Source organism: Pseudomonas sp. MS19 (genome assembly GCF_013277615.1).
Lineage (GTDB): Bacteria > Pseudomonadota > Gammaproteobacteria > Pseudomonadales > Pseudomonadaceae > Aquipseudomonas > Aquipseudomonas marincola.
Genome location: NZ_VBTO01000009.1, coordinates 1 through 57,671 on the forward strand (window position 1 = coordinate 1; position 57,671 = coordinate 57,671).

Here is a 57,671-nt window from a genome sequence, read left to right on the forward strand (position 1 = left end):
GTTTTTACACACTCTGGGCCAAAAGCAGACACCGGAATGCGAGCACTTGTATATTTCTCAAGCCGTAATAAAGTTGTCCGCCAGTGCTGCGCAGAAACGGAAAGTTACGTTCATGGACCGAAAAAAGCAGGCCTGCCACCTCCGACTGGGTAATCCGCGGCACCCAACCCGGCAGTATCGAGAGAATCGAAGCGTGGTTCGGCAGCCACGGTTATAACCCGCACCGTCACGACATCCATTTCTGAGCGACATTAAATTGGAGATGCGATAAGCAACTCCGAGTCGAGTTCATCGTTCTGAGGAAAAATTCGTTGAAAATGCCTCGAGCAACTGGCGAAATAAGCGCTCATCGTGACCCTGTTGCTTCAATTTAGAATCAGGGCCCCGGGTATCATTTCATTGGGATTTGTTCAGGTAGCGGCGTGCGTTTGCGCAAAATCGATCGCGGTTGAGATATCCAATGAAATCGACGCAAACGACTTCATCAGCAATGATTCGGGCAATGCCCAATCCCATTTCTCGCGCAGCATGTTTTCTACGTCTGCGAGTATCAAATCCAGATCATTTGCGTCCAGTTCACCAACGTCCTTGAGTGCCGCCAATGTCCGTTGGATATCGGCGTCAATCTCAATCGCCAAGCCTGCGTTATCACACGAAAGTCCCACATGATTGAGTAATAGGCGAAGCGCATCGTTGGCATAATCACCCAGCCAACTGATCAGATAGCATCTGCCTCCAGACTCAATGAGGTAGCGTTCACCGAGGCCTAACGCGTTGAATGTCTTTTTGGCTTCGTCGAGTAACGCTTGGGCATCGCGGTCTATGAATGGGCAGGGATTAGGGTCTGCGAGTACAGCTCGCATTTCCTTGCGCACGTTGTCATGCACCATTGCGCCTAGGCCGTCGAATAGGGGAGGGGCGCCCCCGCGTGCCGGGGCTACGATGATGACCTTTGCCTGAAGATCAACATCACGAACTTGCCAACGTCGGCCACCGAAGATGATGCGCTGATCTTTTGTCAAAGGCCTGCTGACGGGGACAGAACCTAGGGCTTTACCGTCGCACACCAAGCGGAACTCCTCATCGCTGATAAAGGCGCTATAGAACTCATAGTGGTTGATCAGGCGCTCACCGACTGTCCCGGGCAGCAACAGGCCCGAGCTGTCTTGGACGATGAGTTCATGTTCTCCGAGCGATTTGAGCAGCTTGAGAAAGTCGGGCTTTTCTACGTTCCGGAATGCCGCTTCAGCCACCAGGTGTTTCCAAAGATCAGATGCAGTTGCACCACCACACTGAACAATCACAGAAAGGCATTGCTGAACGAGTGTGGACGCATGAAGTCCCTGAGTCCGGGGAGGTTCGAACCATCCACCAAGCAACAAACGAACCATGGCAATGGTCTGAACCAAACTTTGGCGTAACTGATCCGAAAGGCTGGAGCTATCCTTTAGTGGCGACTCCTTGCAGTAAACGCGCAAGATCGCGTTTTCCCCCGGTCGCCTACCCGAGCGACCCAGTCTCTGTCGCAAGCTGGCCACCGAGGGTGGGGCGCCAATCTGCACCACTGTCTTGATGCTACCTATATCTATGCCGAGCTCCAGCGTTGTAGTACAGATGGCTGATGCTGCTTGGCCGCCAGCCTTGAGGGCGTGCTCAGCTTGCTCGCGCAAGTCTTTCGAAAGGCTGCCGTGGTGGGGCCAGAACTCATTGGGCACACCATCTTTCTCACAACGCCGGCGCAACTGATCTGCGTACCATTCAACTTGCTGCCGGCTGTTTGGGAAAATCAGATTGTTGCTACCACGCAATACCTTGTAGAGATGGTCAGCGATCGCAAAGTCGGGACTTGCCTTGTTTTCCCTTTCGTCTTCTTCGCTTTGTTCGTCAGCAGATTGGATGAGAAGCTTTTTAAGCTCGCTCATGGGGGGCTGGATGTAACCGCGAACCTGTACCTGGAGTGTCTGGCCTGAGTTTTCGGACTTAATGACGGTTACTCCTTCTGCGTCTGCAGAACGAAGAAACTCCTTAGCTAGACTCATATTGCCGAGCGTGGCTGAAAGCCCGACCCTGGGGAGTCGGCGCCCAGCAACGAGCTCTACTCGGTGCATCAGGGATTGAAGCTGTTTGCCTCGCTCACTTCCAATGAATGCATGCAACTCGTCCACGACGATATAGCGCAGATTCTGGAACACTCCGGCAAGACTGGAGCCTCGGTTGACGAACAGAGCCTCCAGGGATTCAGGCGTGATCAGAAGCACCCCTTCAGGCGACTTCAGGAAGCGATGCTTTTTACTTGATGAAATGTCGCCATGCCAAGCCACCACGGGAATTTCGAGCTGCTCACAGAGGCGGCCGAGTCTGTCCCATTGATCATTGATCAAGGCTTTGAGGGGACTAATGTACAACACCGACCCAGATGGGTCGTAGTCGTTCAGCAAATTGGTGAGTATGGGGAGGAACGCAGCCTCAGTTTTCCCCGCCGCTGTTGCGGCGGCAATGATGACATCCTGATCGGCATCCACCAGTACCGGCACAGCCCTTTCCTGGGCGTCACGTAAGGACGTCCAGCCTTCAGCCCAAATCCATCGCTGAATACGGGGTTCCAGCTGGTCGAATCCCGATGACTCAGAGTGTGAAGGTGGCAAGTTCATCGTCCGCGTCGACCTTCGTGTCATCTTCTCCGCCCAGGTCTTTGGCTACCTCGACACCTCCCAGCAGCGTTTTCCAGTCAGCACCAGGGTTTTGCTCCAGGATGGCCAGCAGATTGATAAATGCAGTGATCGTGGTGCGCGGCGTGCGGAAGTAGGCTTCACCCAAGCGCTGATTACAGTGCGCCATAAACAGGGGGAGCGCTTCGTCAGGCAGTAGATATTTTTCGACATCGCCGCCCGCGTAAACATGGCGAAGCTTCTGCAGCAGTACATAGAAGTCTTCGGGGGTGAGGCTGGTCAGGCGAATCACCGGGCCCGACAGATCCACCAGCCCTGACTTGGCAAACGAGTTCTCAGCCAGACGCGATTGTAGGGCGGGGTAGCTAAACAGGCCTCGGCGAGTGTCCATCAAGAACTCTGGGGTACCGCCCAGGACGAATCCGAGACCCTCAGAGGATCCCTGGAGCGAATCATTGAGGATGCGCAGGATCTGCTCGTAGTTGGCATTGCGTGCCTGCGTGTTGGCCAGCTTGTAGAGGTTGACCAACTCGTCGAGGCAGATCATCAGACCGCCAAAACCTGCGAGTCTGACGAATCTCGACAGCAGCTTGAGCTGATCGTAGACTGAGGCATCATCAATGATGGTTCGCACACCTAGGACTGCGCGGGCATCGGTCTTGGTGGTGAACTCGCCACGCAACCAGCGAATAGCATCAGCCTTGAGTTGTTCGTTGCCTTCCTCGAAACCTCGGCAATACGCGGCGATTACTTCGGCGAAATCGTAGCCGTTGACCATTTCGGTCAACTCAGCCAAGTGTGCTCGAATGACAGTCTCACTGTCTGTGCCTGCCGCCTTGGCTTCCGTTTTGGCCTGTGAGATAAATTTTTCAACAATGCCTTGCATTGCACCGCCGTCGGGTTTGGTGCGTGTCGACATGTTCTTGGCCAGCTCGGAATAAAGCGAGCGTGCTTGGCCGCCCGTAGCGTGTAACCTACGATCAGGATTTAAGTCAGCGTGCATGGTGACGAGTTTGCGCTCCATGGCGATGGCTCGAACCAGGTTCAAAAAGAATGTTTTGCCTGCACCGTACTCACCAATCACCACTCGAAATGCCGATCCGCTCTCGACCAGGCGATTGACGTCCTTGATCAGTGCATCCAGCTCTCCCACCCGGCCAACCTGAATCAAATGTTGACCGACGCGAGGAACAACGCCTGCACGCAACGATTGGATGACCGCGTCGCGATCCTTGGCTCTGATAGTGCTCATAGGGCTAGTTCTTCCAGAATGTCGGTATTGATCTCGATGGGATCATCCCCTTCGGTGACGGGCATGTCGAAACGCTCAAAAGCCATGTCATTGATTTGCTCCAGGGCGCCATCGAGCATCAGCTCCATATCGCTGGCAGCAGCTTCAAGTTCGGATCGGCTCCATTCGGCACGGGAAATCAACAAGCGCAAGAATGCAGAATGTTCCAGATCGAGGCCGGCAACGTCAGCAATGGTCTCGATCGCCGACTCCACAGTCTCTACGGCCTGTTCCGGTTCCTCAACCCGGTCATCTGTGAACACCTGGGCGAGGAGGGCAGAGACTTCAGCCGTTTCACGTTGCAGCTCAGCAATGCGTTCGTGATCGAGCACGAAGCCCTGTTTTGCAACGGCGGCTGATTGTGTGCCGGGTTCGGTTGAAGTGGAGCTTGTTGCAGGTTTGACGGGAGTAATACTCGCACCGGCTGCGGCGCCGTGAAGATCGCTGTAGAGCAATTGACTATCCAGTTGCAGCGCCTTGTAAACACGCTCAAGAAGTTTCACTTCAGCAGGGCTGACGATTCCATCGGCTTGAGCCAAGTGAGCCAGGAAACTGGCAATCGTGCGCTTGGCTTCGACAGTTAGTGGATCGAGCTTTTTCTTCAAGCTTGCCAGCGTTGGTGGTTGCTGGATTTGAATCTGCAGGTGCGCCTTGAGACGTTTGCGATGGGCAACGCTCAGGTGGCTCCAGGAGTCGATGTGCTGAGCAAGCAGTGAGACTTCTTCATTGGATGTATCACCGTCGGCAGAGGCTACTGAACTGGCCAGATCGAGTGTGACAGAGGCCGCGTTGTAGGCCGCCGACGCTCGCAGTGATCCGTCCTCAGCTTGGGTCACGAACAGCGCGATACGATCTTCAGCTTTTGGAGTCCTGCTCCCAGCGAGAACATCAGGCTCCATACCGATATGAAGTGATTCCAATGCACGAGCAAGGGCCAGAACCTTGTCACGAGATAACATACCGGCGCTTTTGAATCGACCGGCAAGTTCTCCAAAGCTCATGACAATCAGATCGTCACCGATTCTGCTTTGAATCTCATCCAACTCCGTACGGGCTGTAGCTGGCCATAGGGTGACTGGAAGTTGCAGCAGGCCTTCAAGGGCTTCTGCGCTTTCAGGGTTTCGGCCTAGATATCGGCTGTAGGGCTCTAGCTCGCTGGTGCATAGCTCCACTAACGATTGCAGACTTTTGCGCGTTCCCGAGGTTGCCATGACATCAGGAAGATCACCCACGTTAAGCGAGGGGGCCATTAGAACTGCCGAGGCAGGTCGATAGCTGGCTTTAAGCTTGGTCTTGTTTTGGGCGAGCATTAGACCCGCAGGATGTGTACTGGCGTACTTGAGCTTGAACAGCGCCGCGAAGACATTCCTGCACCGAGTTACAGGAGTGCGCTTGCTGATATTGGGGTCAGCTAACGCCCATGCCAATGCCCAGGTTGCATCAAGTGGTCGTTTGTTTGCGGCGTGTTGCCCCAAACCAATACGCAGTGGAAGCGGCATTTCATAGCTGTAAACAACTGCATCGGGAGGTGGGCCAAGGTAAAGGCTGGGGTCGAGCGATTGATTGCTCAGGTAATCTAGAAAGCCCTCTGCGTACCCTCTAAACGATCGGCTCTCCCCATAAATACTGAGCAATCGTTGGACTTCTTTGACGATCAGGGGGATTTCGGCCTTAACCTGCGGATCGCTTACTGCGTCAACAAGAGCACGGCGCTCAAGGCCATAGAAAAACAGAAATACGTAGCCAGTATCTGCCAGCGGATCACGCCGTCCGCCTTCTAGCCACTGCAGGTAACCGCGCCGAGCTTCAGGCGAAATGGAATGGAAGCTCGGCCAGTAGGACATCAGCCGTTCTTCAATATCAACGTACGACTTGGCTATCCGTAGTTTGGGATTGAGCAGTGATGGCTCTTGCGCGTCGTATCGACCCAGCGCGCTTCCTACATAGAGCATTCCACCTGGAAGTGAAAAGCCAGCCACGGTAATTGACTCGCCCGCAGGCACCCACCGGGTATCTGATTTCTGCTTGCTCGCATCTGGGATTTTGAAGGAGGCGGAAGAAGGGGAGCCGAGTTGGACGGTATAAAAGTCGGAGGCTTCTTCAGACATATTGCTCGACGAAACCTCTTGCATCGAGAAGGTCACGTTCTTGTCGCGTGGCTCACGCAGAGGTTTTGTCGCTGAGGTAGATTTTTGCAACTGCGCAAGCTGCCGTTTCATGCGTGTGGCTAACAACCACATGACCCCACCGATGCAAGCAACCACGGCAATAGCGATCCATGCATTCTTCGGGATCGAAGCGAGCGCACCAAAAACCAGTGCAAAGATAATCAAGATGCCAGTGCCGCTGGAGTTTTTTGCTTTCTTCCTTGCCATGAGTATTTCAGCCTTGAGAGGTGGATGCTGGCGCAATGGAAGTATCCGACAAATGCATTCATAGGGCCATGGGCTACGCAGCGCTTCTGATCGGAAAAAACCATCAGAGACCCGAAGGCCTTAGCTGTCACAGTCGTCCTGGTGATCGAGCGCTTTGGCTATAGCCGTTTTTTTCCAACGGGTTGAATTACTCAAGCATGGAATATAGGCCTTCGATTGATTTTTTCCGCCAACCAGCTGTGACACTTAACTGGGCTGAGGTTTGATTACGTATGTGGATTTGTCTCAGCTCAACGGGCAGCTTCAGACCGGAACCAGGCGTTCGCAGGCGCCCGCTACCGGCCACCTTCTGCCAGTCAAGCAATACAGCCTAGTGGTAAGGCGGCATGCAATCGGCTGGTCAACACAAATGCAACTGACTGGTCACAAGTGTGCAATTGCGCAATTGACTGGCACTTCCAAGTTTGACCAAGTCCGGATGGTATTCAGTCCTCCGTATCACTCTGCAATTCTAACAAGTCACACACCTGGCAATTAAGGTACTGGCAGATCGTTTCTAGATCCTTGAGCTCCACCCGTTGCGCGGTCTCGTGATAGAGCCGCGTGAGGGTTCCGCGATTGATCCCTGTGTCCCTGACCACGTCACTTATCTTCAGTTTCCGCTCGCCGAGTAAGCGAGATAAATGGCACTTGACCATCCCATCCTCCAAAAAATGATCTTCAGAAGATCATTTTGTTCTTGCAAAGCTCAAGGTGAGCGTTATATTGATCTGCAGGAGATCATTATGAGGTATCAGAGACTCATAAGAATCCGCTGCCGTTCAATTTAGCAGAGAGGGCATAACCATGTCTCACACTTACCTGACTACCGAAGAGTTGGCCACGCGCATGAAGTACGACGCGCGCACCATCCGTAATCGCTTGAAAGATTCAGTTCTGCTTGAAGGGATTCACTACTTCCGCCCCTTTGGCGGCCGCAAGATTCTTTTCATCTGGGAAGCCGTCGAAGAAGACATGCAGAAATTCTCGCGGACTTCCGGGCTGGTCCCCATGGCTGGGGGAGGCATCTGTCATGGGTAAGATTCGAGCTCGTGCCGACAACGAGAAGTTGTTCTTTGACTTCACCTACCTGGATCAACGCTGTCGCGAGCAGACCACGCTATCTGATACGCCCGCTAACCGGAAAAAGCTGCAGAAGATCTTGGAGCGCATCGAAGCAGAAATCACCCTTGGGAGCTTCGACTATGCCAGCTACTTTCCTCAAAGCAGCAAAGTACTGGAGATTAGTAGGTTGCAGGCTGGCTGTGCATCGCTTAAAACACCACTGTTCAAGGATTTTGCCGAGCTGTGGTTTGAGGAGATGAGGGTCGAGTGGCGTGATACGCACGCCAAAACCGTACGCCTTACTCTCGATAAGCACTTGCTGCCTGAGTTTGGCAAAAAAGAGGTCAGCGCCATCACCAAAGCAGAACTTCTGTCTTTTCGCTCGGCACTCGGCAAAGTCCCCGGGCAGAAAGGCCAGAGTCTGACGGCGACGCGAATCAACCACATCATGACGCCATTGCGCATGATCCTTAGTGAGGCAGCTGACCGCTTCGAGTTTACCTCGCCATACCTCAACATCAAATCACTGAAAGTCCCCAAGACAGATGTGGAGCCCTTCACCCTGGATGAGGTACTGCAGATTCTCGGTGTCGTGCGTGAGGACTTCCGCAACTACTACACCGTGCGCTTCTTCACCGGCCTGCGCACAGCCGAAGTTGATGGTTTGCAGTGGAAGTACGTCGACTTTCAGCGTCGGCAGATTCTGATCCGTGAAACTTGGGTGGGCGGCAAGCTCGACTACACCAAGAACGACGGGTCACAGCGTGAAATCGACATGTCCGAGCCGGTTTACCAGGCGCTCATCGGCCAGCGGGAGAAAACCGGAAGCGGCCAGTTCGTCTTCTGCACCCGCGAAGGTACGCCGCACGCATACCGCAACATCAACGACCGGGTTTGGTACCCGCTGCTGCGACACCTGGGTTTGCGTAGTCGGCGTCCCTACCAAACCCGCCATACAGCCGCGACCCTCTGGCTGGCGGCTGGTGAAAACCCGGAGTGGATCGCCCGGCAGATGGGGCACACCACGACCGAGATGCTGTTCCGTGTTTACTCGCGCTATGTCCCCAACCTGACTCGTCGTGATGGCAGTGCCTTCGACAACCTGATTAAAGCTAATCTCAAGGCCTGAGGAGTTCCACCATGAAACTGATCAAACGTGACAACGTGACTCTTCTGCATCCATCGATGGAGGCTCGTGAGCATAATTACCTCAAGCATCTGGCTTCAGCCATGAGTCACTACCTCGAGAACCCGCATGGCACTGAGCTTGTTTGTATCCTGGGCTCTGGCTACGAGAAGGATAACCGGCATGCCCTCGAAACCTGGGTCGACTACCACCGTAATGAAGTTTTCGAAAAACGCCTGGAGGGGCGTAGCCCGCTGGACTTCTTAATCGAGAAGCTTGAGTGTCTGCTGGGTAACTAAATTTATAAGGGCCGGAAGGCCCTTCGTTCGCTCGGCCGCATCGGTTGTCCACATCGCGGGTTAACCTTTCAGTGATAAGGCTAATACTCAAAGGGAGACGCAGGGCATAAATCGTGCGCAGCAGCACGGCACGGTTTAGGCACAGAATTGGCACAGCCCAAAACAAAAGGGCCTAGGTTTTCACCTAAGCCCTTGTTTTGTATGGCGCACCAGGCGGGATTCGAACCCACGACCCCTGCCTTCGGAGGGCAGTACTCTATCCAGCTGAGCTACTGGTGCGTAATGAAGCAGGCCGTTGGCCCTAGACTGCAATCGGCTGCTGTAAAACCATTGGCTTTCGCAGTGGCGAGGGGCGCGGGAGCGCTTGCAGTGCGGGCGCAATGATACGCATCTATGGCGTTTGAGTCCATGCCTGCGCATTGTTCGTGATTCTGCACATTAATAGCGTTTTGTGGTTTCGTTTATCGGTAAACAATAAAAAACCGCTTATTTTTGTACATTTTTTTGCACAGACTATTGCCCTTTACCCCTTGCGACCCTAGGATTCGTTTGAGATTTCAAACGCTCCTGCTGCGACTATCCGGAACTCTTGCGACAGAGTCCTTTCGAATTCTATAAGCGGGATGAAGCGTTAGCGTTTTATTTTGCATTTATTCAATGGGTTTTTACCCCCGGCGCCACCATTAACCATCCGACGCTGGTGTCGGGAAGAGGAGACTGTCATGCAATTAAAAGACACCCAGCTGTTCCGTCAGCAGGCATACATTGATGGTACCTGGCTTGATGCGGACAACGGTCAGACTATCAAGGTCAACAACCCGGCCACGGGTGAAATCATCGGCACTGTGCCGAAGATGGGCGCTGCCGAAACACGTCGCGCTATTGAAGCAGCGGATCGTGCACTGCCGGCTTGGCGCGCACTGACTGCCAAAGAGCGCGCGAACAAGCTGCGCCGTTGGTATGAATTGCTGATTGAAAACCAGGACGACCTGGGTCGCCTGATGACCCTTGAGCAGGGCAAGCCGCTGACTGAAGCCAAGGGCGAAATTGCTTACGCGGCCTCGTTTATCGAGTGGTTCGCAGAAGAAGCCAAGCGTATTTATGGCGACGTGATTCCTGGCCATCAACCAGACAAGCGCCTGATCGTGATGAAGCAGCCAATCGGTGTGACCGCCGCGATTACGCCGTGGAACTTCCCGGCTGCGATGATCACCCGTAAAGCCGGTCCTGCACTGGCAGCGGGCTGCACCATGGTCATCAAGCCTGCCTCGCAGACTCCGTTCTCGGCACTGGCGTTGGTGGTTCTGGCTGAGCGTGCTGGTATCCCGAAAGGCGTGCTGAGTGTCATCACTGGTAGCGCTGGCGATGTTGGCGGCGAGCTGACCAGCAACCCAACCGTACGTAAGCTGTCGTTCACTGGCTCGACTGAAATTGGTCGCCAGTTGATGGCCGAATGTGCCCAAGACATCAAGAAAGTGTCGCTGGAGTTGGGTGGCAACGCGCCATTTATCGTTTTTGACGACGCCGATCTGGACGCCGCTGTTGAAGGCGCGTTGATTTCCAAGTATCGCAACAACGGCCAGACCTGTGTTTGCGCCAACCGTCTGTACATTCAGGATGGCGTTTACGATGCCTTCGCCGAGAAGCTCAAGGCTGCAGTGGCCAAGCTGAATATCGGTAACGGTATGGAAGACGGTGTGACCACTGGCCCGCTGATCGACGACAAAGCCGTCGCCAAGGTCCAGGAACACATCGAAGACGCCGTTGGCAAGGGCGCCAAGGTACTGACTGGCGGTAAGCAGCACAGCCTGGGTGGCAGCTTCTTCGAGCCGACTATTCTGGTCGACGTGCCGCGCAACGCTGCAGTGGCTAAAGAAGAGACATTCGGCCCGCTGGCGCCGCTGTTCCGCTTCAAGGACGAGGCTGATGTTATCGCCATGTCTAACGACACCGAGTTCGGTCTGGCATCGTACTTCTATGCGCGTGACATGGGCCGTGTGTTCCGTGTTGCAGAAGCGCTGGAATACGGTATGGTCGGTGTTAACACCGGTTTGATCTCTAACGAAGTCGCTCCTTTCGGCGGCATCAAGGCTTCGGGTCTGGGCCGTGAAGGTTCCAAGTACGGCATCGAGGACTACCTGGAAATCAAATACCTCTGCCTGAGCATCTGATTACCTGCGTGCAATAGTGATATTGCGCGGGTGAGTGGGTGAGGGTTGTTCACTGGCAAGAGCCAACTGGACGCCCTTACCGGCCACCGTCTTGCCGGACGCCCGATTAGCGTGGCGCCGGCAAGTTTTAAACCACCCCTGTAGCCGGGCAACGGCGACGCAGTCGATCATCGAATGCATGCGTCGCAGGTTGTCGAGCTGCTTTGTCCTTGAACCACGCCACACGATGAGTGGCGAATGAGGAAGTCATGAGCAAGACCAACGAATCCTTGATGCAACGCCGTACTGCTGCCGTTCCACGCGGTGTAGGTCAGATCCACCCGATCTTCGCTGAAAAAGCGCTGAACGCAACCGTAACGGACGTTGAAGGTCGTGAGTTTATCGACTTCGCCGGCGGCATCGCCGTGCTCAACACCGGTCACCTGCACCCGAAAGTCATTGCTGCCGTGCAGGAACAACTGACCAAGCTGAGCCACACCTGCTTCCAGGTATTGGCTTACGAGCCGTACGTTGAAGTGTGCGAAAAGATCAACGGCAAAGTGCCAGGCGATTTCGACAAGAAAACCCTGCTGGTCACTACTGGTTCTGAAGCTGTTGAGAACGCCGTTAAAATCGCCCGCGCTGCTACTGGCCGTGCCGGCGTAATCGCGTTCACCGGCGGCTACCACGGCCGTACCATGATGACCCTCGGTCTGACCGGCAAGGTTGTTCCGTATTCGGCAGGCATGGGCCTGATGCCGGGCGGCGTGTTCCGTGCGCAGTATCCGTGTGAAATGCACGGCGTCAGCACTGACGACGCGATTGCCAGCATCGAGCGCATTTTCAAGAACGATGCCGAGCCTAAAGACATCGCTGCGATCATCATCGAGCCGGTTCAGGGCGAAGGTGGTTTCTACGTCGCACCGAAAGACTTCATGAAGCGTCTGCGCGCCCTGTGCGACCAGCACGGCATCCTGCTGATCGCTGACGAAGTACAGACCGGCGCTGGCCGTACCGGCACTTTCTTCGCGATGGAGCAGATGGGCGTTACTCCCGACCTGACCACTTTCGCCAAGTCGATTGCTGGTGGCTTCCCGTTGGCGGGCGTGTGCGGCAAGGCCGAATACATGGACGCGATCGCGCCGGGCGGTCTGGGCGGCACTTATGCCGGTAGCCCGATTGCTTGCGCGGCTGCTCTGGCGGTCATGGAAGTGTTTGAAGAAGAGAACCTGCTGGATCGCAGCAAGGCTGTCGGCGAGCGTCTGGTCACTGGCCTCAAGGCTATTCAGGCCAAGCACAAGTCGATCGGTGACGTGCGCGCACTGGGTTCGATGATCGCTGTTGAGCTGTTTGAAGATGGCGACCACCACAAGCCAGCTGCTGCTCTGGTAGGCCAGATTGTTGCCAAGGCACGTGACAAGGGTCTGATCCTGCTGTCGTGCGGTACATACGGCAACGTTCTGCGCGTGCTGGTGCCGGTAACTGCACCTGACGCACAGCTTGATCAGGGCCTGGCGATTATCGCTGAGTGCTTTGACGAACTGGCCTGAGGCTAGTTGCTAAAAAGACCCGCCAGCGTTAAGCGTTGGCGGGTCTTTTTTTGCCTGCAATTCAAGCTGAGTTAAAGGCCGAAACGGGCGGAGGCGGTGGGCAGAGGTTTGGTCAGGCTGCTCAGCGGTGCCGGTTCGGCAATCCAGTAGCCTTGTCCATAGTCGATACCCAGCGCGCGCAGGCACTCGAGCGAGTCTTGGGTCTCGACGAATTCAGCGACTGTTTGCAGGCCCAGTTGCTTGGCAATCTGCTGCATGGAGCCAACCATCGCCTGATTGATGCGGTCGTGTTCGATGCCGCGGATAAAGCTGCCGTCGATCTTGAGAATATCCAGCGGCAAATGACGCAGGTAAGCGTAGGACGCAAAACCGCTGCCGAAGTCGTCCAGCGCCACTTTGAAGCCCTGGCTGCGCAGGCTTTTCAGCCATTTGGTGGACACCGCAAGCTCTCCCAGTGCGACCATTTCGGTGACTTCGATACACACTTTGTGTGGCGGAATTCCTTTGCTCATCAACTCCTGCGACAAGAAGATGTGGAAGCTGGCATCAAGCAACGAGTGCGTGCTGAGGTTGAGATTGACCTGGCCCAACTGCTGCAGGTGCTCCGGGTTATTGCTCAGCCATTGGCACAGGTTGCGCACCACCCAGCGGTCGATATCGACCAGCAGGCTGTAGCGTTCAGCCGCGCGCATGAAGCGCTCGGGGCTAATGAACTCGCCAGTCGCCGGGTCGCAATAACGCAGCAGCAACTCATAGTGCAGTTCGTCACGTACTGTTTGCAGAGGCATGACCGGCTGGAAAAACAGCACGAAATGATTGCTGCGCATGGCTTCTTGCAGGCGGGTGATCCATTGCAACTGGCGTTGCTGTTCCTGCAATGCGCCGTCAGTCGGGTTGAACTGTTGAACCCGGTTGCGGCCCAGCACCTTGGCCTGCTGGCTGGCGCTGTCGGCCCAGCGCAGAGCGGTTTCCCAGTCACAAATATCTTGGCTGAGGGTGAGCACGCCGATGCTCGCATGCAGGCGGAACGGGGTGTTCTCCCAAATGAATACAAATTGCTCGACACTGCGGCGCAAACGCTCGGCCTGTCCCAGCGCGACGAAGTGATCTTGTTCGCGCAGCAGCACGACAAACTCATCGCCACCAATGCGCGCCAACTGCGCACTCTTCGGCAGCATGTTTTGCATATGCGCGGACAATTGCTTGAGCAACTGATCGCCCGCCGAATGGCCGCACAGGTCGTTCACCTGCTTGAACTGATCGAGGTCGATGTACAGCAGGTGGCTGAAACGGCTGGTGTCGTTGCTTAGCAGGCTCTGCTGGAGCAAGCGTTCGAGTTCCCTGCGATTGAGCAAGCCAGTCAATGAGTCATGTGCTGCCTGATGCTTGAGGCGGTCTTCAAGCTGGCGACGGTCACTGAGGTCGAAAATGATGCCTTCAATACAGGTATGGGCTGAGCGCAGATGCAACGAAAGGTAGACCCAATGACGCTTGCCATTAAGGTCGCGCAGCTGACACTCCTGGCTCACCGACGGGTGTGCGGCGTCCAGTTTTGCCACCAGCTTGGTCCATTGCGTTGTGCCCAGCAGCTTTTGCACGGGCAGTGCTTGCCAGCTTCCGTCTCCAGGCGTTGAGCCGAGAAAGCGGATCAGGCTGGGGTTGGCTTCCAGCAGGGTGCCGTTGAGCGTGCAGCGGAAAATGCCTTCGCGTGCGCTATTGAACAAGGCGCGGTATTGCTCAAGGTTATCGATGGCTTGCGACTGGCTGCTGAGCAATGCCTTGCGTACGTTTTCAAGCTGGCGGTCGAGCACCGCGCTGAAAAGCAGCATGCTCAGCAGCGGCAAAAAGGTCTGCAGGGCATAGGCATCTGAAGGCAGGTTGATAATGCCCAGACGTCCCAGCGGAAGCACGGTCATCATCACCAGCGCACTGATCCAGCAGAGGAAATAGCCGCGCGAATAAGGCAGCCCTTTGATCAAGCTGAGTGTGACCACCAATGCCTGGAACAGGCCGACCAGCAACAAGACCAGGTTAAAGGCCTGGTAACCGCGGTAATCGTCGCTGTACACCGCGTTCCATAAGCTCACCAGCACGATGATGGCGATCAACACATTCAGTGCCAGTCGCAGCACAGTGCCGAGTTTCAGGCGCAGCGCGCTGATGATGAACAAGGTGCTGAAGATCAGCATTAACGGGTTGGCAACCTGCACCACGCGCTTGGAAAGCCACGGCCATTGACTGAACAGCAAATCAATCACGCCATGCAAGCTGGCGCTGTAAGCACACAAGGCCAGTGCGGTAATGCAGAAGTAGCCCAGTTGTTGTTCGCGCAGCGCGCGGAATTTGAGCATGTAAAAAACGGCCAGGCTCATCAAACCGCCAATCAACAGGCCACCGAGTAGCCAGTTTACGGCCACCAACAGGGTGTTTTTTTCACTGCTCACCAACTGCATTGGCAAGCTCACGGCTGAGGCGCTATGAACTCGCAGCAGCAGAGTATGTGGGCCTACGCCGAGCCTTGGCAGGGTCAGCATAAAGCGTGGAAACGGCTCGCCCCGCTGCAGGAATGGCAGGTGATCGCCGCTGTAAATCGGCGCAATTAAACGGTCGCGGTCGTACAACCACAGTTCAATGTCGTCGGTGAAGGCTTGATCAATGATCATCTCGAGCTGCATGGCGGGCGGCGCATTCAGCTCGAATGCCACCCACCAGGCACTGTCGGAGTAACCCAGACGCGGAGTGCCGGCGACTAACTTACCCTGGCTGCGAATTTGATTGAGCGCCTCGTTGGCGGTGAGCGCCGAGTTGCGGTCTTCGAGTACGAGTACCTGTTTGATATCTACCGGTTTAACCAATTGCTCGGCAGTCATTGTCTGCATTGGCAGCGTGGCCGCGGGAACGGCGACGCTGAAGGCCAGCAGTAGCAGTGAAAGCAGCAGATTGATAAATGGCAAAGTAGGCGTCCGCAAGAATATTCGGGGTAACTCGGCTCTCTTGCCTGGGTCACCGCTGCCGCTAGCAGGGTGACCGAGAGCTTGAAAGTGCTGCAAGTTCGCCAGTCGCCTGAGCGCGTGGCTTTTTTATTTGCCGAGTAGGGTGCGGGCGAATATCAGAGTGCCCACTCCCCAGGCACTATTTACCAGAAAACCGATAAAAAAACGTCCAGGCAATTGGCTTAAATTAAAGCCCATTCCTTTAAGCGGGAAAACAACAATTAGTGCTACTAATGTCAACGCAATGCCGCCAAAAAACAGGCCTTTCAGCCACGGCTGCGGCTGGTCTGCCTGCCAGCGGAAAACCGAGAGCATGACTATGCCCCAGACTCCACCCCAAAAGGCCGCAGAAAGTATCGACGGCACACCCAAAGGTGCGGTTTGCGCCATATTGAAAGGGGCGACCGGAACAATTCCGGCACCATGCAGCAGCCCTAAAATCGGCTGATGAAAGAAAATTACCGCAAGAAATCCGGCAACGAAGAACAGGCATAGGCGTAACATCGGAAACCTCATTGCTTGGTTGTGAACGCATAGTTTTGTATAGCAGTTATGCTGAAAATAATTGTCTGCGCTTGTAATTAATTCAGCTTTTAAAGCTCTATTGCCTAGATTAATTTTTGGAGTTCCCTGTGCGCGCAATGCTTCCTTTACTTGATGATCTGGCTTTCCCGCCGATTACTCGCGGTGCGCTTGAAGCCCTGCAGATCAATTTAACCTACCTGTGTAATCAGCGCTGCTTGCATTGCCATGTGAATGCCGGGCCAACGCGCACAGAAGCGATGACTGACGACAGCCTGCAGCTGCTGCATCAGGTGATCGACGCGCATCCTGTGCATACCCTGGATTTGACTGGCGGCGCGCCCGAGATGCACCCGCGCTTTCGCGAAATCGTCACGCACGCGCGCCGCGAAGGTTTGCGCGTTATTGACCGTTGCAATCTGACCATTCTCAGCGAGCCAGGCTATGAAGATCTTGCGCAATTTCTGGCCGAGCAGCAGGTTGAGGTTACCGCTTCGCTGCCCTGCTATTCGCGCGACAACGTCGACAAACAACGCGGTGACGGCGTGTTCGACGCCAGCATCATCGGCCTGCAAAAACTCAATGCGCTAGGTTACGGCCAACCCGGCAGTGGCCTCATTCTCAACCTTGTGTATAACCCGCAAGGTCCCACCTTGCCGCCTCCGCAAGTGGCGCTGGAAGCCGATTACAAAAGCCATCTGGCGGAAGATTTCGGCATCGTTTTCAATCACGTGCTCACCATCACCAACCAACCTATCGCACGGTTCGGCAGCACACTCGTGAGCAAGGGACAGTTCAACGGCTATATGCAGTTGTTGCGTGACAGCTACAGGGCCGAGAATCTGCCTAACGTGATGTGCCGCTCGCTGGTCAGTGTCGATTGGCAAGGCTATTTATACGATTGCGACTTCAACCAGATGCTTGACCTGCCGCTGGAAATTGCCGGGCAAGTCATTGCCCGCCAACGCCCGCACTTGCGGGACCTGCTCAATACCTCGCTGTCCGGAAATGCCATCGTCACCCGTGATCACTGCTTTGCCTGCACCGCCGGGCAAGGTTCTAGTTGTGCTGGCGCTCTCAACTCTTAAGGATCATCGCTATGCAACCCAACTCGGCTATTGGGCTGTTTTTCTGGGGCTTTTTGTTGGTCTACGGCGTGCTGATGATCGTGTTGTCGCCACGTGCGGTGACTGTCGGCGGCTTCTTCAACGGTGAGGACAATCAGGGTCGCAGTGCGGCGCCGTGGTTGCTGACGTCGAGTATTTTCATCAGCTGGATCTTTGCCAAATCGGTCACCAATGCGGCCAATCTGGGTGCCAGTTACGGTCTGGTCGGCGGTCTGGCGTACGCCACTTACTGGCTGTCGATCCCGCTGGCCGGGTTTGTCATTTATCGCCTGCGGCGGCGCTTTGCAGCGACCGGTCTGGTGAGTTTTCTCAGCAGCAACTACGGGCGTGGTGCGGCGCTGGCTTTCTCGGCGGCGATTCTGATTCGTCTGTTCAATGAGGTCTGGAGCAACACGGCGGTGGTCGGCGGCTATTACGGCGACTCCGGCAGTACCGAGTTCATCGTGGCGGCCTTGCTGTTCACCGCCGTCACGCTTGCCTACAGCCTGCGTGGCGGGTTGCGCAGCTCAATCCTCACCGACGCAGCGCAAGCCGCTATTTTTGTTGTCGCACTGATCTGGGTGCTCGGGCTGGTGCTGCCTGCGCATACCCCGCGCGAGTTGGCGAGCACCAGCCACTGGGCGCTCGACAGCGGCGTCGACCTGCTGCTGGTCGCGGGCTTGCAGATATTCAGCTATGGCTTTCACGACCCGGTGCTGACCGACCGGGGTTTTATCAGCGAAGAGAAAACCATGCGCCGCTCGTTCCTGATAGCCGGCGTGTTGGGTTTCTTCGCAATTCTGGCGTTCAGTCTGATCGGCGTGCATGCACAGCTCACCGGTTTGCCAGCCTCCGATAACGTGCCGGCGGCATTGGCGAAAACCCTCGGTGTGGGCGCCTTGATGGTAATGACCGTGGTGATGGTGTCGGCGGCGGGCTCGACCCTCGACTCGACATTTTCCAGCCTGGCCAAGCTGGTGGGCCGTGAATTGCCGCAAATGGCAGGCCGCGATCTCGGCCAGAAAGCCATCGGCGTCGGCATGGCCGTAATGATGGTATTTGCCGTGTTGGGCAATCTGCCGATGATCGCGGGCACCGACATTCTCAAGGCCACCACGATCAGTGGCACCATGGTGATTGGTTTGGCGCCTGTGTTCTTGTTGCATGGTTGGGTTAAACCGACGCGCCTTGGTTTTCACCTGAGTTTCTGGTGCGGCATCGTTTTAGGTGTGGGCCTGAGTCTGGGCTGGGTGCCGCAAAGCTGGGCGATTGGCGACGGTAAGTACGCGCTGTTACTGGGCGTCAATCTGTATGGATTAATCCTCTGCACGCTGGGCTATGTGATCGCCGGCTGGTGCGCACCTTCCACTCAATCAAGGATGCTTTCATGACTACTCTGATCCCGCGTCAACCTGTGCCTGCACTTAAAGTCTCGCTGATGCCCGAGGGCCAGTGGCAGCTGAATTCTCCTGCCCCCGAACACTTCACCCTGCTGGTGTTTTATCGCGGCCTGCACTGCCCGCTGTGCCGTAAATCCTTGCAGGAACTCAATGGGCTGATCGAACGTTTCAACGCGTTGGGTGTGTCCGTGCTGGCGTTGTCTACCGACAGCCATGAGCGTGCGGAAAAAACTCAGCAAACCTGGGCTATCGGCAATGTGCCGCTGGGTTATGGCGTGAGCATTGAAGAGGCGCGTAACTGGGGCTTGTTTGTCTCGACCGGCAAGGGTGAAAAAGAGCCCGCGTTGTTTGGCGAGCCGGGAGTATTTCTGGTGCGCCCGGACGGCACCTTGTATATGTCGGCGGTGAACACCATGCCGTTTGCGCGGCCGCATTTCGACGAGATTCTCGGTGCCATCGAATACGTCATCAACAACAACTACCCGGCACGCGGAGAAGCCTGAGCATGAACCTGCGTGCGGGGCGTGATTGCCCGTTGGACTATCGCCTGCCGCCGCAGGCATTCAGCAGCCCCGCCAGCCTTGCGACCGATGTGTTGTACGTGGTTGGCGGGCTGTACGGCAATCGTCAGGCGTTGGCCGCGTTACAAAAGCGTCTGCAAGCCGAGCCAGCAGCGCGGGTTGTGTTCAATGGCGATGCACATTGGTTTGATCGCGATCCCGAGATATTCGTGGCCATCGAGCAGGGCCTGCAGGCGCATATCGTCTTGCGCGGCAATGTCGAGACCGAGTTGGGTCGCGACTCTGCCAGTGGTGCAGGTTGCGGCTGCGCTTATCCGGCCAGCGTGGACGACGCCGTGGTGCACCGCTCGAATGCGATTCAGGCCGAACTCAACAACACCGTGCAGGGCATCAGCGGCATGGCGGCCAGATTGGCGGCGCGCCCCGCCACTGCGCTGGTGACGGTGGGCGGTCGCCGCGTGGCGATCAGTCATGGCGATGAGCAGTCGCTGGCAGGCTGGAGTTGCTCGCGTGAAGCATTGGCCAGCGAGGCGCGCAGAGAGCAGCTTGATCAGTGGTTCGAGACGCACAATATAGAGGTGCTGGCGACCAGTCACACCTGCTCGGCGGTGGCGCTCAACCTGCAGCACGGCGCGTTGATCAATAACGGCGCCAGTGGCTTGCCCAATTTCAATAACGGTCGCTACGGCGTGCTCAGCCGCATTGCCACGCATCCACATCCGGCGGCGTTGTACCGGGCAGAGCGTGACGGCTTGTATATCGAGGCGCTGGCACTGAATTACGAACATGGCGCATTTCTGGCCGATTTTGACCGGCAATGGCCGCACGCAAGCCCGGGCGCGTTGTCCTACCGAGCACAAGTACTTGGCGCGACTGAAGATACTCCTCAGTCCGCGCTGCTGGCAGGCTTCAGCCTGTGCCAGACCCTATGCGCACTGGAGGCGCTGGAATCATGAATAGCCGTAAATTAGTTCTGATGGGTGTGATTCTGGCGCTTATTGGCAGTTTCTTCGTTTTCGATCTGGGCCAGTATCTGAGCCTCGACGCCATCAAGGCCCAACAAGCAGCGCTGAATGCACAGGTCAGCGCTGAGCCATTGTTGGCGGCCGGTGTATTTTTTGCGGCGTACGTAGCTGTTACCGCCTTGTCGTTACCGGGCGCAGCCTTGATGACCCTGCTCGGCGGCGCGCTGTTCGGCTTGCTCGAAGGCTTTGTGCTGGTTTCATTTGCGTCAGTGCTGGGCGCCACACTGGCCATGCTCAGCAGTCGCTTTCTGTTGCGTGACTGGGTGCAATCCCGATTCGGCAAACGCCTTGCGAGTATCGATCAGGGCATTGAGCGAGAAGGCGCGTTCTACCTGTTTGCCCTGCGTCTGGTGCCGATCTTTCCCTTTTTCCTGATCAATCTGGCAATGGGCCTGACGCGTCTGCCAACGCGCACATTCTGGTGGGTTAGCCAGCTCGGGATGTTGCCCGGCACCTTGGTTTATGTGAATGCGGGCCGCGAACTGGGCCAGCTCGATTCGCTCAGCGGTATTCTCTCGCCAGACGTATTGGGCGCATTTGTGCTGCTGGGCATATTTCCGCTGATTGCGCGCAAGTTGCTCAGCATGATCAAGGCGCGTCGTGTGTATTCGGGTTGGGCGCGGCCGGACACTTTTGAACGCAACCTGCTGGTAATTGGCGCGGGCTCGGGCGGTTTGGTCAGCGCGTATATTGGTGCGGCGGTAAAGGCCAAGGTCAGCCTGATCGAGAAGCACAAAATGGGCGGCGATTGCCTGAATACCGGCTGCGTGCCGTCCAAGGCGTTGTTGCGTTCGGCCAAATTGGCCAATGAGCTGAACAAGGGCGCTGCGCTGGGTTTCAGTGACGTCAGTGGGCGGGTGGATTTTGCCGCCGTGATGGAGCGCGTGCAGCGCGTGATTACAGACATCGAGCCACACGACTCGATCGAGCGCTACAACGGTCTCGGCGTTGAGGTGATCACCGGCGAGGCAAAAATCACCTCGCCGTGGACAGTTGAAGTCAATGGCAAAACCATCAGCAGCCGCAGCCTGATCATTGCGGCGGGCGCGCGCCCGCTGGTGCCGAACATTCCCGGCCTCGATCAGGTGCGTGCTTACACCTCGGATACCATCTGGAGCCTGCGTGAGCAGCCGCGCTGGATGCTGGTGCTGGGCGGCGGGCCGATCGGTTGTGAGCTGGCGCAAGCCTTTCAGCGCCTCGGCAGTCAGGTGATTCAGGTTGAGCTGGATGAGCGTTTGCTGCCACGCGAAGACATCGATGCCAGTGAATTGTTGATGGCCAGCATGCGTGCAGATGGCGTCGACTTGCGCCTGCGCCACAAGGCCGAGCGTTTCGAGTGTGTGGATGGCGAACAGCGCATGATCGCCCGGCATCAGGATACCGGCGAAGAGGTGATTATTGCCTTCGACTGCCTGCTGCTGGCGCTGGGCCGTGTGGCCAATGTGACGGGTTATGGCGCCGAAGATCTCGATCTGGTGGTGCGCAAGAATGGCACGCTGGAAACCGACGAATACATGGCCACACGCTTTCCCAACGTGTATGCGGTTGGCGATGTAACCGGGCCGTATCAGTTCACCCATGTCGCGGCGCATCAGGCCTGGTACGCGGCGGTGAACTCTTTGTTCGGCGGCTTCAAACGCTTCAAGGTCGATTATCGCGTTATCCCCTATTGCACCTTCACCTCGCCTGAAATCGCCCGGGTTGGCTTGTCTGAGAACGAAGCCCGCCAGCAAGGTATCGAGTTTGAAGTGACGCGTTACGGCATCGACGACCTTGACCGGGCCATTGCAGACGAGGCCGCGCACGGCTATGTCAAAGTGCTTACCGAGCCCGGCAAAGATCGCATTCTCGGCGTGTGCATTGCCGGCGAACATGCCGGTGAATTGCTTGCCGAGTATGTGTTGGCGATGAAGCACAATCTGGGCATGAACAAGATTCTTGGCACCACTCACACGTATCCGACCATGAGCGAGGCGAATAAATACGCTGCCGGTGAGTGGAAGCGTGCGCATGCGCCGCAAGGCGTGTTGCGCTGGGTTGAACGGTTTCATACTTGGCGGAGAAGTTAATGCAAAAGCTGCTCTTGTCGCTGTTGCTGCTGGCGCCATTGGCGCAGGCACAGAACGTGATTACACCGTGGGCGGGAAGTGCCGGCGAGAGCAGTTGGACGACGCCGTGGCGGGTTGCCGATATTCCCAAATTGCAACCGCCGCAGCGTTCTGTAGTTGATATCGACGGACGCAATGCCTTGCAGATTCGCGCCGACTCGGCCGCTGGCGGGCTGTTGTTTCCGTTGGATTTGCCCGGCGATAAAGCCTGGCAGCTGAGCTGGCAATGGCGCATTGATAAAACCCTCAAGGCTGCGCGATTTGCCACCCGCGAGGGCGATGATTACGCGGCGCGGGTTTACGTGCTGCTGGACTATCCACTCGATACCTTGCCGTTTCTGACACGGCAGAAGATTCGCCTGGCGCGGACCTTTTACGATTCCAACTTGCCAGTTGCGACACTCAGCTACGTTTGGGATAACCGCGAAAAACCGGGCACTCATGCGCGCAGTGCGTATACCGAGCAAGTTGAGATGCGCGTGCTGCGCGGGCCTGAAACTGCGGTGCAACAGTGGCAAGAGGAGCAGCGTGATCTGCGCGCCGACGCAATTGCCGCTTTTGGCTCGGCGCCGAGCAAAATTCTCGGCGTGGTATTTGCCGCAGACAGCGATAATACCGGCGAGTCGCTGGTGAGCTATTTTGCCAAACCAGTGCTGCAAAACTCGGCGCCCTGAGAGTGCGCGGCATCAGCTATGCTCGGCCGCGTATAGCGCAGTCAACGTGTCTAACCCCTGTGCCCGGATATTCAAACGCCCAAACGCCTGGCGTTTGAGCAACGCGATGGAATGCCTTCATGACGCAATACGATCTGATACTGCTTGGCGCTGGTCATGCGCACCTTGGCGTACTCCGCCGCTGGGCCATGTTTGAGCGGCCGCAGGGGCGTATTGCGCTGGTCAGCGTTGGTCACCACGCCTGGTATTCGGGGATGTTGCCCGGCCTGATTAGCGGCCAGCATGCAGCGGATGATTGCCGTGTAGAGCTGGCGCCACTGTGTCGGGGCGCCAAAGTCGAGTTGATCGTCGATCAAGTCGCGGCGCTGCAAGCGGATACGCGTCAGGTACAACTCGCCAGCGGCGCCTGTTTGCAGGGCAAATGGTTGTCGCTGAATGTTGGTGGCGCGCTGAGTCAGCCCACGCAATCGGGCACTGCAATCGAGTGCCTTGCGGTCAAACCCTTCGAGTCGTTTCTGCAAGGCTGGCAGCGTTGGAAGGACGATCCGGCGCCAACGGCGATCATTGGCGGCGGCGCAGCCGGGGTGGAGTTGGCGCTGGCCATGGCCCGCCACGTGCCGCATCTTGCACTGTTTTGCTCCGGGCGTTTGCTCAGTGGTCACAACGCGGGCCTGCACTTGCGAGCGCTCGGCCACCTGCGTCAACGAAGGGTTAATGTTCGCGAATATTGCCCGATCAGCCATATCGAAAACGATCAGTTATTCAGTGAGCAGCAAGCGGTTTGGCAGGGCGCCAGAGTGTTGTTGGCCAGCGGCGCGGCGGCATTGCCGTGGCTGGCGCAGAGTGGGCTGGAATGTGATGCGCGTGGCTTCGTCAACATCGCGCCAACGCTGCAAAGTTTCTCGCACCCGCATGTGTTTGCCGTCGGTGATTGTTCTGCGCTGCCCGGCGCAATGCGCAGCGGCGTTTATGCCGTGCGTCAGGGCCCGGTACTGGCGAATAATCTGGCAGCGGTGCTTCACGGCACGCCGTTGCGTCGTTACCGGCCGCAACGGCAGAGCTTGGCTTTGCTGGCCACGGGCGATGGCGGCGCGCTGCTCGGCTGGCGCAACTGGAGTGCTGGTGGACAAATATTCGGGCGCTGGAAGGATTATCTCGACTACGGTTTTATCCGGCGCCACCAGTGGCAGGGCTGAAAGTTAAGCCTGCGCGATATTGTTTAGTCTTAAGCTAACTAAACGTGCAGTAACTTCTATTTAACTTGCGTATCTGCCTGTGCGAGCCTGATGGCCATGAACTCGATTGCAGATTTTTACCGCGTGCAGCCATTTCCCTCGCCCTTGTGCGCGTGGAGCTGTCTGGTTGCCGACCGGGTTAATCCGCTGCTGCCGCAAATCCTCGCATTCTGGGCGCTTTGGCATTGCCGCCATGCGCGCCCACCAGACTCTCTCACCGCTTAGTCTTAGCCCGGTTGCGCCCGCGACCTGGCGCTAATTGCCCCTGTTTTGGCTACCCGTCACTCCCAAAGAGCGGCTGGGTGATGCCTGTACCCATTATTCTGATAATAAAGAGAGTCACATGCACTTTGCGCCCATCGCAGAAGCCCAGGCGTTTCTCGCCAGTAATCCCGATATTGAAATGTTCGAGCTGTTCATCCTCGATGCCAACGGCGTCCCGCGCGGCAAGCTGTTGCACCGCGATGAATTGCTCGCGGTATACGCTGGTGGCCGACCGCTGCCGAGCACCATTCTGGGCCTGAGCATCAATGGTGAGGATGTTGAAGGCACCGGGCTGGTCTGGGATGTGGGTGATATCGACTGCCGCGCCTATCCGTTATCCGGGAGTTTGCAGCGCATGCCGTGGCGGCAGATTCCCACGGCGGCAGTGCAGGTCTGCATGCACCCGCAAGAAGGTATGCCGGCAACCGTCGCCGACCCCCGCCACTTGCTGGTCAAGATAATCGATCAGCTCAAAGCCGATGGCTACTATCCGGTCATGGCCTGCGAGCTGGAGTTTTATCTGCTCGATCAGAAACGCGACAGCAACGGCCACCCGCAGCCTGCACTGGACCGCAACGGCGAGCGTCCACGTACCACCCAGGTTTATGGTTTGCACGAACTGGAGCAGATTGAGCCGTTTCTGGCGGATCTTTATGCAGGTTGCCGTGAGCAGGGCATTCCGGCGCGTACGGCGATTTCTGAATATGCGCCGGGACAGGTTGAAATCACCCTCGAACACGGTGATGCGCTGGAGGCGATGGATCAGGCCGTGCGCTACAAACGTCTGGTCAAAGGCGTTGCGACCAAGCACGGCATGCAGGCCTGCTTTATGGCCAAGCCCTACGGCAAGATGGCGGGCACCGGCATGCACATGCATGTGAGCCTGGCCGACGCTCAGGGCAATAACCTGTTCGCCAGTGAAGATCCGGCCGGCACACCGCTGCTGCGCGAAACCGTTGGCGGCATGCTTGCTTCGCTGCTCGACACGCTGCTGTTCTTTTGCCCCAACGCCAACTCTTACCGACGCTTTCAGGCCAACAGTTATGCACCGCTGGCGCCAACCTGGGGTGTGGATAACCGTACCGTGAGTTTGCGCGTACCCGGCGGCCCGGCCAATACACGTCACATCGAACACCGTATTTGCGGCGCCGATGCCAACCCGTATCTGGCGGCGGCTGCGATTCTGGCGGCTATGCATCGCGGTATTCGCGAATCGATAGATCCGGGCGAACCGGTCACCGGCAATGGTTATGCACAGGCTGGTGAGAAATTGCCAACTGACTGGCTGGCGTCGCTGCGTGCACTGGAGCAGTCGAGCTGGGCGCGGGATGCATTCGGGTCTGAGTTCTTGCGGGTTTATTTGGCGGTTAAGCGTGAGGAGTATCGCCAGTTTGCGGCCGAAGTCAGCGAGCAAGACTGGCGGTGGTATCTAACCACCACCTAACCGGGTGGGTGTGGAGACACTGAAAACTACTGCGCTTAGGGATTGCGGCGTTAAAAACGGACTTTGAATGCTCATTTACGTTTGTAAACTCCGCTTCAAAGTCCGTTTTTGCCTTGCACTCCCGTCGCTCGCTACGTTTTCAGAGGCTCCAGCGGGAATCGTGGCTGGGGTCGAGAGCGAGAGCAAAGGCGAGAGCGGAAGCGGGGGTAAGGTCAAGGGCAAGGGCGGGGGCATGGTTTAGAGCGGGGGCGAGGGCGTTTGGGTGGCTTTTGGGCTTCGGCGGGATTTTTTTGAGAGTTTTGAGGCTGGGCCTGAGGGTTGGCTGAATTTTTTGTGAGGGGTTTTTATGAATGCTCAAGTTAATGGCGTGATTCCGGCGGCGGAGCGCTGTAAGTCGTATTACACCGCGACGCTTAATCAGGAGACTGATTATCCGACGCTGCAGGGTCAGGTCAGTGTTGATGTGGTGATTATTGGCGGTGGCTTTACCGGTGTTGCCAGTGCTGTCGAGTTGGCTGAGCGCGGGCTCAAGGTGGCGATTGTCGAGGCTAATAAAATTGGCTGGGGCGCGACCGGGCGTAATGGCGGGCAGGTGACGGGCAGCCTTTCAGGTGACGGTGCAATGCGTAAGCAGATGCGCAAGAAGCTGGGCGATGAGGTTGATGATTTTGTCTGGAATCTGCGCTGGCGCGGCCATGAGATCATCAAGCAGCGGGTCGAGAAATATTCGATCAATTGCGATCTTAAGCACGGCCATCTGCATGCTGCTTTCAAGCCGAGCCATATGACGGATTTGCAGGCCGATTACGAAGAAGCAGTGCGTCGTGGTATGGGCGCCGATGTGACCCTGCTTGACCGCGAAGGTGTCCGCGGCCAGCTGCAAACCGACCTGTATCAGGGCGCGATCAAGAACACCCGCAACATGCACCTGCACCCGCTTAATCTGTGCATTGGTGAAGCCAAGGCGGCAGAGAGCCTGGGTGCGTTGATTTTCGAGCACTCCGAGGTGCTGGAAATTGTTCATGGCGCTAACCCTGCGGTGATCACGGCGCAGGGCCGGATTGATGCCAAGCAGGTGCTGTTGGCGGGCGATGTGTACCACAAGCTGGAAAAGAAGAAGCTCAAGGGCATGATTTTCCCGGCCATGGGCGGCATTGTTACCACCGCGCCACTGGGCGAGTTGGCTGATCAGATCAATCCGCATGATCTGGCGGTTTACGATTGCCGCTTCGTCCTCGACTACTACCGGCTAACGGCCGACAAGCGCTTGCTGTTCGGCGGTGGCGCTAACTATTCGGGGCGTGATTCTCGCGATATCGCCGCCGAGTTGCGCCCCGGCATTGAAGCCACTTTTCCACAGCTAAAAGGGGTTGCCATCGACTTCCAGTGGAGCTGCGCGATGGGCATCGTGATCAACCGTATCCCGCAATTGGGCAAACTCTCGGATAACGTCTGGTTCTGTCAGGGTTACTCGGGCCACGGTATTGCGACCACTCATATCATGGGTGAAATCATGGCTAACGCCCTGACGGGCACGTTGGAGAAGTTCGATACCTTCGCCGGTTGCTCGCACATTAAAGTGCCAATGGGCGATGTGTTCGGCAACCCAATGCTTGCGGTCGGTATGTGGTACTACCAAATGCTGGAAAAACTGCGCTAAAACTGCGAAATCTGCTGCAATCCATCCGCGTAGGTGGTTTATTTGGAGGTGTGCGATCGTGCACCTCTAATAATAATGCAGCAGGTTTTTTGCCATGAAAACGCTCGAACAACACCTCGCCCAATACGCGGCTTATCACCGTGATCGTCGTAACATCATCAGCCACTTTATTGGTATTCCACTGATCGTTCTGGCCGTGGCTATTGTGCTTTCGCGCCCTGGTTTTGAGTGGGCGGGATTGTGGTATTCGCCTGCGCTGGTGGTCACTTGTGTGGCAAGCCTGTTCTACTTGCGGCTGGATATTGCGCTGGGTGTTTTAATGACCTTGCTGCTCGGCCTTTGCGTGTATACGGGCGCGGCACTGGCGCAACAATCCACTGCGCAGTGGTTGGGTTGGGGGCTGGGTTTGTTCGTGGTCGGTTGGGTGATTCAATTTGTCGGGCATTACTTTGAGGGGCGTAAACCGGCCTTTGTCGACGACATCATGGGTTTGGCAGTTGGCCCGCTGTTTGTCGTGGCCGAAGCGGCGTTTCTGCTGGGGCTGCGCAAGGATCTTGAGCGCTCGGTGGTTGCCAGCGCCGGGCCGACCTGCATTCGTAAGGCTTGATCAAGCCGCGGGCCGGCGCCAGCCGGCCCGCTCAGTTTTACTGCATGGCCATCCAGTTTTGCGTGAGAACACGGCTGTGACGATCTACGGTGATCGGCGCGAAAGGCCGGCCTGAGACGCTTTGCAAGGTGTTGCTCTTGCTGTTCATATCAGTCAACGCCGCTTTCAAATACTCCCAGCGCGCGTGCAGTTTCAGCGCAGCAGGTGTGTCTGTCTTGGCCAGCTTGGCCAATTCCTGGTCGATATCCGGCACCAGTTGGCGTTCATCCTGACCGAGGTAGGTGTCCGGTTGCTCGCGCGCGATCTCGAAGGTTCCCATGTACGAGCGGCTCAGGTATTGCACGCTGAGGTATTCGATCTTTGCCGGGAGTTCGCTGTGCGCCTCGCTAGGTTGCTGGCGCGCGGCGTGCAGAAACTCGCGCAGCGATTTGCTCAGGTCTTCCGGGTAGCGCCACGGAACGTTTTCGTCGCCCGGCCCGTAGCTCACGCCATTTTGCAGCTGCGTCACCAGCGCTGCATGGCTGGCTGTGAGTTCAGCACTGGGTTGCTCGACCTGATTCATGGCTGCTGCCAGCGCGGCGAGGTCGCTATCAAGGCGTTGTTTGTGTACTTCCTGAAAGCCTTCTCCACGCAGCAGAAGCAAGCTGCTGGTGGCCCGAGAGGCGTAGATCTGAATTTGCTCCTGGGGAATGATCTCAGCGGCAAATGTTTGCGGGGGTAGCCAGGCGATGAAGCCGACAATTGCTATCAATAGCTTTCGGTAAAACGAGGTTAAGCGCATTCCGGGGGTGCTCCTTATTATTTTTGTGAGCATTGCGGATGTATCGGGTGTAACACGTTACCCAGCCTCAAGGGTACCTTGTGGCCGCGCGGGTAGAATTACTCCAAAGAGTGATTTTAGGCAGTTTATTGCAATCGGCACGGCGAAAAACGCCAACCTCATCGCAGCTGTTGTGCAAAGTGGGCGGTTTTTACTGTGTTACGGGCTGCGCTTGGCGGCCACGATTGGCGCGGGATTGCTCAGTCCGCGGCGCGGATTGGGCTGAGCTCGGGCACGGCCGGTTCGCTGGCGAATACGCAGCGGTTGCGGCCTGCACGCTTGGCGTCCAGCAGGGCGGCATCGGCGCGGTTGAGGGTTTGCGAGTAGCTTTCTCCCGGGCGGTGTTCGGCAACTCCAAAGCTTGCCGAAACGCTCAGGGTTTCAGTGCTGACCCGCACGGAGAGGGATTCCAAGCCGCAGCGCACACGCTCGATAACGGGTGCGACATCTGACAAGTGTGTGTCTGGCAGCAAAATCAGAAACTCTTCGCCGCCCCAGCGTCCGCACAGGTCATAGGCGCGGATCTCGGCCTGTAAAACCCGGGCGATTTCTTCGAGCATGCGGTCGCCGATATCATGGCCCCAGGTGTCGTTAACCTGTTTGAAGTGGTCAACATCAACCATCGCCAGAACAAACGGCTGCTTGAGCCGTACTGCTCGGCCCACTTCTTCCTTAAGGCGTTCAATCAGCATGCGCCGGTTGGCCAGCGAGGTCAGCGGGTCACGGTTGGAGGCTTCCTGCAGCGCCAAATTGAGGTCGCGCATCATCTGCTGATAGCGGTCAGATATGCGTGCTACCTTCTCCAGCTTGCGCAGTTGCTTTTGGTAACGCTCCGACAGCGACAGGTTTTGCTCGCGTGCCAGCGACTGGTAACCATCCGAGATTCGCGCGATGCGTTCCAGACGATCGAGGCGCTCTATATTCTGCTGGTGCAGGCGCTCAAGTGCGGCGTGCAGCGGATGCCCCTGATACTCAGGTTCAGCCAGCAGTTTTTCGATCATTTGGTCCAGTTCGCGTTCGCGGCTCATGGGTTTACTCTTCGAATGCCAGAATGGAGAAGTCGAAGGTGCAGTCTTCGCGGAATTCTTCAGCCAGTTCCGCTACGCGCTCGTTGCGGTTGTCGTAGTGCCAGTTGACGCTGACACTGCGGCCTTGCTGGTGGGCATCTTCGAGCAGGTCGAAAATGTCCATCATGGCTTTGATCGAGCTGGTGTTGAGATACAGCAAGGTCAGTTCAAGCTTGAGCGGGCGCGCTTCGTCATTGAGATAGCGTTCAACCCACTGGATGACCTGATCAAACAACTCGAACGAGTTTTCAGGGTAGGAATCACCCTGCATCGCCAAGATGCCAGTCTGCCAATCGCCCTGAATCGCAGGGGTCGACTGGGTACTGGGAATATTCAATTCACTGGTGTTCATGTCCTTCAACTCCCTGTCAGATCACTGCACTGAGGCTAAAGAAGGCTTTGCCATCCGTTTGCTCGTGCAGGCTGGCCCGCAAGCAGGCACTAGATTTACGCGCTATGTCCAGCAAGCCGAGGCCGGCGCCACTGGCGGCACCTTCAGTGCGCGGCTTGCGCAGTTGTTCTTTGTAGGCCGCCTTGAGTTGGGCTTTGTCCATGCTGGCCAGGGTTTCGACGAACGCGACCAACTTGCGCCCATCCTCCAGCATGACCAGATTGCCGGATGAGACAACGTAATGGTTGTCTTCGTCACGGGCGATGGCCACGGTTGCCGAGGCGTCCTGTTCGTTAAAGCCTTGCTGGGTGGCATAGTGCCTGATGTTTTGAGTCATTTCGATGTAGACCCCAAACACATCCATGGCCGCTGATGGCTTGGCCTGGTCGGCTTGCAGATAGTTACGCAATGCAGTGCCGATTTCCTCGATCAAGCTGCGCGAGATCGGACCGTTGAAGCAGAGCATGACGCGCTGCCGGTTGTAGGCTTCGCGCATTGCTAACAGGTCTAACGATTCCATAGGAGCCCCTTGGTTGGTGAGCCATTCGGCTCAAAGCCTCTCACCCGATCACTGCTCTGGATCAAAGCGAAAAGACAGCACGGTAATATCGTCGCGTTGTGGCAGCTCGCCCTGATACTCAGCCAGCCGGCTGGCGAATACTGCATATTGTTCTTTTAACGGCAGCCGGGCATGTTCGCGCAGCATCTCGGTAAAGCGCCGGTTGCCAAAGCCAAAGCCCTGTTCGCCGCCTGCCTGATCGAGAAAGCCGTCGGTGCACATGTAGTACGTCCAGCCCGGATGCAATGTCAGTTGGTGATTCTGATACTCGCCCTGACGTTTGTCGCCAAGCGCCCGACGACCGCCATGCAGCTCTTCGACGGTTTCGCCGTCGCTCGCATATAAAGCAATCTTTGCGCCACTAAATAGCAATCGGCTGCGCGAACGGTCAAGCCACACCAACCCTGCGTCGGTATTGGTCGCCAGCGCCCGTGACAGCACGGCATCCCCGAGCATGCCGCGCAGCGCGAGGTCGGTTTCACGCAAGATCGCCGCCGGGTCCTGTTCACCCGCCACATCAATTGCGTGGTCGATTGCGGCGCGCGCAAGCATGGTCATCAACGCGCCGGGTACGCCGTGGCCTGCGCAGTCGAAAATGCCCAGCAAATAGCCATCCTGATTCTGCCGGTACACATAGAAGTCGCCGCCGACAATATCGCGCGGCTTCCACAGCACAAAGTGCTCATCGCCCAGTGAAGCACCGAGTTGGCGGTCCGGCAGAATAGCGCGCTGAATCAGGCTGGCGTAATCAATCGAGTCATCGATCTTCTTGTGCGCCGCGATCATTTCGCGGTTGGCTTTTTCGAGTTCCTGAGTGCGCTCCAGCACCTTGCCTTCCAGCTCGCCGGTGTGGCGACGCACCTGATCACTCATGCTCGCAAAGGCTTTCGACAGCTCACCGATTTCATCTTCGCGCTGAGACGTAATCGGTGCGTCGTAATTACCGCCGGCTATCGCTTTGGCGCTTTGCTGGAGGTCTTTCAGCGGGCGAATTACCAGGCCTTCTACCGCATAGCCAAAGCCCAGCAGCAGCACACACATCAACGCGGCCAGGCTGATTATCAGCAACCACAACCAGCGTTGGTCGATGAGGTGGGCGGCGTTGAGGTTGACTGACGTCAGAACATACCACTGCAGAGGCTCGATGTAGCTGAGCGCCAACAAGCGCGGCTGGCCTTGAATCTCGGCGTGCAGGGTTTGCACCCGCGTCGGATCGCGCTGAGCCTCGGCCATGGCTTTGCGCAGTGCCGGGCGGTCGGTTTCGTCGGTTAGCAGGTCGTACAGCTGCGTGTAAGCCGGATGTGCATCGCTGCTGACCTGGATAATGCCGTTGCTGTTGATCAGCATCGGCTCCACGCCCGGCTCCAGATCGCTGAGAATGGCTTTGATGAACGGTTGCAGGTTGAGATCGCTGCCGGTCATGCCCAGCAAATTGCTCTGCGCGTCACGTACCAGCACGTTGAAGCGCACTTGCAGGGTTTGATCGCGCTCGTTCTGCGAGACCAGCAACTGGTAATCGTCGGAAATGTTGCGGGCCTTGAAGTACCAGGCATCGGCGGCACTATCTGGCCCCAGCTTGTAGCGGCGGATTTGGCTGACCGGGCTGTCGGGTGTGTTCGAGTAATAATTGCGTGTGGCGTCGACTACAACGAAGTAACTTTTGTCGAGAAATTCGCTGCGAAAGCCTTCGGCTTCATCGAAAAAACGCGTGCGTTTAAGTGAGCTGCTTTCATCTTGCAGCCATTGGCGGGTGCCCAGCGAATGGGCAAGACGCTGTGACAGCGCCAGTTCGCGGCTGATTGGCGCGGCAATATGCTGGCGGTTGAGCTGGGTCAGATTGCGTGCGTAGGCTTCCGCAGAATGATCGCGGATATCCTTCATCGCTCCCCAACCGAACAGTAATGCCGGTATCAATGCCACTACGCAAGCCAACAGCAGTGCAACCGCCGACTTGCTGCGCAACCCCCAACGAGCTCCCATGCACAGCGTCCCTTGTGTCATAACCGACCTCTGCGGGCCGGATCTGTGACCCGCATTGTGCCGCTGCTTGGGAATACAGGCAAACTTATGCAGTGGCTATGGGCCGCCAATTGTCGGCGCAGCGAGAGGCACGTCACAAACTGCATCATTCAGTGGCAGGCGCTATTGATTGGCGAGCAGTGAAACCGACTTGATTTGTGCCCACACCTGCTGGTGTAACTGAATGCCCAGCTGGTTGAACGAGTAGCGGGTGATGCGCGCAAGAATTTGCTGACTGCCGATGGTCAAAGTGACCAAAACCTGCGCCTGACCCTCAAGCATGACCCAGCCTGCAACCGTTGCAGGCAACAGGTTGAGCACGCTGCTGTCCTCGGCACGGCTCAGGCTGAGGCTGATGTCGCGGGCTTTAAGCTTAACCCTCACCGCACTTGCGGAGGCCAGTGGGGCGTGAGTTATTTGCAGCATGACCGGGCTATTTTCCAGTTGGATATGCAGCAACTGGTATTCGCTGTCGTAATGCTTTACCACGCCATCGACAACGGCCTGTGCATCGTCGTCATGCATAAAGGGCAAGTTGGCGTTGAGCAGGCTCTCCTTGAGCGGCCCGCTGCTTGCAACGCGCCCGTCTTGCAAAACTACCAAATGGTCAGCCAGCCGGGCGACCTCATCGGGTGCGTGGCTGACATACAAAATGGGGATGCGCAGCTCCAGGTGCAAGCGTTCAAGATAAGGCAGCACCTCCGCTTTGCGCTTCAAATCGAGCGCCGCCAGCGGTTCATCCATCAGCAATAATTTGGGGCTGGTCAGCAGGGCGCGGGCGATTGCCACGCGCTGGCGCTCCCCACCGGAAAGCTTGGCCGGCATACGCGAGAGCAGATGGCCGATACCCAGCAACTCGACGGCCTGCGCCAGCGGCACTTCGCGCTGCGCTTTGGCTATGCGCTTGAGCCCGTATTGCAGATTGGCCTCGACAGACAGGTGGGCAAACAGATTGGCATCCTGAAAGACATAACCAATTGGGCGTTTGTGCGTGGGCAGAAATATTCCCCGGCTGCTGTCCTGCCAGCATTCACCATTGACCATCAACAAGCCTTCATCAGCTTGTTCAAGCCCGGCAACACAGCGCAGGCAGCTGGTTTTTCCCGAGCCCGAATCTCCGAACAGGCCAGTAATGCCCTGGCCGGGTAGATCAAGGTCTACATCAAGGCTGAACGCGCTGTAGCCCAGCTTGAAGCGCGCCTTAATTTGTTCATTCGCCGCACTCATTGCCAGCCCTGCTGTGTGCGGCGGCTGGAGTAAAGCGCCAGCAATATCACAAAGGAGAACAGCAGCATGCCGCCTGCCAACCAATGTGCTTGCGCGTATTGCAGCGACTCGACGTGGTTGTAGATCTGCACCGAGACCACCTGGGTTTTGCCCGGAATATTGCCGCCAATCATCAGCACCACACCAAACTCGCCAACAGTGTGGGCAAAACCAAGAATCGCTGCGGTGATAAAGCCGGGGCGGGCCAGCGGTACGACCACACTGAAAAAGCAGTCGCGCGGGCTGGCACGCAAAGTCGCCGCCGCCTCAAGCGGAGCATTGCCGATGGCTTCGAAGGCGTTCTGCAGCGGTTGCACGACAAAGGGTAATGAATAAAACACCGAACCAATCACCAGTCCGCTAAACGTGAAGGTCAATATTCCAAGACCAAGGCTCTCGGTGAGCTGCCCGAAAAAACCGTTCGGGCCCATGCTGATCAGCAGATAAAAACCGATAACTGTCGGCGGTAATACCAAGGGCAGGGCGACGATGGCACCGATTGGTTTTTTCAGCCACGAGCGGGTGCGCGCCAACCACCACGCGATTGGCGTGCCCAGGAACAGCAGCAGCACAGTGGTCAGCGAGGCCAGCTCCAGCGTCAGGAGAATCGCGCTGAGGTCATCTTTGCCGAGGGGCATGGGTTAGCGTCTCATGCTCATATTTTATAACCGTAAGCCTTGATTACCTTGGCGGCTTGCGGGCCTTTGAGGTATTCGAGCAAGGCCTTGGCGGCCGGGTTGGCAGCTCCTTTATTGAGCAGCACGGCGTCTTGTTTGATGGGCTGGTAATAAGACTCAGGTACTGTCCAGACCGAACCTTGCGTCAGCTTGCCGTCTTTGGAAACCTGCGATAACGCGACAAAGCCCAGTTCGGCATTGCCGGTCGAGACGAATTGCAGGGTTTGGCTGATGCTCTGGCCGACCACCAGTTTGTTTGCCAGCTGTTCGCTCAAGCCAAGCTTGGCCAGGGTCTGTGTGGCAGCAAGACCGTAAGGGGCCGTTTGCGGGTTGGCGATGGCCAGATGATCGAACTGGCCACGTGTGAGTACATCACCTGCAGCGTCTACCTGATCGGCTTTGGCCGACCACAACACCAACGTACCGGTGGCGTAAGTGAAGCGCGAGCCGGCAACCGTGGCCCCTGCGTCTTCAAGTTTTTTCGGGGTGCTGTCATCTGCCGAGAGGAACACTTCAAACGGCGCGCCGTTGTTGATTTGCGCATACAACTGGCCGGTAGCGCCGTAAGCGGCAACCACATCATGGCCGGTGTCCTGGCTGAATTGCTTGGCAATGGTTTGCATTGGCGCGGTGAAGTTGGCTGCGACTGCAACCTGAACCTGGTCGGCCAACGCCGTGCCGGAGAGCAGCAAGCCGATAACGCTGAGTAGAGTTTTTTGCATTGCCGGGTCCTTGTTCCGAGTCTGTTGCTGCGACAGAGAGTAGGACTGGATTCTAAGTAGCGCTATCTACTTTTGTATATAGCGATTTGTTGATTTAATTCTTACGCATCGACGCGGGTTGGCTGTGGACGTTTTGTTTGGGCTCAGACGTTGGCTTTGCGCCACACGCTGGCGAGCCAGGGTTGCTGCTCGCGGGGTAACCCGGCCGGGCGATAGTAATGCTCAAGCTCGCTGAAATCGGCCGCCTGCATCAGTTCGCGCCAGTGCGTCAGGTCGTAATACGCGCCGTAGCGCTCAGCGTTCCAGCCTTCCTGATTGTCTCCGCGTGGGTTGGAGCTGAATAGCACGCCACCGGATTTCAGCGTGGCATGCAGTTGGCTCAAAACACGCGGCAGGGCTTCGCTGGGAATGTGGAACAACACTGCATTGGTAAACACACCGTCAAAGTGCTCGGCGGGCAGTTGCAGCGCGAGAAAATCTTGCTGCCAAGCTTCGCATTGGCTTTCGGTGCGCGCCATTTCAACAAAGCTTGCCGAGCCATCAAGGCCAACCGGGTGATGACCGAGAGCGCGAAAGGTACGCAGGTCACGGCCCGGTCCGCAGCCGAAATCGAGGATTTGCAGCGGCGCGGGCGCGTCGATGTGGCGGAGCAGAGCCGCAATGTTCTGGCTCACGTCATGGTCACGCGTGCCATCGCGAAACGCTTCGGCGCGGCTTTCGTAATGGCCGATGGTCGAGGCACTGATGAGGGCCAGTTGTTGCGGGGTAAGCGGCATGCGAAATAAGCCTGACGGGCGTGGATGTCTGGTTATCGTAACTCAGTGATTGTCCGACAGGTAATGTGCAGGGTAGGGATTGTGGTTCGGTTGAATGCACACGGAACATTGTTTGAAGGCCTCAAGATCGCGGCTCTTAGCATCTTTTTGACGCCTGTATGTTGTCTCTCAACGTTCATCAAGCTGTCACTTGCCAGTGAATAAATGCCATCAAACGGTTGCTCCATGTCTGGAGCAGCATCTGACTGTTCGGCCTATTGCTGAGTGAACTGTATGTCTGACTCTGTATCCTCCGGTGGCGCGTTGGCCACCACCCAGATGGGCGTCTCCAAGACGAGTCTGTTTTTTGCCGCGTTGCTGGTCGCGATCACCGGATATTTCATGATCTGGGGGCTGGATTACACCAATAACAATCATGTGATCCTGTTCATTCTGGCGACGTTGTTCGGCATTTTCATGGCGTTCAATATCGGCGGAAACGATGTCGCCAATTCGTTCGGTACCAGTGTCGGGGCTGGCACCCTGACAGTTCGTCAGGCGCTGCTGGTGGCCGCGGTGTTTGAAGTGAGCGGGGCGGTTATTGCGGGGGGCGAGGTGACTTCGACCATTCGCGGCGGCATCGTCAATCTGGGCGCGATGGCGGTCTCTGCGCGTGACTTCATCTTCATCATGATGTCGGCATTAATCGCTGCTGGCATCTGGTTGCTGTTTGCGACGAAGAAGGGTTATCCGGTTTCAACCACTCACTCGATTATTGGTGCGATTGTCGGCAGTTCGATCACGCTGGGTATTTTGCTGAGTGGCGCCGACAGCGCGCTTGCGCTAGTGCAGTGGGACAAAATCGGCCAGATCGCCATGTCCTGGGTGATCTCGCCAGTGCTCGGCGGGCTCGTCGCCTACGGCTTGTTCTTCCTGATCAAGAAGTATGTGCTCACCTACAACGACGAGGCCGAGGGGCGCATACAGCAAATCCGCGAAGAGAAACGCAGCCATAAACAGCGCCACAAGGAAGCGTTCGAGCGGCTTTCCGAAGTGCAGAAAATTTCCTATACCCACGCCATGGCGCGTGACATGCACGTTGTGCATGACAGCGATTTTCAGCCTGAAGATTTTGAATCCGAGTACTACCGCGACCTTTACAAGATCGATCAGAAACGCGGTCAGGTGCAGAGTCACAGTGCGCTTGAACTCTGGGTGCCGATCATTGCTGCGCTTGGCGCGGTCATCATCTCCTCGATGCTGTTGTTCAAGGGGCTGAAGAACCTCAATCTGGGCCTTACTCCGCTGCACAGCTACGTGATCATGGGCATGATCGGCGCGCTGGTGTGGCTGGCCACGTTCGTCTTTGCCAAGAACCTTAAGGCGCAGCCGCTGAGCCGTGCGACGTTCCAGTTGTTTAGCTGGATGCAGGTGTTCACCGCCTGCGGCTTTGCGTTCAGCCACGGCTCCAACGATATCGCCAACGCAATCGGCCCGTTCGCCGCCATTCTCGAAGTACTGCGTACCGGTGAAATTGGCTCAGAAGCGGCGATTCCACCGGCCGCGATGCTGACCTTTGGCATCGCCCTGATTGCCGGCCTGTGGTTTATCGGCAAGGAGGTGATACAGACCGTCGGCCATAACCTCACCGCTTTGCATCCGGCTTCCGGCTTCTCTGCCGAACTGGCTGCCGCCGCAGTGGTGATGATGGCCTCGGTAATGGGCCTGCCGGTTTCCAGTACGCACATTCTGATCGGCGCGGTGCTGGGGATTGGCTTGGTTAACAGCCAGACCAACTGGTCGCTGATGAAACCTATCGCGCTGGCCTGGATTATCACGTTGCCGGCGGCGGGCATTCTCGCTGCCATCGCCTTTATCGCCCTCAGAAGTATCTTCTGAGTCGAGCAAATCCTGTGAGGAAGCCGAAATGACAGACAGTGCCAATCTGGACTTTGCCGAACAAGCGCAGCGCCTGCATGCCGACATTCTCGACAGCTTTGATGAAGAGCTGGAAATGGAGCTCGATGATGCGCGCATGGATGCCCAGCTCAGGGAAATGGGCCATGTAGTTCCGCATGACATGAACCGCCGCCTGTACTTCAAGGAGCTGCTTAAGCTACAGACTGAGCTGGTTAAATTGCAGGAGTGGGTGGTCGAGCAAAAGCTTAAAGTTGTGGTGCTTTTTGAAGGGCGCGATGCAGCGGGTAAAGGCGGCGCCATCAAGCGTATTACCCAGCGGCTCAATCCTCGTGTATGCCGCGTTGCAGCCTTGCCTGCACCCAGCGAGCGCGAGCGCAGCCAGTGGTATTTTCAGCGCTATGTGGCGCACTTGCCGGCCGCTGGTGAAATGGTTCTGTTCGATCGCAGTTGGTATAACCGCGCAGGCGTCGAGCGGGTCATGGGCTTTTGCAATGATGCCGAGACCGAAGAGTTTTATCGCAGCGTTCCCGAGTTTGAGCGCATGCTGATTCGTTCGGGGATCATTCTGGTTAAATATTGGTTCTCGATTACCGATGATGAACAGTACCGGCGCTTTCTGATGCGCATCCATGATCCACTCAAACAGTGGAAGTTATCGCCCATGGACCTCGAGTCCCGCCGTTTGTGGGAAGACTACACCCGCGCCAAAGAGGACATGCTCAGCCGCACACATAATCCGCAGGCACCGTGGTGGATCGTTGAGGCGGATGACAAAAAGCGCGCCCGGCTGAATTGTATTCATCATCTGTTAACTCAGATTCCCTATGGTCAGACCACGCCAGAGCCGGTGCATTTGCCGGCGCGCGTGTACAACGCCGACTATCTGCGTGCGCCGGTGCCGGAAGAGATGCTGGTGCCGCAGCGTTATTGAACAGGTGCTGCCTGGCAGGTTGGCGTGTCGCGTTATTCAGCGATATACCACGATTACCGAGTCCGCTATGTTGGCGGAATCGGTAGCGGGCTTTAACAGGGCAGGGCATGCGCGACAGTATTAATCACGACCGGAGTTGCTGGTCGGTTTTCCTGATATTTCTCAAGCTGGGACTCACCTCATTCGGTGGGCCGGTGGCGCACCTCGGCTACTTTCGCGAGGAGTTCGTCAGCCGCCGGCGCTGGCTCAGCGAACACAGTTACGCCGACATTGTTGCCTTGTGTCAGTTCTTGCCGGGGCCGGCCAGTAGTCAGGTCGGGATGGCGCTGGGTTTGTCGCGTGCAGGTTATGCTGGGGCGCTGTCGGCCTGGGCGGGCTTTACGTTGCCATCGGCCATCGTGCTGATTCTGTTTGCACTGGGTATCAGTGAATACGGCGAGCTGGTTTCAGGCGGTGTGTTGCATGGCCTCAAGGTTGTTGCCGTGGCGGTTGTGGCGCAAGCCGTTTGGGGAATGGGTAAGAGCCTGTGTCCGGATTGGCCGCGTAAGTTGTTGGCTGTGCTGGCGGCTGCTTGGGTGTTGCTGGTGCCCTCTGCGTGGAGCCCGCTTGCCGTTATTCTGCTGGGCGCTGTGGCCGGGCTGTTATGGCTGCATCCGGCGCCAAAAGACAGTAGCGATGAGTTATCAGTGAGCGTCAGCCCGCGTGTGGGCGTGCTGTGTTTTGCGCTCTTTCTGGTCTTGTTGCTGGGTTTACCTGTGCTTGCCTACAGCGTGGGCGGGCAGGCACTGGCGATGATTGACAGTTTTTATCGCGCGGGCGCGCTGGTGTTCGGCGGTGGCCACGTGGTGTTGCCGCTGTTGCAGGCCGAAGTCGTCGGCCCCGGCTGGATCTCCAATGACGTATTTGTCGCGGGTTATGGCGCAGCGCAGGCCGTGCCTGGGCCGTTGTTTACCTTCAGTGCATTTCTCGGCGCATCCATGAACAGTTCGCCGACCGGTTGGCTTGGCGGGCTTATTGCGTTGCTGGCGATTTTTCTTCCGTCATTCTTGCTGGTGGCAGCGGCGTTGCCGTTCTGGCAACAGGTGCGCAGCAACGTGCGCGCACAGGCCGCGCTTGCCGGCGTGAATGCGGCAGTGGTCGGCCTGTTGCTGGCGGCGCTGTATCAGCCGGTCTGGACCAGCGCAATCGAGCAGCCGGCCGATATTCTGCTGGCGGCTGCTGCGCTGCTGGCCTTGATGTACTTCAAGTTGCCAGCGTGGTTGGTGGTCATTGGCAGCGCGTTAATCGCCGGCGTGCTGGCCTGACCGGTTGGTTGGGTCAGCCGCCGAGTTGAACCTGATTGCGGCCGTTATGTTTTGCCGCGTACAGGGCTCTGTCAGCGCGCTCAAGTAACTCGCCGGCCGTGTCGGCGCTGCGCGTCATGGCAATGCCTGCGCTCAGCGTGACTGAAAACTGGCCGTCTTTACTCAGAAAACACAGTTCGGAGAAGCGTTGGCGGATCTCGTCGAGAACGCGCAGCGCTTGTTCAGCGTCGCAGTCGGGTAATACCGCCAGAAACTCTTCGCCACCGTAACGACCGAGGCAGTCAACGCGGCGCAGGCGTTGACGCAGCAGGTTGGCGAGCGAGCGGATGACGTTGTCACCGGCGCTGTGGCCATGGTTATCGTTAACTTGCTTGAAGTGATCGATGTCGAGCATCACCACGCTGGCAATCGAAGACTTACGCTGAGTGCGCTCAAGTTCTACCGCGAGCTGATCCTTGATATCGGCATGCTTGAGCAAACCGGTCAGGCTGTCGCGCGACAGCGCATTACTCAGCAGGCGTGCGCGCTGGGCACGGGCAAACACCGTGGCAATCAGGGCGTTATCCGAGATCGGTTTGGTGACGAAGTCATCACCGGCTTTGAGCAGCGCGCTCATCTGCCGGACGATGTCGGTTTCGGCGGACAGATAGATGATCGGGATGCGCAACCAGTCGTCATTGAAGCGAATAATTTGCGCCAACTCGGGGCCTTTGCAGGTAGGCATGTTGACGTCGAGCAGTACCACTTCCGGGTTGAAGTCGCGCATGTGGGCGAAGATCATCGCCGGGTCATTAATGATCTCGACCTGCATGTTTGCGCCGCGCAGAACCAGGCTGTAGCGCGCAGCCAGTTCAAGGTCGTCGTCGACAATCAATACGCGGTAGGGGTCGCCTTGTTGCTGTGCAAAGCAACGCTCCAGGCGATTTTCCAGTTGGGAGAAATTCAGCGGTTTGCAGAAAAAACCCATCGCCCCGGCACGCACAGCCTGCAGTTGCGTACTGAAGTCGTCTTGCGGGGCAACCACCAGAAGCGACAGGGCGTCGTTGCGTTGAGCCTGCAGTTTTGCGGCGTATTCCAATCCCTGTGACTCAATAATCAAGGCGTCGGGCATTTGCTCCCGGATTGCCTCATCCAGCGCTTCGACACTGACAAAGTGGCTGGCGATATAGCCGAAATTGTTCAGCGTTTGACGCAGGTTTTCGCCCAGCTCCACTTCATGTTCAAGGATATAAATGCGCCGCTGATCAAGCGCCGCCTGGCTCACTGCCGTGACGGTTTGTCCACTGGCCGCATTGAGTTCCATGACGAAGTTCTGCTGGGTCATTTCTTCAAGCCGGTCGAGGAAGGCGCTATGGCCCTGTTCCTGTTTGACCAGATGCTCCAGCCATTCGACAGCCTGTAACTCCAGTTCGCGGGCTTGCTTGCCGAGCGTGCCGAAGCCGAACGTGCCGGCACTGCCGGAAAGCTTGTGCAGCTGTTCACGCACGCGAGTCAGCAGTTGTTTGCGATCTTCGGGGTCCTGCGTATTGCGCAGCGTTTGGGCCATGCCTCTGAGTTCGGGCAGTTCGTGTTTCAAACGCTCGGAAAATTTAGCGCTCAATAGTTGCAGGTGTTGCTGCAACTCACTGAGCGGTGGGGTTTTCTCATCCATAAGCCTGACTCCAAATACGGCGAACTTGCGCTGCCAACTGCATGGGGTCGAAAGGTTTGATAATTACATCCAACGCACCCAACGTGCGGTAGTACTCGATTTCATCCGGCTGAACTTTGGCGGTCATAAAGGCCACTGCAACCTGCGAGAGGTCGACAATTGCGCGCAGATTCTTCAGGGTCTGCGGGCCATCCATGTCGGGCATCATCACATCCAGCAGAATAAAGTCCGGCGCAAAGCCCTGTATCTGGTCCAGCGCGTCCTGGCCGCTGGCGCACGTAAGCACGGTGAAGCCGCCAACGGCCTCCAGCGCGACCTTGGCCACCGCCTGAATAGAGGGGTCATCTTCTACATGGAGAATACGGCGTAGTTCAGACATCTTGATTCTCTTTGGCGGTCAGCAGGCGCGAAAGCAAGCCGAGGAAGTGATTGGAGTCGGTACGCGATTTGGCCAGCACGCTATGTACCTGGCCCAGGCGTGCCGCCGGTAATTCGTTTGCAGAGAGCACCACCACGGGCAGTTGAGGATACTGAGCATGCAGTTCATCAAGCAACTCAAGACCGCTGCCATCAGGTAACGAAATATCTAGCAGGACCATATCGAAATGCTCTCTGGTCAAAGATTTGCGGGCCTGCGCCAGGCTGCCGGCAAAATAGAATTCGGCCAGATGGCGACCTTGCTCGGCCACCACGGCACGCAAATCAGCATCATCTTCCACGTGTAATACCCGCGGCCGGCTGGGCATGCTGCGCAAGGCGTGGCTGAGGCTGTTTAACAGGTGTTGCTGATCAATCGGTTTGCCGAGCCAGTCAATTGCCTCGAAGCTGAGGCCGAAATCCAGTTGTCCCTGATGTTCGGTTGCCGTGACCACGACCACTGGCAACGCTTGCGTGGCGGCGCACTGACGCAACTCGCGCAGCAGCTCGAGGCCGCTACCATCGGGCAGGCGCAAGTCCAGGGTGAGTGCATCAAATTTATGCGTGCGCAGCAGTTCGCGGGCTTCTTCCAGGCTGCTCGCAATGCGCACGTTGTACTGGGCTGAGGTGAGCATCTGCTCGAGCAACAAGGCAATGTCCGGCTCGTCTTCTACCACCAGCAACAGCGGCGTGTGCTGATCAGAGTCTTGATCATCCTCTCTAAAAGCCTGAGCGATTGGCAGTTCACACCAGAACGTAGACCCAGCGCCCGGTATCGAGTCGAAGCCGATAATGCCGTGCATGCGCTCAACCAACTCTTTGCTTATCGCCAGACCCAGCCCGGTGCCGCCTTTCTGGCGGCTATCGGTGGAGTCGGCCTGGGAAAATTTCTGGAATATCTGTTCATGAAATTTAGGGTCGATACCGCAACCCGAGTCAGTCACGCTGATGCGCATCCGCTGATCCCGGCGTTCACAGCTCACGTCCACCTGACTGCCTGCGGGCGAGAACTTGATGGCGTTGGACAAGAAGTTGGCCAGTACCTGTTGCACGCGCATTTCGTCGGCACGCACCGTGATCGGCTCACAGGTCTGTTTGCTCAGCTGCACATCGTGTTGGTCGGCATACGACTGATTGCTGGAGATGGCATCATCTATCTGCTTGCTGAGGTCGATGTTTTGCAGGTTGAAGTTCATCTTGCCTGCAACCAGTTTGTCCATGTCCAGCAGGTCGTTGATCAGATGGGACAGGCGCAGGCTGTTTTGATGTGCGATGTCTAACATCTGTTTCATGGTGGCAGGTACTTCGCCCAGTGCGCCGCCGTTGACCAGGCCCAGTGCACCTGCAATCGACGTTAGCGGGGTGCGCAGTTCATGGCTGACGGTCGAGACGAATTCGACCTTCATGCGATCAACCCGTTTGCGTTCGGTCAGGTCCATGCTGGTGCCACTGATACGCGTCGCCTCACCGTGTTCGTTGCGCAAAATATAACCGCGCAGCAATACCGGCACGGAAAATCCCTGGCGGTGTAACAGCAGACACTCTGCATTGATATGAGTTCTGCGGCTCTTAAGCAGCTGTTCGATGGCCGCTAACGTGTTTTGCAGGCTGTCCGGGTGAATCAGCGCATGCCAGTTGTCCGGCGCAGGAGCATTTTTGCTGTAGCCAAGCATCTCCGTGGCACGTGGCGAGGCGAACAGTTTGTCTGTTTCCAGATCAAGGTCCCAGAGCCCATCGTTACTGCCTTTAATGGCAAGTTCAAGGCGCTCTTCACTGCGCCGCAAGGCCTCTTTCTTTTGCCGCAATTGCTCGGTCATTTGTCTGGCGATTGAGCGTGCCTGCTCACCGCGCTGGCTCAGGCTGCTGACCAGAAAGAACAACAGCAGGCTGATACAAATGCCCAGCCAGAGCAGCAGGTTATGGCCCTGCTCAAAACTTGCGGTGAATGCCGGATCACGATGAAACACCAACGTCCAGGTCTGCCCGTAGAGGTCTAATTGCAAGCTGCGGTCGGTCGGCTCCGAATGCTGCGGCAAGCTTTCGTGGCTGTTAAAAAGCAAGCGCTCGGGATCGACTTGCTCGCCCGCATAAATTTCAAAGTCCTGAGATCGCAACGCGCTGCCGAGAATCCCGGTCATCAGGTCATTCATGCGGTACGGGCTGTAGACGAATCCGCGCAGTGCCTTGAGGCGTTCCTGCGGGTTAGATATCGGCATGCCGTGTTGGTACACCGGGACATACATGAGCAGGCCAGCCTGCACTTTGCCTTCGGTTTCCTGAACCAGAGTGAGTCGGTCGGTCAGCCGGCTTTCACCGCTGGTGGCCGCTGCCAGCATGGCCTTGCTGCGCCGTGCCTCGGAAAACATGTCGAACCCGAACGCCGCCAAATTTCGCCCGCTGAAAGGCTCTAGGTAGATGATCGCGCTGCGCCATTGGCGCTCATCTTGCGGGTGAACCTTAAAATCGGAGAAGCCTTCGTTGCGAATTTGGACTTCCAATCCGGTAATTTCATCCGGGCGCAAAATCTGGCTGAACCCTACGCCTTGAATGCCCGGATAACGGTCGCTGAGTTGCAGGCGATCAGTAAAACGCTTCCAGTCCTGGCGGGTGACCTTGTTGCTGGCGTCCATCAGCCCGGCGGCGGCCAGCAGGATCTTTTCATGGTCGACCATGCGGGTGTGGATTTGCCTGCTCAGTTGTTCCGTGAGCAGATCGAACTGCTGTTCAGCGGCCTCGTGCTGGTTGCTCAGGAGTTTGTAGACCATGAAGAACACGATGCACAGACTCAGAATCAGCGTGACCCAGGCCGTCATGTTGCGGCGACTGAACAGCCTGCCAAAAGTGCTGCTGAAGCGATCCGATAATCTCATCACACTGATCGCTCCTGTAGAGGCAAGGTAAACCAGAATGTACTGCCTTGTTCTTCGACTGACTCGAAACCGATGCGGCCATTCATTTGTTCGATGAGTTCCTTGCTGATTGCCAGACCCAGCCCGGTCCCGCCTTTCTGACGGGTGCTGGTCGAATCTGCCTGCGAGAATTTACTGAAGATCCGCGACTGGAATGCCAGCGGAATTCCGCTGCCGTGATCGCGCACCGCAACGCGAACGGATTGTTCGGCCTGAGTGACACGAACCTCAACAATGCTGTCGGGATGTGAAAATTTGGCTGCATTCGATAATAGATTAGCCATTACTTGCAGCAGTCGCTGCGCATCTATCGATACCCAGTCATTGGCGCATTGCTCAACCTGAACCAGCTGCACTTTGTATTGCTGCGCGTAGGGCTGGTTGAGCGCAATGCTTTTTTCAATCAGTGGCTGCAACGCCTGAGGCAGAAACTGAAAACTCATTTTCCCGGCGACCAGTTTTTCCATGTCGAGCAAGTCGTTGATCAGCATGCCCAGGCGCGCGCTGTTGTCGGCGGCAATTTGCAGCATTGATTGCATAGTCTGCGGGACTTCACCGAGTGCACCGCCGTTAATCAATCCTAAAGAGCCGGCAATGGCCGTCAGTGGGGTGCGCAGTTCGTGGCTGACGGTCGAGACGAACTCGGTCTTCATCTGTTCGATGCGTTTGCGCTCACTGATATCCCGAATCACCGCAATCAATCGTCGTTCGCCCTGATGGTGAATTTCAGACACTGCAACTTCCATCACGAACACTTCACCGCTGCACTTGAGCCCTATATGTTCGCGGGTGTTTCCGGTCAGCTCAGAGAGCTCAGCAAGCAGTTCTATCGCTGGTTTTGTTGGGGCATCGCTGTCCCGTACAGGCGGCATGAGCGTGTTGAAAGGTTGGCCGATAATGGCCGCCGGACTGTAGCCGAAAATGTGCTCGGCAGCCCGGTTGAAGGTTTCAACAATGCCCTGATTGTCCAGCGTGATAATGGCATCGACGACGTTGTTAAGCAGCGTGCGCAAGTAATGCTCACGCTCGCGAATGGCCATTTCGTCGGCGACCCGCTGGGTGAAATCCTGGATTTGCGAAACGAAGTGCAAGGCTTGCCCCTGACTGTTGCGCACCAGTGAGACGCTGAGCAATATCCATAGCGTTTTGCCCTGGCTGTCGAGATAGCGCTTTTCTATCTGGTAGGCGTTTGATCGCCCGGCAAGCAAATCGCGAATATTTTGTGTGTCGCTGGTTCTGTCTTGCGGATGGGTAATCTGCGCAACCGAGGTAGTGAGCAAGGTCTCACGGTCATACTTAAGAATGCGGCAAAGCTCGTCATTCACCTCGATCAGCTCACCGCTGATTGAAACCAGAGCCATGCCTTGCGGTGCGGTGCTGAATGCACTGCTGAAGCGTTGCTGGCTAACCTGCAGTTCATCTTCTACCGCCTTGCGGGTGCTGATGTCCCAGATGAATCCGTTGATCCACAGCAGGTTGCCCTCGCTGTCGTACTCACCCCGACCCTTTTCACGCACCCACACGGCATGGCCATCGGCATGCACGAGGCGGTAGGTCAGTTCGAATGCTTTGCGCTGGGCGATCGACTCGACTGCATTACGCGTTGTTTCCATGTCATCCGGATGAATCAGGCTGGAAAAACTACGCTTATGGTTGTCGATCAGGTCGCTTGCCGGATAGCCGCTGATGGTTTCAATTTCGCCACCGATGTAACGCATCGTCCATTGCGCGTCGTTGTCACAGCGATAAATAACACCTGGCAGGTTGGCGACCATGCTGCGAAAGCGCTGCTCGCTTTTTTGCAGGGCGTGGGTGGTGAAATGCAGTGCGCTGATATCGCTCCCGACTCCCAGAAAACCAGTGACATGCCCGGCGCTGTCGGTGATTGCGCTGACAGTCAAGTTGATGATCAGCGCCTGTCCGCTTTTGTGTTGGTAGGTCCATTGGCGTGTTTCGGATTCGCCGGCACGCGGCAGGTGAGTCAGCACGTCAAAGCCTTCGACGACAATGCCGGACTCAGCGTTCAGCTCGCGGGCGCGCTGGTCAATTTCGCTTTTCAGGTGAAACAGCAATGGGGTGTGCACGCCGATTACGTCGTCAGCCTGATAGCCGAGCAGGCGTTCCGCGCCGGTGTTGAACAGGGTGATCAAGCCCTCGGCGTCAGTGGCAATGACTGAAACGCCTATGGCCGAGTCGAGTACGGTCTGTAAATAGCGGCGGGCCTGTTGGGTTTCCTGCTCACGAATCTTTTGCTCACTGATGTCCGTATGCGTCCCGTACATCATCAGCGGCTGGCCATCGGCGGTTGAGCTTTCGAGGCGCCCGCTCGACTGCACCCACACCCAGTGGCCCGCCTTGTGGAGCATTCTGCATTGCACGCTGTAGTACGCCGTTTGCCCGCTGAAGTGTTGCTCAAGCAAGGTTTGCGCGTGGCGGCAATCATCCGGGTGATTCAAGCTGAGCCAGGTGTTGATCGTTACCGGCTCAAGCTCGTCCAGCGAGTAGCCGAGAATACTCGCCCAGCGTTCATTGATGACGGTTTCGCCGGTCTGCACATTCCACTGCCAGGTGCCCAGTTGGGTGCCTTCGATCACGTTCGCCAGCCTTTGGCTCTGAACTTTGCTGATGGCTTCGGTTTCCATCCGCTCAGTGATGTCCTGCACGGTGCCTGTCAGTTTGAGCATTTCGCCTTGCTGATTGGCTTGTAGCTTGGTGGTGCAATGCACCCAGCGCACTTGCTGATCGGCGCGGATAATCCGGTAACTGATCGCCACCGGCTCACCCGCACGCGCCTGCTCGTTGCTCTTGTCTACACGCACGCGGTCTTCCGGATGTACGTGCACCAAGGCATCGTCCATGCTCGGTTTGTATTGCCCGGGAGCGATGCCCAGAATTTGGTAAATCATGCCCGACCAGAACAGCTCTCTGGTTTCGAGATCGGCTTCCCAATGCCCCAGCTTGGCCAGTTGCTGCGCCTCATCAAGTCGCGCCAACAAGGTTTGTTTGGCTTGTTCCTGCTGTTGGCGCTCCAGCGTGCTGCCCACCCAGCGGGCAAACAGGCGCATGAACTCGCGGTCGGATTCGTCGAATGAAGTGGGGTGTGGCTCGCTGCAGGAGAAGTTGAGTGTGCCGTAACGCTGGCCGTTCACCCAGATAGTCGCACCAATGTAGCTTTCCAGTGCAAACAGTTCGTAGCAGGGATGGGTTGCATATACAGATACCTGCATGGCCTCGATTGCGAGCACGCCGTCTTGTTGCATCGTCAGGTTGCAATAGGTATCGCCCAGGGGAAAATGCTGACCGTCGTACAGCTCATTTTTGGGCGAGACTTGCACCTTTATCGTGTAGGTCTGGTCCTCGATCTGGCTGATAATTGCCAGTGGCATACGGTAAAAGCTCGCGCCCAGTTGCAAGGCTTTGCGCAGTTGGTGTTGAGTACCATTACCCGATAACGCGGCGATTTCATTGAGTGCGTGCAAGGCTTGTTGCTGGCGCTGCATGCGCAGGTTGGCATGCTCGCGTTGAATGTCGCGCTGCAAGGCGGCGAGCAATTGCGCCAGAGTCGATAACAGCGGCTGCAATTGCTCAATCAACTCGTTCGAATAGCCTTCTGTGCGGTTGACCAGCCCCAACAGACCGATGATCTCACCCTGATGCTGGATTGGCAGGCTGAGCAATGAGCTGATTGCCTGTGGCTCATCGTTCACCGGTTGCTCAGGTTGATTGACGCGTAACTGGCCACCGCTGATAGCCGGCTCCAGCAGTTGCTCCAGCGTGCGCTGTTGCGGATGCTCATCGTCCTTGAGCCAGTAGCAGTTATCGGCTTCGCCCAAGCGGCTGTCGTGGCGCGCAAGGGTGCGCAACATTGTCGAACCGTCGTCAGTCTTGAGGACTTCGCCAATCATGCCGGCCTGGCTTCTGGTCAAGCCGATGATGCGTTGCAGCAGCGCGGCAAAAGCAGTTTGTTGGTTCTGTGTGTCGATGTAGGCTGACTGCGCTTCGGTGATGATGGTCAGCAGCTCGCGTGAGTACTCGCTTTGCTGGTGCTTCTGTTGCAGCGCATGCTGGTGGCTGAGCATCATTGAGCGGGTACTGTTGCGGGTTGCCAGAAGTAGCAGCAATAACAGCGCTTCAGCCCCCAGCCAGGCAAAAATCCATTTGCCGACCAGCCACTGGTTATCACTGATGTGCAGTGCATACAGGTCGCTGATGTCGCGCCACACCAAGGCATAGGCGTTGATGGGCGCCGGGGCGAGAGCGCTGGTCGAATAGCCGGACAGCGGTACCTGATTGAGCAAGTAGGTGCGGCCATTGTCTTCAAGCAGCTTCAGCGTGTTGTCTGCGGAAGGTTTTGGCAATGCTGCGCGCTGTTGCCAGTTCAAAACCTGATCACGTGAATGGCTGATGATTTTCCACTGTGCCTCCGGCGAGCCGCTGGTGCCTGGCAGCTTACCGAGCAAGGCCACGCCAGCATCCAGCTCCTGATCGAGTTGCTTGATATTGGCTTGCAAGCCGAGTTGCACTTCGACGGCACCGACCGTGGTTTCAATTTTGAGGTTCGGCACATGCAGCGGCGTGATGGCGCTGATGGCAAATTGGTGTTCAGTCAGGTTAAGGCCGGCCACACTGCGTTGGCTGGTCAGTGCATCGCTGAGCATTTGTTTATGGGTGATCTGCTCGCCGCCAGACCGCGCTGGAATCTGCAGGAACATCTCGCCCTGAGGTGCCAAGAATATCAGCAATTGAAACTGCTGGTATTGCTGCATGCCGCGCCAACGTGGTGTCAGTCGAGTCTTGAGCTGGCTGCGAATGCTGTCGAGGTAGCGCTGGTTGAACTCGCCTTGGCGCAGCGAGTGGGCCTGTCGCACCAGCTCGGTTACCCATGAGTCGGCGGCGATGGTTTGCGCGAGTATTTGTGCCTGTTGCTGTTGCGCGGTTTGTGCGCTTTGCAAGGCAAGTTTTTGCAACTCGCCCTGTTTGGCAATCTGTAACTGCCACAGGGCTTCGCGTTCTTGCAGGGCATGCCAGCCAAGCACACTGAATAGCAACGCCAGAGCCAGGCTACCAAGACCGACGATGCGCCGGGTTGTGGTGGGACGTTCTGTGGTGGTTGACCGCATACTGCAACTTCCCCAGTGCACGTTTGAGCTGTAATGCCAATGCCGCATTCTCAAACTTTAAGCAGCCCTGCCTGGAGTCCGGCAATGGCTTTATTTGTCTGGAATCATGCCTGCTCGGGCGCGCTTTGGGCAGTGCTGTTTATGCTTTTTGTGGCGTGGCGCGGGCAATCGCTGTAATTACTTCACGTCTGCTCACGCTTGATGTTGCTCAGTTGCTCAGTTGCTCAGTTGTTCGGCGAAGGCTGGTGCTGGCATCGGCCGACCGAATAGATAGCCTTGCGCACTGTCACAGCCGCAGGCTTTGAGAAACTCAGCCTGCTCCAGATGCTCGATTCCCTCGGCCAGAACCTGCATGCCCAGGCTGTGCCCAAGGCCAATAACTGCGCGGGCGATGGCCTGGTCGTCTTTGTCGTGCGGCAGGCCTTGAACAAAACTGCGATCGAGTTTCAGTTTGTTCACTGGCAGCCGTTTAAGCCGCGCCAGTGAGCTGTAGCCCGTACCGAAATCATCGATCGATAGATTAATACCCAAGGCGCGCAGCTTGTGCAGATGCTCCTGTGCAAGCGCCGGGTCCTGCATTACGGCACTTTCGGTTACCTCAAGCTCAAGGCGTGCCGGGTCCAGCCGGGTGCTCTCCAGCAGTGCGGCAATTTTAGTGTGCAGACCCGGGCGATAAAGCAGGCGGCTCGACACATTGACTGCCATGCGCGGTAACTCAAGGCCTGCGTTACTCCACTCCGCCAATTGCAGGCTGGCTTGATTCAGAACCCAGGCATCGATTTCGCCGATCAGGCCGGTCTCTTCGGCAATCGGGATGAATACGCCGGGCGCTAACAAGCCGCGCTCTGGGTGCTGCCAACGAACCAGCGCCTCGGCGCCGATCAGTTGGCCGGTATGTAGGCTGTGCAGGGGTTGGTAATGCACGACTAGCTGGTTGTTCTGGATGGCATGACGCAGTGCGTGGGCCAATTCGAAACGTTGCTGCGCCGAGTCGGTCAATTCGCGGCTGTAAACAGCAACGCCCTGACGTCCGTTGTTCTTGGCTTTGTGCAACGCCGAATTGGCATTGCGCATGACTTGCTCGAGGCAGCTGGTTTCGCAAAACTCATAAATCCCGATGCTGGCGTTGATGTACAGCGTCTGGTCGGCGAGGGCGAAGGGCGTATCCAGGCTGCGCAACAGTTTGTCTGCCAGATCTACCGCCAAACCTTCGTACTCACTGCCTTCAAACACCAGGCCGAATTCATCACTGCCGAGGCGCGCCAGCGTGACGCCGCTTTCCAATTGATCCAGGAAGCGTTTAGCGACCGCTTTGAGCAAGGCGTCTCCCGTGTTGTGACCGAGGCCTTCATTGATCAATTTGAAGTGGTCGATGTTAACGATCAGTACCGCGCCGCCACGTTGCAGGCGCTTGGCGCGGGTCAGTGCATGCTGTACGCGCTCACTGAACAGTAACCGATTGGGTAGCTCGGTTAGGGGGTCAAAGTGGGCCAGGTGATCGCGCTCGATTTGCGAGCGATGCAACAGCGAAATATCCGAAAAAACCGCTACGTAATGGGTTAGCTGGCCATGGGCGTCATGGATGCTGCGGATGCTCTGCCACTGTGGATAAACTTCACCACTCTTACGCCGGTTCCAGATCTCTCCACTCCAGCTGCCTTTCTGGCTAAGGTCTTGCCAAAGGGCCTCATAGAACGCCGCATCATGACGCCCCGACTTGAGTACTGTCGGGCTATTGCCGAGCACTTCGGCGGCGTCATAACCGGTGATTCGCGAGAAGGTCGGGTTGATATGCACAATCTCAAGGGCCGCATTGGTCACCAGCACGCCTTCCTGTGTGGCCTCAAATACGGCTGCGGCTTGTCGCAGCATGTGTTCGTCGTTGCGTCGCTGGGTGATGTCACTGGCAATTCCGATCAGGCGCTCGGGCTGGTTATTGTCGTCATGCAGTAATTTGCCGAACGACTCGATCCAGCGGTATTGGCCATCGGCATGGCGCAAACGGTACGCCGAATAAAATTGCACTTCGTTCTGATGATCTGCCGCTTGTCTGAGATCTCGACGAAATGCGGGCAGGTCGTCGGGGTGGATTCGCTCAATCCAGGTGTTCGAGGTAAGTTCGTCAACGCCGAGCAAGCGACAATAGCGCGTCGAAAAAAACGCCTCCTGATTGCCCAGATGCCAGTCCCAGTGACCGAACTCTGCCGCCTCAAGCGCCAGTTTAAGGCGTTGCTGGCTGCCTTTGAGCGTGCGCCTGATTCTGCGGTGCTGGGCGTTATAAGCGTGCAGCATCAACCCCAGCAAAAGGCTGCTGAGCAATACGAAAGCCAGTCCCTTTGCTGAGTGCAGCCGTTCAATGTGCTCGGCGGGCAGGTCCAGCCTGCCTAGCAGGTTGTCGCTCATCAGAACCCACGCGCTGGCAAAAATCAGGTAGCTCAGGGTTATTGATGTGGGGGTAAAGCGCAATTTCATTCCAGCGGGCTCACTGTTGGCTTTGAAAGACGGTTTTGCGGATGGTTTGTTTTGTAACAGCCTGATTCAAAAGACCAACTGGTTTTATTGTGCAGGTTAGAGATAATGCACCGCGGACAGCGCTTTGGGCTCTGCCGCGTACTTATTCAAAAGAGGCACACAGCCCATGTGGTACAACGGTATTCTCGACCTTTCGGTCTGGCAGTTGGTAGCGGCTACTTTGGTAATGACGCATATCACCATTGTGAGCGTCACTATCTATTTGCATCGCTATTCAGCTCACCGCGCTCTGGAGTTGCATCCGGCGCTCAAGCACTTCTTTCGGTTTTGGCTGTGGCTGACCACTGCGCAAAACACCCGCGAGTGGACGGCAATCCATCGCAAACATCACGCCAAGTGTGAAACAGCAGATGATCCGCACAGTCCGGTCATCAAAGGCCTGAGCACGGTTTTGCGCAAAGGCGCTGAGTTGTATGCCGAAGAGGCTCAAAACAGCGAGACCCTGCGCATTTACGGCAAGAACTGCCCGGAAGACTGGATCGAGCGCAATCTCTATTCACGTTTCCCCCTCGGCGGTGTGGCGCTGATGGGGTTTATCGATTTGGCGCTGTTCGGCGTACTCGGTATTACCGTTTGGGCCGTGCAAATGATGTGGATTCCAGTCTGGGCTGCGGGCGTGATCAATGGCCTGGGCCATGCTGTCGGTTATCGTAACTTTGAATGCCGTGACGCCGCGACCAATCTGGTGCCGTGGGGCATTTTGATTGGCGGTGAAGAACTGCATAACAACCATCACACCTACCCGAACTCGGCCAAGCTTTCGGTCAAGAGCTGGGAGTTCGATATGGGCTGGGCCTGGATCAAGCTGCTGAGCTTCTTCGGGCTGGCCAAAGTCCAGCGTGTCGCGCCAATTGCCCACCGTGTCGCGGGTAAAGGCAGCATGGACATGGACACCGCGATGGCCATTCTCAACAACCGTTTCCAGATCATGGCGCAGTACCGCAAGCTGGTGATCGGGCCGTTGGTGAAGCAGGAACTGGCCAAGGCCGATGCGTCGGTGCGTGACCACTTCTACCGCGCCAAACGCCTGTTGTCGCGTGAGCCGAGTCTGCTCAAGGACCAGCAACAAGCGCGCATCGACCGTATGCTCGAGCACAGCCATGCGCTCAAGGTGATCTATGAGAAGCGCCTGGCGCTGCAAATGATCTGGGCCAAAACCAGCACCAACGGCCACGACATGCTCGAAGCGATCAAGCATTGGATTCATGATGCAGAAGCCAGCGGTATTCATTCGCTGCGTGAGTTCGCCGAGCAGCTGAAAACCTACTCGCTGCGTCCGGCAACGGCTGCCTGATCCTGCGCGTGTTGAAGACCCGGCCACGTGCCGGGTTTTTTATGCGTTGGATAAAACCTTGGAAAACGCGTATTGGCGGATTTTCGCCGGTTTGGGGTGTTTTGTAGGCGGTAATCCGCCGATGACAAAGCCGTATTGCGGCGCTCTAGCACGCCGGTTCTGGTTGTAATGCGCAGAAACATTGAGCAACTATCGAAAGTTCTGGTCTTGGCACGCAATCTGCCATGTGTTTGTCATAAATAAGCCGCCGAGCGGCCGGCAAACAATAAGATCAAGAGACATTTTTCCGATGACTATTGCCTGTTCTTACTGCTGTCCTCACGTATTTCACGTGCCTGGCTCATTGCCCGCGCGCTCAGTGCCGTACCCCGTTTACTGACCTCACAAGCAACTTACCGACGGGCCTTTACCGGCTTTGAAGCGGCGAGTGCGTGTGTGCCTGGTAAAAGCCAGCTGTCCTTTGTCTGGCATTAAAACCTTACTACTGGAGAACAATAAATGAAGAAGACCTCCCTGGCGCTGGCCGTTACTGCGGCCTCCTTGGGTCTGGCCTTGAGTCAAACTGCCCACGCTGAGTTTTTTAAAGACAGCAAAGCCTCACTCGAGGCGCGTAACTTCTATTTCAACCGCGATTTCCGCGACGAAGGCGCCAGCCAGTCGAAGTCGGAAGAATGGGCTCAGGGCTTCATCCTGCGTGCAGATTCGGGCTACACCGAAGGCACCGTCGGCTTTGGTGCTGATGCAATCGGCATGTTCGGCTTCAAGCTGGACTCGGGTGACGGCACAGCGGGCAGCGGCTTGCTGGTTCCGGATCGCTCGTCTGGCGGCTCGCAGGACAACTTCTCTGGCCTGGCAGTAGCCGGTAAAGCCAAGATTTCCAAGAGCGTGCTGAAGATCGGTAGCCTGCAGTACAAGAACCAGGCGATTGCCTCGAGCGATGGCCGTTTGTTGCCTCAGGTATTCAGCGGCGGTCAGTTGGTTTCTCAGGAAATCGACGGCCTGACCCTCGATGCAGCGCACATTCGCGAAGTGAACAACCGCAACTCGAATGACTACGAAGACATCACCGTCACCAACGGCAAAAGCCGTGGGATCACCGTCACGGGCGGCGCCACCACCGACTCGTTCGACTATGTTGGCGGTAAGTACGCGATCAACAAAGAACTGGCTGCCGGTTACTACTATTCCAATCTGGAAGAGTTTTACAAACAGCACTCTTTCAACCTGACTCACGCTTGGGCGATTGCTGCCAATCAGAGCCTGAAGACAGATCTGCGTTATGCACACTCGACTGACGACGGTCGTAGCACCATCGACAACGATGCTTACGGCATCATGTTGACCTACGGTCTCAGCGGCCACAGCTTCGGCCTGGGCTACCAGAGCATGACTGGCGACAGCGGCTTTGCCTACGTCGGCAACACTGACCCGTTCCTGGTCAACTATGTCCAGATCAGTGACTTCGCCAACAAGGACGAGAAGTCCTGGCAGGCGCGTTACGACTTCAACTTCGCCTCTGTCGGCGTGCCGGGCCTGACGTTCATGACCCGTTACCTCAACGGTGACAGCGTTGATACTGGCGTTGCCAACGCTGCCGAAGGCAAAGAGTGGGAGCGCAACACCGAGCTGATGTACATCTTCCAGGACGGCGCGCTGAAGAACCTTGGCGTGCGCTGGCGCAACGCGACTGTGCGCTCGAACTTCGCGAAAGACATCGACGAAAACCGTCTGATCGTCAGCTACACCCTGCCGTTGATGTAAGTCGGCAATCAGATGCAAAAAACCCAGCAGATGCTGGGTTTTTTGTTGCCTGCGATTTGGACGACTTAGCCGGCCGGTTGCTGCTGGGTGATGCAGTGGATGTTGCCACCGCCCAACAGAATTTCGCGCCCTGGCACCATGACTACGCGGTGCTCGGGGAAAACCCGGCTGAGGATTGCTTCGGCCTCGGCGTCCATCGGGTCGTCGAAGCGCGGGGCGATAATGCCGCCGTTCACAATCAGGAAGTTGACGTAAGAACCGGCAAGGCGAACTTCCGGGCTGCGCTCTTGCGAACCTGCTACCAGATCAACGCCTGCACATTCTTCTTCGGTGGCGTGCAGCGGGCCGGGAATTGGCATCTTGTGCACGATCAGCTCGCGGCCTTTGGCATCCTTGGTCGCTTGCAGTACGCGCATGGCTGCCTGGCAGCGCGCATAGTTGGGATTGCTCTCGTCATCCGTCCATGCCAGCAACACTTCGCCCGGGCGCACGTAGCAGCAGAAGTTATCCACATGGCCATCGGTTTCATCGTTGAACAAACCGTCCGGCAGCCAGATAACTTTACCCACAGCCAGATGTTGGCTCAGTACGGCTTCGATTTCTTCGCGGCTCAGGTGCGGGTTGCGATTTCGGTTGAGCAGGCATTCCTCGGTGGTGATCAGCGTGCCTTCACCGTCGACGTGAATTGAGCCGCCTTCAAGCACAAAGCCTTCAGTGCGATAACGCTTGCTGCGCTCGATTTCGAGGATCTTGCTGGCCACCTGATCATCGCGGTTCCACGGCGAATACAGGCCGCCATCGAAGCCGCCCCAGGCATTGAACGTCCAGTCGACGCCGCGCACTTCACCCTGGCCGTTAGTGACGAATGTCGGGCCGGTATCGCGCACCCAGGCGTCGTCCGTGCTGATTTCGACCAGACGGATATTGGCGTGGTCGAGGCGGGCGCGGGCGTTTTCATACTGTTCGGCCGAGACGCACACTGTTACCGGTTCGAACTCGGCAATGGCTTTGGCCACTGCACTGAATGCGAGCTGCGCAGGTTTGCCGCCCAGGCGCCAGTTATCCGGACGTTGCGGCCAGACCATCCAGGTTTGGCTGTGGGGCGCCCACTCGGCTGGCATGTGGAAACCGTCGGCACGTGGAGTAGAAGTCAGGGTGGTCATAGCGTCACCAACACATTTAAGCGAAAAGAAATGCGCCCCGCCGCAGCGTGCGGGGCGCGAATTATTGCGCAAGTTACTCTGACGCCAGTTGGCCGTCGAGAGTCTTCAGCGGGCCATAGAGATTCGGGCGGCGGTCGCGGAACGATCCCCATGCGCTTCGGGTGTGCTCAAATTTATCGAGATCGAAGCTGTGCACCAAAATACCTTCTTCGGTCTCGTTGAGCTCCTCAACCTTGGCGCCGAATGGGTCGGCGATAAACGATGAGCCGT

General features: G+C 56.9%; 42 protein-coding genes, 1 tRNA gene and 1 pseudogene (1 of these 44 running past the window's edge). 21 read left to right on the forward strand and 23 right to left on the reverse strand.

The window, feature by feature from the left end; genetic code table 11:
- Positions 1-86: 86 nt before the first annotated feature.
- A pseudogene (locus tag FEZ62_RS20740) lies at positions 87-233 on the forward strand (hypothetical protein); the annotation flags it as partial.
- Positions 234-410: 177 nt separating this feature from the next.
- Here FEZ62_RS20740 and FEZ62_RS10405 read toward each other — a convergent pair.
- The 4 genes from FEZ62_RS10405 to FEZ62_RS10420 form a co-directional block, all read right to left on the reverse strand.
- Positions 411-2,582, reverse strand: a complete 2,172-nt coding sequence (locus FEZ62_RS10405; RefSeq protein ID WP_172927718.1) for a DEAD/DEAH box helicase — start codon at positions 2,580-2,582, stop codon at positions 411-413.
- A 43-nt stretch (positions 2,583-2,625) separates the two neighbouring features.
- Positions 2,626-3,921, reverse strand: a complete 1,296-nt coding sequence (locus FEZ62_RS10410; protein ID WP_172927597.1) for an ATP-binding protein — start codon at positions 3,919-3,921, stop codon at positions 2,626-2,628.
- Positions 3,918-6,335 (reverse strand): TerB N-terminal domain-containing protein, encoded by a 2,418-nt coding sequence (locus FEZ62_RS10415; protein ID WP_172927719.1) that lies wholly within the window; start codon positions 6,333-6,335, stop codon positions 3,918-3,920. The genes FEZ62_RS10410 and FEZ62_RS10415 overlap by 4 nt, the downstream gene beginning before the upstream one ends.
- Before the next feature lie 485 nt (positions 6,336-6,820).
- Positions 6,821-7,033 (reverse strand): helix-turn-helix transcriptional regulator, encoded by a 213-nt coding sequence (locus tag FEZ62_RS10420; protein ID WP_172927598.1) that lies wholly within the window; start codon positions 7,031-7,033, stop codon positions 6,821-6,823.
- Between the two features lie 148 nt (positions 7,034-7,181).
- On the opposite strand from FEZ62_RS10420, the gene FEZ62_RS10425 reads away from it, so the two are divergent.
- The 3 genes from FEZ62_RS10425 to FEZ62_RS10435 are packed head-to-tail and all read left to right on the forward strand — an operon-like array spanning position 7,182 to position 8,864.
- On the forward strand, positions 7,182-7,415 hold the full coding sequence (locus tag FEZ62_RS10425; RefSeq protein WP_019341962.1) for a hypothetical protein: 234 nt from the start codon (positions 7,182-7,184) through the stop codon (positions 7,413-7,415).
- Positions 7,408-8,568, forward strand: a complete 1,161-nt coding sequence (locus FEZ62_RS10430) for a site-specific integrase (RefSeq protein WP_172927599.1) — start codon at positions 7,408-7,410, stop codon at positions 8,566-8,568. The genes FEZ62_RS10425 and FEZ62_RS10430 overlap by 8 nt, the downstream gene beginning before the upstream one ends.
- Positions 8,569-8,579: 11 nt before the next feature.
- Positions 8,580-8,864, forward strand: a complete 285-nt coding sequence (locus FEZ62_RS10435) for a hypothetical protein (RefSeq protein WP_172927600.1) — start codon at positions 8,580-8,582, stop codon at positions 8,862-8,864.
- A gap of 202 nt (positions 8,865-9,066) precedes the next feature.
- On the opposite strand, the gene FEZ62_RS10440 is transcribed toward FEZ62_RS10435, so the two are convergent.
- Positions 9,067-9,143 (reverse strand) — tRNA-Arg (locus tag FEZ62_RS10440).
- Positions 9,144-9,586: 443 nt separating this feature from the next.
- Here FEZ62_RS10440 and gabD point away from each other — a divergent pair.
- Complete coding sequence (gabD, locus tag FEZ62_RS10445) at positions 9,587-11,035, forward strand: NADP-dependent succinate-semialdehyde dehydrogenase (RefSeq protein WP_172927601.1); 1,449 nt, start codon at positions 9,587-9,589, stop codon at positions 11,033-11,035.
- A 248-nt stretch (positions 11,036-11,283) separates the two neighbouring features.
- Positions 11,284-12,564 (forward strand): 4-aminobutyrate--2-oxoglutarate transaminase, encoded by a 1,281-nt coding sequence (gene gabT / locus FEZ62_RS10450; RefSeq protein ID WP_172927602.1) that lies wholly within the window; start codon positions 11,284-11,286, stop codon positions 12,562-12,564.
- A gap of 71 nt (positions 12,565-12,635) precedes the next feature.
- Here the strand turns inward: gabT and FEZ62_RS10455 are convergent, their stop codons facing one another.
- Positions 12,636-15,518, reverse strand: coding sequence for an EAL domain-containing protein (locus FEZ62_RS10455; RefSeq protein WP_242454940.1), 2,883 nt, complete (start codon positions 15,516-15,518; stop codon positions 12,636-12,638).
- 126 nt (positions 15,519-15,644) lie between these two features.
- On the reverse strand, positions 15,645-16,061 hold the full coding sequence (locus FEZ62_RS10460) for a hypothetical protein (protein ID WP_069902235.1): 417 nt from the start codon (positions 16,059-16,061) through the stop codon (positions 15,645-15,647).
- 137 nt (positions 16,062-16,198) lie between these two features.
- Between FEZ62_RS10460 and arsS the strand changes: the two genes are divergently transcribed.
- The 10 genes from arsS to FEZ62_RS10510 all read left to right on the forward strand — a co-directional run bounded on the left by arsS (position 16,199) and on the right by FEZ62_RS10510 (position 28,123).
- Positions 16,199-17,167, forward strand: coding sequence for an arsenosugar biosynthesis radical SAM (seleno)protein ArsS (gene arsS, locus FEZ62_RS10465; RefSeq protein ID WP_178115916.1), 969 nt, complete (start codon positions 16,199-16,201; stop codon positions 17,165-17,167).
- A gap of 11 nt (positions 17,168-17,178) precedes the next feature.
- Entirely contained in the window at positions 17,179-18,576 is a 1,398-nt protein-coding gene (locus FEZ62_RS10470) for a sodium:solute symporter (RefSeq protein ID WP_172927604.1), read from the forward strand.
- Positions 18,573-19,088 (forward strand): redoxin domain-containing protein, encoded by a 516-nt coding sequence (locus tag FEZ62_RS10475; protein ID WP_172927605.1) that lies wholly within the window; start codon positions 18,573-18,575, stop codon positions 19,086-19,088. Before FEZ62_RS10470 ends, FEZ62_RS10475 begins: the two co-directional genes overlap by 4 nt.
- Positions 19,089-19,090: 2 nt before the next feature.
- Positions 19,091-20,062: a hypothetical protein gene (locus FEZ62_RS10480; RefSeq protein ID WP_172927606.1), complete on the forward strand. Its 972-nt coding sequence runs from the start codon at positions 19,091-19,093 to the stop codon at positions 20,060-20,062.
- A complete protein-coding gene (locus tag FEZ62_RS10485) occupies positions 20,059-22,200 on the forward strand; it encodes a bifunctional TVP38/TMEM64 family protein/FAD-dependent oxidoreductase (protein ID WP_172927607.1) in 2,142 nt (713 codons plus the stop codon). The genes FEZ62_RS10480 and FEZ62_RS10485 overlap by 4 nt, the downstream gene beginning before the upstream one ends.
- Positions 22,200-22,913 carry a DUF3047 domain-containing protein gene (locus tag FEZ62_RS10490; protein WP_172927608.1) on the forward strand — a complete coding sequence of 238 codons (714 nt, stop codon included), beginning with the start codon at positions 22,200-22,202 and terminating at the stop codon, positions 22,911-22,913. Before FEZ62_RS10485 ends, FEZ62_RS10490 begins: the two co-directional genes overlap by 1 nt.
- A 119-nt stretch (positions 22,914-23,032) precedes the next feature.
- Positions 23,033-24,109, forward strand: coding sequence for an FAD-dependent oxidoreductase (locus FEZ62_RS10495; protein WP_172927609.1), 1,077 nt, complete (start codon positions 23,033-23,035; stop codon positions 24,107-24,109).
- A gap of 382 nt (positions 24,110-24,491) precedes the next feature.
- On the forward strand, positions 24,492-25,856 hold the full coding sequence (locus FEZ62_RS10500) for a glutamine synthetase family protein (protein WP_172927610.1): 1,365 nt from the start codon (positions 24,492-24,494) through the stop codon (positions 25,854-25,856).
- Between the two features lie 346 nt (positions 25,857-26,202).
- The gene (locus FEZ62_RS10505) at positions 26,203-27,516 is read left to right on the forward strand and encodes an FAD-binding oxidoreductase (protein ID WP_172927611.1); all 1,314 of its coding nucleotides are present in this window, start codon (positions 26,203-26,205) and stop codon (positions 27,514-27,516) included.
- Positions 27,517-27,610: 94 nt separating this feature from the next.
- Positions 27,611-28,123: an Mpo1-like protein gene (locus FEZ62_RS10510; RefSeq protein ID WP_172927612.1), complete on the forward strand. Its 513-nt coding sequence runs from the start codon at positions 27,611-27,613 to the stop codon at positions 28,121-28,123.
- Between the two features lie 37 nt (positions 28,124-28,160).
- Here FEZ62_RS10510 and FEZ62_RS10515 read toward each other — a convergent pair whose 3' ends face one another.
- The 9 genes from FEZ62_RS10515 to FEZ62_RS10555 all read right to left on the reverse strand — a co-directional run bounded on the left by FEZ62_RS10515 (position 28,161) and on the right by FEZ62_RS10555 (position 36,420).
- Positions 28,161-28,904: a hypothetical protein gene (locus FEZ62_RS10515; protein ID WP_150548074.1), complete on the reverse strand. Its 744-nt coding sequence runs from the start codon at positions 28,902-28,904 to the stop codon at positions 28,161-28,163.
- Positions 28,905-29,143: 239 nt separating this feature from the next.
- Positions 29,144-29,971, reverse strand: a complete 828-nt coding sequence (siaD, locus tag FEZ62_RS10520; protein WP_172927613.1) for a biofilm regulation diguanylate cyclase SiaD — start codon at positions 29,969-29,971, stop codon at positions 29,144-29,146.
- 4 nt (positions 29,972-29,975) lie between these two features.
- On the reverse strand, positions 29,976-30,362 hold the full coding sequence (gene siaC, locus FEZ62_RS10525) for a biofilm regulation phosphoprotein SiaC (RefSeq protein WP_069902249.1): 387 nt from the start codon (positions 30,360-30,362) through the stop codon (positions 29,976-29,978).
- Between the two features lie 16 nt (positions 30,363-30,378).
- On the reverse strand, positions 30,379-30,921 hold the full coding sequence (gene siaB, locus FEZ62_RS10530) for a biofilm regulation protein kinase SiaB (protein ID WP_069902250.1): 543 nt from the start codon (positions 30,919-30,921) through the stop codon (positions 30,379-30,381).
- 48 nt (positions 30,922-30,969) lie between these two features.
- Positions 30,970-32,940: a biofilm regulation protein phosphatase SiaA gene (gene siaA / locus FEZ62_RS10535; protein WP_172927614.1), complete on the reverse strand. Its 1,971-nt coding sequence runs from the start codon at positions 32,938-32,940 to the stop codon at positions 30,970-30,972.
- 162 nt (positions 32,941-33,102) lie between these two features.
- Entirely contained in the window at positions 33,103-34,206 is a 1,104-nt protein-coding gene (modC, locus tag FEZ62_RS10540) for a molybdenum ABC transporter ATP-binding protein (protein WP_172927615.1), read from the reverse strand.
- Positions 34,203-34,883 carry a molybdate ABC transporter permease subunit gene (modB, locus tag FEZ62_RS10545; protein ID WP_172927616.1) on the reverse strand — a complete coding sequence of 227 codons (681 nt, stop codon included), beginning with the start codon at positions 34,881-34,883 and terminating at the stop codon, positions 34,203-34,205. Before modB ends, modC begins: the two co-directional genes overlap by 4 nt.
- A gap of 17 nt (positions 34,884-34,900) precedes the next feature.
- Complete coding sequence (modA, locus tag FEZ62_RS10550; RefSeq protein WP_172927617.1) at positions 34,901-35,644, reverse strand: molybdate ABC transporter substrate-binding protein; 744 nt, start codon at positions 35,642-35,644, stop codon at positions 34,901-34,903.
- A 143-nt stretch (positions 35,645-35,787) separates the two neighbouring features.
- Entirely contained in the window at positions 35,788-36,420 is a 633-nt protein-coding gene (locus tag FEZ62_RS10555; RefSeq protein WP_172927618.1) for a class I SAM-dependent methyltransferase, read from the reverse strand.
- Between the two features lie 273 nt (positions 36,421-36,693).
- On the opposite strand from FEZ62_RS10555, the gene FEZ62_RS10560 reads away from it, so the two are divergent.
- The 3 genes from FEZ62_RS10560 (at position 36,694) to chrA (ending at position 40,554) form a co-directional block, all read left to right on the forward strand.
- Positions 36,694-38,298, forward strand: coding sequence for an inorganic phosphate transporter (locus FEZ62_RS10560; RefSeq protein ID WP_172927619.1), 1,605 nt, complete (start codon positions 36,694-36,696; stop codon positions 38,296-38,298).
- A 28-nt stretch (positions 38,299-38,326) separates the two neighbouring features.
- Positions 38,327-39,250, forward strand: coding sequence for a polyphosphate kinase 2 (gene ppk2 / locus FEZ62_RS10565; protein WP_172927620.1), 924 nt, complete (start codon positions 38,327-38,329; stop codon positions 39,248-39,250).
- Positions 39,251-39,357: 107 nt separating this feature from the next.
- Positions 39,358-40,554, forward strand: coding sequence for a chromate efflux transporter (gene chrA / locus FEZ62_RS10570; protein ID WP_172927621.1), 1,197 nt, complete (start codon positions 39,358-39,360; stop codon positions 40,552-40,554).
- A 13-nt stretch (positions 40,555-40,567) separates the two neighbouring features.
- Here chrA and FEZ62_RS10575 read toward each other — a convergent pair whose 3' ends face one another.
- The 5 genes from FEZ62_RS10575 to FEZ62_RS10595 all read right to left on the reverse strand — a co-directional run bounded on the left by FEZ62_RS10575 (position 40,568) and on the right by FEZ62_RS10595 (position 53,123).
- Positions 40,568-42,205, reverse strand: a complete 1,638-nt coding sequence (locus tag FEZ62_RS10575) for a diguanylate cyclase (RefSeq protein ID WP_172927622.1) — start codon at positions 42,203-42,205, stop codon at positions 40,568-40,570.
- Positions 42,198-42,584, reverse strand: coding sequence for a response regulator (locus FEZ62_RS10580; RefSeq protein ID WP_069902259.1), 387 nt, complete (start codon positions 42,582-42,584; stop codon positions 42,198-42,200). The genes FEZ62_RS10575 and FEZ62_RS10580 overlap by 8 nt, the downstream gene beginning before the upstream one ends.
- Positions 42,577-45,492: a CHASE domain-containing protein gene (locus FEZ62_RS10585; RefSeq protein WP_172927623.1), complete on the reverse strand. Its 2,916-nt coding sequence runs from the start codon at positions 45,490-45,492 to the stop codon at positions 42,577-42,579. The genes FEZ62_RS10580 and FEZ62_RS10585 overlap by 8 nt, the downstream gene beginning before the upstream one ends.
- Complete coding sequence (locus FEZ62_RS10590) at positions 45,492-50,651, reverse strand: PAS domain S-box protein (protein WP_172927624.1); 5,160 nt, start codon at positions 50,649-50,651, stop codon at positions 45,492-45,494. Before FEZ62_RS10590 ends, FEZ62_RS10585 begins: the two co-directional genes overlap by 1 nt.
- 216 nt (positions 50,652-50,867) lie before the next feature.
- Complete coding sequence (locus tag FEZ62_RS10595; protein WP_172927625.1) at positions 50,868-53,123, reverse strand: GGDEF domain-containing phosphodiesterase; 2,256 nt, start codon at positions 53,121-53,123, stop codon at positions 50,868-50,870.
- A 166-nt stretch (positions 53,124-53,289) separates the two neighbouring features.
- On the opposite strand from FEZ62_RS10595, the gene desA reads away from it, so the two are divergent.
- The gene (desA, locus tag FEZ62_RS10600) at positions 53,290-54,477 is read left to right on the forward strand and encodes a delta-9 fatty acid desaturase DesA (protein WP_172927626.1); all 1,188 of its coding nucleotides are present in this window, start codon (positions 53,290-53,292) and stop codon (positions 54,475-54,477) included.
- Between the two features lie 498 nt (positions 54,478-54,975).
- Positions 54,976-56,238: an OprD family porin gene (locus FEZ62_RS10605; RefSeq protein ID WP_172927627.1), complete on the forward strand. Its 1,263-nt coding sequence runs from the start codon at positions 54,976-54,978 to the stop codon at positions 56,236-56,238.
- Between the two features lie 65 nt (positions 56,239-56,303).
- Here FEZ62_RS10605 and aguA read toward each other — a convergent pair whose 3' ends face one another.
- Both aguA and aguB read right to left on the reverse strand, forming a co-directional pair.
- Positions 56,304-57,401, reverse strand: a complete 1,098-nt coding sequence (aguA, locus tag FEZ62_RS10610) for an agmatine deiminase (protein ID WP_172927628.1) — start codon at positions 57,399-57,401, stop codon at positions 56,304-56,306.
- A 73-nt stretch (positions 57,402-57,474) separates the two neighbouring features.
- On the reverse strand, positions 57,475-57,671 hold the 3' end of the coding sequence (gene aguB, locus FEZ62_RS10615; protein ID WP_172927629.1) for an N-carbamoylputrescine amidase. It continues 685 nt past the right edge of the window; the window shows 197 of its 882 coding nt (coding positions 686-882); its start codon lies off the right edge, out of view; its stop codon occupies positions 57,475-57,477.

Bases quoted from the DNA above. Each gene is read 5' to 3' on its own strand.
- modC (WP_172927615.1), bottom strand. From the start codon at position 34,206: ATGAGTGCGGCGAATGAACAAATTAAGGCGCGCTTCAAGCTGGGCTAC.
- chrA (WP_172927621.1), top strand. From the start codon at position 39,358: ATGCGCGACAGTATTAATCACGACCGGAGTTGCTGGTCGGTTTTCCTG.
- FEZ62_RS10425 (WP_019341962.1), top strand. From the start codon at position 7,182: ATGTCTCACACTTACCTGACTACCGAAGAGTTGGCCACGCGCATGAAG.
- FEZ62_RS10415 (WP_172927719.1), bottom strand. From the start codon at position 6,335: ATGGCAAGGAAGAAAGCAAAAAACTCCAGCGGCACTGGCATCTTGATT.
- siaD (WP_172927613.1), bottom strand. From the start codon at position 29,971: ATGAGCCGCGAACGCGAACTGGACCAAATGATCGAAAAACTGCTGGCT.
- FEZ62_RS10580 (WP_069902259.1), bottom strand. From the start codon at position 42,584: ATGTCTGAACTACGCCGTATTCTCCATGTAGAAGATGACCCCTCTATT.
- FEZ62_RS10595 (WP_172927625.1), bottom strand. From the start codon at position 53,123: ATGAAATTGCGCTTTACCCCCACATCAATAACCCTGAGCTACCTGATT.
- FEZ62_RS10475 (WP_172927605.1), top strand. From the start codon at position 18,573: ATGACTACTCTGATCCCGCGTCAACCTGTGCCTGCACTTAAAGTCTCG.
- FEZ62_RS10555 (WP_172927618.1), bottom strand. From the start codon at position 36,420: ATGCCGCTTACCCCGCAACAACTGGCCCTCATCAGTGCCTCGACCATC.
- FEZ62_RS10560 (WP_172927619.1), top strand. From the start codon at position 36,694: ATGTCTGACTCTGTATCCTCCGGTGGCGCGTTGGCCACCACCCAGATG.
- FEZ62_RS10480 (WP_172927606.1), top strand. From the start codon at position 19,091: ATGAACCTGCGTGCGGGGCGTGATTGCCCGTTGGACTATCGCCTGCCG.
- FEZ62_RS10605 (WP_172927627.1), top strand. From the start codon at position 54,976: ATGAAGAAGACCTCCCTGGCGCTGGCCGTTACTGCGGCCTCCTTGGGT.
- FEZ62_RS10490 (WP_172927608.1), top strand. From the start codon at position 22,200: ATGCAAAAGCTGCTCTTGTCGCTGTTGCTGCTGGCGCCATTGGCGCAG.
- FEZ62_RS10430 (WP_172927599.1), top strand. From the start codon at position 7,408: ATGGGTAAGATTCGAGCTCGTGCCGACAACGAGAAGTTGTTCTTTGAC.
- FEZ62_RS10435 (WP_172927600.1), top strand. From the start codon at position 8,580: ATGAAACTGATCAAACGTGACAACGTGACTCTTCTGCATCCATCGATG.
- FEZ62_RS10470 (WP_172927604.1), top strand. From the start codon at position 17,179: ATGCAACCCAACTCGGCTATTGGGCTGTTTTTCTGGGGCTTTTTGTTG.
- modB (WP_172927616.1), bottom strand. From the start codon at position 34,883: ATGCCCCTCGGCAAAGATGACCTCAGCGCGATTCTCCTGACGCTGGAG.
- aguA (WP_172927628.1), bottom strand. From the start codon at position 57,401: ATGACCACCCTGACTTCTACTCCACGTGCCGACGGTTTCCACATGCCA.
- siaB (WP_069902250.1), bottom strand. From the start codon at position 30,921: ATGGAATCGTTAGACCTGTTAGCAATGCGCGAAGCCTACAACCGGCAG.
- FEZ62_RS10495 (WP_172927609.1), top strand. From the start codon at position 23,033: ATGACGCAATACGATCTGATACTGCTTGGCGCTGGTCATGCGCACCTT.
- FEZ62_RS10575 (WP_172927622.1), bottom strand. From the start codon at position 42,205: ATGGATGAGAAAACCCCACCGCTCAGTGAGTTGCAGCAACACCTGCAA.
- FEZ62_RS10590 (WP_172927624.1), bottom strand. From the start codon at position 50,651: ATGCGGTCAACCACCACAGAACGTCCCACCACAACCCGGCGCATCGTC.
- FEZ62_RS10510 (WP_172927612.1), top strand. From the start codon at position 27,611: ATGAAAACGCTCGAACAACACCTCGCCCAATACGCGGCTTATCACCGT.
- ppk2 (WP_172927620.1), top strand. From the start codon at position 38,327: ATGACAGACAGTGCCAATCTGGACTTTGCCGAACAAGCGCAGCGCCTG.
- desA (WP_172927626.1), top strand. From the start codon at position 53,290: ATGTGGTACAACGGTATTCTCGACCTTTCGGTCTGGCAGTTGGTAGCG.
- FEZ62_RS10585 (WP_172927623.1), bottom strand. From the start codon at position 45,492: ATGAGATTATCGGATCGCTTCAGCAGCACTTTTGGCAGGCTGTTCAGT.
- gabD (WP_172927601.1), top strand. From the start codon at position 9,587: ATGCAATTAAAAGACACCCAGCTGTTCCGTCAGCAGGCATACATTGAT.
- FEZ62_RS10460 (WP_069902235.1), bottom strand. From the start codon at position 16,061: ATGTTACGCCTATGCCTGTTCTTCGTTGCCGGATTTCTTGCGGTAATT.
- FEZ62_RS10515 (WP_150548074.1), bottom strand. From the start codon at position 28,904: ATGCGCTTAACCTCGTTTTACCGAAAGCTATTGATAGCAATTGTCGGC.
- FEZ62_RS10410 (WP_172927597.1), bottom strand. From the start codon at position 3,921: ATGAGCACTATCAGAGCCAAGGATCGCGACGCGGTCATCCAATCGTTG.
- siaC (WP_069902249.1), bottom strand. From the start codon at position 30,362: ATGAACACCAGTGAATTGAATATTCCCAGTACCCAGTCGACCCCTGCG.
- gabT (WP_172927602.1), top strand. From the start codon at position 11,284: ATGAGCAAGACCAACGAATCCTTGATGCAACGCCGTACTGCTGCCGTT.
- siaA (WP_172927614.1), bottom strand. From the start codon at position 32,940: ATGGGAGCTCGTTGGGGGTTGCGCAGCAAGTCGGCGGTTGCACTGCTG.
- FEZ62_RS10485 (WP_172927607.1), top strand. From the start codon at position 20,059: ATGAATAGCCGTAAATTAGTTCTGATGGGTGTGATTCTGGCGCTTATT.
- FEZ62_RS10500 (WP_172927610.1), top strand. From the start codon at position 24,492: ATGCACTTTGCGCCCATCGCAGAAGCCCAGGCGTTTCTCGCCAGTAAT.
- FEZ62_RS10505 (WP_172927611.1), top strand. From the start codon at position 26,203: ATGAATGCTCAAGTTAATGGCGTGATTCCGGCGGCGGAGCGCTGTAAG.
- modA (WP_172927617.1), bottom strand. From the start codon at position 35,644: ATGCAAAAAACTCTACTCAGCGTTATCGGCTTGCTGCTCTCCGGCACG.
- FEZ62_RS10420 (WP_172927598.1), bottom strand. From the start codon at position 7,033: ATGGTCAAGTGCCATTTATCTCGCTTACTCGGCGAGCGGAAACTGAAG.
- arsS (WP_178115916.1), top strand. From the start codon at position 16,199: ATGCTTCCTTTACTTGATGATCTGGCTTTCCCGCCGATTACTCGCGGT.